At 53.1% G+C, this 57,671-nt stretch carries 49 protein-coding genes (1 of these 49 running past the window's edge); 25 read left to right on the forward strand and 24 right to left on the reverse strand.

The annotated features are described in order from the left end of the window. Nucleotides 1-334: 334 nt before the first annotated feature. The gene (locus FHS19_RS16665; protein WP_183583016.1) at nt 335-1,249 is read right to left on the reverse strand and encodes a LysR family transcriptional regulator; all 915 of its coding nucleotides are present in this window, start codon (nt 1,247-1,249) and stop codon (nt 335-337) included. A 131-nt stretch (nt 1,250-1,380) separates the two neighbouring features. Between FHS19_RS16665 and FHS19_RS16670 the strand changes: the two genes are divergently transcribed. From FHS19_RS16670 to FHS19_RS16690, 5 genes are all read left to right on the forward strand, one after another. After that, complete coding sequence (locus FHS19_RS16670) at nt 1,381-2,139, forward strand: SDR family oxidoreductase (RefSeq protein ID WP_183583017.1); 759 nt, start codon at nt 1,381-1,383, stop codon at nt 2,137-2,139. Nucleotides 2,140-2,664: 525 nt separating this feature from the next. Further along, the gene (locus FHS19_RS16675) at nt 2,665-3,666 is read left to right on the forward strand and encodes a ketoacyl-ACP synthase III (RefSeq protein ID WP_183583884.1); all 1,002 of its coding nucleotides are present in this window, start codon (nt 2,665-2,667) and stop codon (nt 3,664-3,666) included. Nucleotides 3,667-3,926: 260 nt separating this feature from the next. Then, a complete protein-coding gene (locus FHS19_RS16680; RefSeq protein WP_183583018.1) occupies nt 3,927-4,826 on the forward strand; it encodes a LysR family transcriptional regulator in 900 nt (299 codons plus the stop codon). A 159-nt stretch (nt 4,827-4,985) separates the two neighbouring features. Beyond that, the gene (locus FHS19_RS16685) at nt 4,986-5,471 is read left to right on the forward strand and encodes a DUF1572 family protein (protein WP_183583019.1); all 486 of its coding nucleotides are present in this window, start codon (nt 4,986-4,988) and stop codon (nt 5,469-5,471) included. Nucleotides 5,472-5,719: 248 nt separating this feature from the next. Next, nucleotides 5,720-6,889, forward strand: a complete 1,170-nt coding sequence (locus FHS19_RS16690) for an MFS transporter (protein WP_183583020.1) — start codon at nt 5,720-5,722, stop codon at nt 6,887-6,889. A gap of 184 nt (nt 6,890-7,073) precedes the next feature. On the opposite strand, the gene FHS19_RS16695 is transcribed toward FHS19_RS16690, so the two are convergent. Continuing rightward, nucleotides 7,074-9,797, reverse strand: a complete 2,724-nt coding sequence (locus FHS19_RS16695) for an alpha-L-rhamnosidase (RefSeq protein ID WP_183583021.1) — start codon at nt 9,795-9,797, stop codon at nt 7,074-7,076. A 325-nt stretch (nt 9,798-10,122) separates the two neighbouring features. Here FHS19_RS16695 and FHS19_RS16700 point away from each other — a divergent pair, with 325 nt between their 5' ends. Then, nucleotides 10,123-10,995 (forward strand): AraC family transcriptional regulator, encoded by an 873-nt coding sequence (locus FHS19_RS16700; protein WP_183583022.1) that lies wholly within the window; start codon nt 10,123-10,125, stop codon nt 10,993-10,995. Nucleotides 10,996-11,136: 141 nt separating this feature from the next. Here FHS19_RS16700 and FHS19_RS16705 read toward each other — a convergent pair whose 3' ends face one another. Together FHS19_RS16705 and FHS19_RS16710 are read right to left on the reverse strand one after the other, a co-directional pair. Further along, nucleotides 11,137-11,898, reverse strand: a complete 762-nt coding sequence (locus FHS19_RS16705; protein ID WP_183583023.1) for an SDR family NAD(P)-dependent oxidoreductase — start codon at nt 11,896-11,898, stop codon at nt 11,137-11,139. A gap of 225 nt (nt 11,899-12,123) precedes the next feature. Then, a complete protein-coding gene (locus FHS19_RS16710) occupies nt 12,124-12,612 on the reverse strand; it encodes a MarR family winged helix-turn-helix transcriptional regulator (protein WP_183583024.1) in 489 nt (162 codons plus the stop codon). 411 nt (nt 12,613-13,023) lie between these two features. Between FHS19_RS16710 and FHS19_RS16715 the strand changes: the two genes are divergently transcribed. From FHS19_RS16715 to sigJ, 11 genes are all read left to right on the forward strand, one after another. Further along, on the forward strand, nt 13,024-13,956 hold the full coding sequence (locus FHS19_RS16715; protein ID WP_183583025.1) for a helix-turn-helix domain-containing protein: 933 nt from the start codon (nt 13,024-13,026) through the stop codon (nt 13,954-13,956). Between the two features lie 93 nt (nt 13,957-14,049). Next, a complete protein-coding gene (locus tag FHS19_RS16720) occupies nt 14,050-15,936 on the forward strand; it encodes a class I mannose-6-phosphate isomerase (RefSeq protein WP_183583026.1) in 1,887 nt (628 codons plus the stop codon). Then, nucleotides 15,933-16,898, forward strand: coding sequence for an ROK family protein (locus FHS19_RS16725; protein WP_183583027.1), 966 nt, complete (start codon nt 15,933-15,935; stop codon nt 16,896-16,898). Before FHS19_RS16720 ends, FHS19_RS16725 begins: the two co-directional genes overlap by 4 nt. Before the next feature lie 138 nt (nt 16,899-17,036). Then, nucleotides 17,037-19,550 carry a glycoside hydrolase family 38 N-terminal domain-containing protein gene (locus FHS19_RS16730; protein ID WP_183583028.1) on the forward strand — a complete coding sequence of 838 codons (2,514 nt, stop codon included), beginning with the start codon at nt 17,037-17,039 and terminating at the stop codon, nt 19,548-19,550. A 520-nt stretch (nt 19,551-20,070) separates the two neighbouring features. Continuing rightward, a complete protein-coding gene (locus FHS19_RS16735; RefSeq protein ID WP_183583029.1) occupies nt 20,071-21,393 on the forward strand; it encodes an ABC transporter substrate-binding protein in 1,323 nt (440 codons plus the stop codon). 116 nt (nt 21,394-21,509) lie between these two features. Further along, entirely contained in the window at nt 21,510-22,403 is an 894-nt protein-coding gene (locus tag FHS19_RS16740; protein ID WP_183583030.1) for a carbohydrate ABC transporter permease, read from the forward strand. Then, entirely contained in the window at nt 22,403-23,236 is an 834-nt protein-coding gene (locus FHS19_RS16745; protein WP_183583031.1) for a carbohydrate ABC transporter permease, read from the forward strand. Before FHS19_RS16740 ends, FHS19_RS16745 begins: the two co-directional genes overlap by 1 nt. A gap of 29 nt (nt 23,237-23,265) precedes the next feature. Further along, nucleotides 23,266-25,074, forward strand: coding sequence for a cache domain-containing sensor histidine kinase (locus tag FHS19_RS16750; RefSeq protein ID WP_183583032.1), 1,809 nt, complete (start codon nt 23,266-23,268; stop codon nt 25,072-25,074). 30 nt (nt 25,075-25,104) lie between these two features. Then, nucleotides 25,105-26,598 (forward strand): response regulator, encoded by a 1,494-nt coding sequence (locus FHS19_RS16755; RefSeq protein WP_183583033.1) that lies wholly within the window; start codon nt 25,105-25,107, stop codon nt 26,596-26,598. A 181-nt stretch (nt 26,599-26,779) separates the two neighbouring features. Next, nucleotides 26,780-27,439, forward strand: coding sequence for a peroxiredoxin-like family protein (locus FHS19_RS16760; RefSeq protein WP_183583034.1), 660 nt, complete (start codon nt 26,780-26,782; stop codon nt 27,437-27,439). Nucleotides 27,440-27,652: 213 nt separating this feature from the next. Continuing rightward, complete coding sequence (gene sigJ / locus FHS19_RS16765; RefSeq protein ID WP_183583035.1) at nt 27,653-28,516, forward strand: RNA polymerase sigma factor SigJ; 864 nt, start codon at nt 27,653-27,655, stop codon at nt 28,514-28,516. A gap of 85 nt (nt 28,517-28,601) precedes the next feature. Here the strand turns inward: sigJ and FHS19_RS16770 are convergent, their stop codons facing one another. Beyond that, nucleotides 28,602-29,435 (reverse strand): SDR family oxidoreductase, encoded by an 834-nt coding sequence (locus FHS19_RS16770; protein ID WP_183583036.1) that lies wholly within the window; start codon nt 29,433-29,435, stop codon nt 28,602-28,604. Nucleotides 29,436-29,751: 316 nt separating this feature from the next. Between FHS19_RS16770 and FHS19_RS16775 the strand changes: the two genes are divergently transcribed. The 5 genes from FHS19_RS16775 to FHS19_RS16795 all read left to right on the forward strand — a co-directional run bounded on the left by FHS19_RS16775 (nt 29,752) and on the right by FHS19_RS16795 (nt 35,194). Then, nucleotides 29,752-30,918 carry a cation:proton antiporter gene (locus FHS19_RS16775; RefSeq protein ID WP_183583037.1) on the forward strand — a complete coding sequence of 389 codons (1,167 nt, stop codon included), beginning with the start codon at nt 29,752-29,754 and terminating at the stop codon, nt 30,916-30,918. A 123-nt stretch (nt 30,919-31,041) separates the two neighbouring features. Continuing rightward, complete coding sequence (locus FHS19_RS16780) at nt 31,042-31,827, forward strand: glucose-1-dehydrogenase (RefSeq protein ID WP_183583038.1); 786 nt, start codon at nt 31,042-31,044, stop codon at nt 31,825-31,827. A 46-nt stretch (nt 31,828-31,873) separates the two neighbouring features. Then, complete coding sequence (locus tag FHS19_RS16785) at nt 31,874-33,559, forward strand: glycoside hydrolase family 13 protein (protein WP_183583039.1); 1,686 nt, start codon at nt 31,874-31,876, stop codon at nt 33,557-33,559. 373 nt (nt 33,560-33,932) lie between these two features. Next, nucleotides 33,933-34,718, forward strand: coding sequence for a hypothetical protein (locus FHS19_RS16790; protein ID WP_183583040.1), 786 nt, complete (start codon nt 33,933-33,935; stop codon nt 34,716-34,718). Next, nucleotides 34,718-35,194: a YqgE/AlgH family protein gene (locus FHS19_RS16795; protein WP_221223993.1), complete on the forward strand. Its 477-nt coding sequence runs from the start codon at nt 34,718-34,720 to the stop codon at nt 35,192-35,194. Before FHS19_RS16790 ends, FHS19_RS16795 begins: the two co-directional genes overlap by 1 nt. On the opposite strand, the gene FHS19_RS16800 is transcribed toward FHS19_RS16795, so the two are convergent. After that, nucleotides 35,189-36,118: a phosphotransferase family protein gene (locus FHS19_RS16800; protein ID WP_183583041.1), complete on the reverse strand. Its 930-nt coding sequence runs from the start codon at nt 36,116-36,118 to the stop codon at nt 35,189-35,191. The two genes, FHS19_RS16795 and FHS19_RS16800, sit on opposite strands and share 6 nt — an antisense overlap. Before the next feature lie 333 nt (nt 36,119-36,451). Between FHS19_RS16800 and FHS19_RS16805 the strand changes: the two genes are divergently transcribed. After that, complete coding sequence (locus FHS19_RS16805) at nt 36,452-37,999, forward strand: MFS transporter (RefSeq protein WP_183583042.1); 1,548 nt, start codon at nt 36,452-36,454, stop codon at nt 37,997-37,999. Nucleotides 38,000-38,076: 77 nt separating this feature from the next. Here FHS19_RS16805 and FHS19_RS16810 read toward each other — a convergent pair whose 3' ends face one another. Next, the gene (locus FHS19_RS16810) at nt 38,077-38,874 is read right to left on the reverse strand and encodes a TetR/AcrR family transcriptional regulator (RefSeq protein ID WP_183583043.1); all 798 of its coding nucleotides are present in this window, start codon (nt 38,872-38,874) and stop codon (nt 38,077-38,079) included. 77 nt (nt 38,875-38,951) lie between these two features. Then, complete coding sequence (locus FHS19_RS16815; RefSeq protein WP_183583044.1) at nt 38,952-39,758, reverse strand: AraC family transcriptional regulator; 807 nt, start codon at nt 39,756-39,758, stop codon at nt 38,952-38,954. A 253-nt stretch (nt 39,759-40,011) separates the two neighbouring features. On the opposite strand from FHS19_RS16815, the gene FHS19_RS16820 reads away from it, so the two are divergent. Beyond that, nucleotides 40,012-42,588 (forward strand): Ig-like domain-containing protein, encoded by a 2,577-nt coding sequence (locus tag FHS19_RS16820; protein WP_183583045.1) that lies wholly within the window; start codon nt 40,012-40,014, stop codon nt 42,586-42,588. A 115-nt stretch (nt 42,589-42,703) separates the two neighbouring features. On the opposite strand, the gene FHS19_RS16825 is transcribed toward FHS19_RS16820, so the two are convergent. The 15 genes from FHS19_RS16825 to FHS19_RS16890 all read right to left on the reverse strand — a co-directional run bounded on the left by FHS19_RS16825 (nt 42,704) and on the right by FHS19_RS16890 (nt 55,764). Continuing rightward, the gene (locus FHS19_RS16825; protein ID WP_183583046.1) at nt 42,704-43,264 is read right to left on the reverse strand and encodes a sugar O-acetyltransferase; all 561 of its coding nucleotides are present in this window, start codon (nt 43,262-43,264) and stop codon (nt 42,704-42,706) included. Between the two features lie 173 nt (nt 43,265-43,437). Beyond that, nucleotides 43,438-43,719: a DUF2798 domain-containing protein gene (locus FHS19_RS35515; RefSeq protein ID WP_312887252.1), complete on the reverse strand. Its 282-nt coding sequence runs from the start codon at nt 43,717-43,719 to the stop codon at nt 43,438-43,440. 77 nt (nt 43,720-43,796) lie between these two features. After that, entirely contained in the window at nt 43,797-44,795 is a 999-nt protein-coding gene (locus FHS19_RS16835; protein WP_183583047.1) for a phosphotransferase enzyme family protein, read from the reverse strand. Between the two features lie 66 nt (nt 44,796-44,861). After that, nucleotides 44,862-45,488: a hypothetical protein gene (locus FHS19_RS16840; RefSeq protein WP_183583048.1), complete on the reverse strand. Its 627-nt coding sequence runs from the start codon at nt 45,486-45,488 to the stop codon at nt 44,862-44,864. 279 nt (nt 45,489-45,767) lie between these two features. Further along, nucleotides 45,768-46,763 carry an anti-sigma factor gene (locus tag FHS19_RS16845; protein ID WP_183583049.1) on the reverse strand — a complete coding sequence of 332 codons (996 nt, stop codon included), beginning with the start codon at nt 46,761-46,763 and terminating at the stop codon, nt 45,768-45,770. After that, entirely contained in the window at nt 46,753-47,250 is a 498-nt protein-coding gene (locus tag FHS19_RS16850; protein WP_183583050.1) for an RNA polymerase sigma factor, read from the reverse strand. The genes FHS19_RS16845 and FHS19_RS16850 overlap by 11 nt, the downstream gene beginning before the upstream one ends. A gap of 126 nt (nt 47,251-47,376) precedes the next feature. Then, nucleotides 47,377-47,718 carry a GNAT family N-acetyltransferase gene (locus FHS19_RS34930; RefSeq protein WP_246426666.1) on the reverse strand — a complete coding sequence of 114 codons (342 nt, stop codon included), beginning with the start codon at nt 47,716-47,718 and terminating at the stop codon, nt 47,377-47,379. Further along, nucleotides 47,715-47,930, reverse strand: a complete 216-nt coding sequence (locus FHS19_RS34935) for a hypothetical protein (protein ID WP_246426667.1) — start codon at nt 47,928-47,930, stop codon at nt 47,715-47,717. Before FHS19_RS34935 ends, FHS19_RS34930 begins: the two co-directional genes overlap by 4 nt. A 146-nt stretch (nt 47,931-48,076) precedes the next feature. Beyond that, a complete protein-coding gene (locus FHS19_RS16860) occupies nt 48,077-48,343 on the reverse strand; it encodes a CD3324 family protein (RefSeq protein WP_183583051.1) in 267 nt (88 codons plus the stop codon). A 316-nt stretch (nt 48,344-48,659) separates the two neighbouring features. Continuing rightward, nucleotides 48,660-49,373: a glycerophosphodiester phosphodiesterase gene (locus tag FHS19_RS16865; protein ID WP_183583052.1), complete on the reverse strand. Its 714-nt coding sequence runs from the start codon at nt 49,371-49,373 to the stop codon at nt 48,660-48,662. Between the two features lie 38 nt (nt 49,374-49,411). Continuing rightward, nucleotides 49,412-50,278, reverse strand: coding sequence for a carbohydrate ABC transporter permease (locus FHS19_RS16870; RefSeq protein ID WP_183583053.1), 867 nt, complete (start codon nt 50,276-50,278; stop codon nt 49,412-49,414). Next, nucleotides 50,279-51,175 (reverse strand): ABC transporter permease, encoded by an 897-nt coding sequence (locus FHS19_RS16875; RefSeq protein ID WP_183583054.1) that lies wholly within the window; start codon nt 51,173-51,175, stop codon nt 50,279-50,281. Between the two features lie 87 nt (nt 51,176-51,262). Beyond that, the gene (locus tag FHS19_RS16880) at nt 51,263-52,792 is read right to left on the reverse strand and encodes an extracellular solute-binding protein (RefSeq protein WP_246426713.1); all 1,530 of its coding nucleotides are present in this window, start codon (nt 52,790-52,792) and stop codon (nt 51,263-51,265) included. Between the two features lie 120 nt (nt 52,793-52,912). Further along, on the reverse strand, nt 52,913-54,751 hold the full coding sequence (locus FHS19_RS16885; RefSeq protein WP_183583056.1) for a cache domain-containing sensor histidine kinase: 1,839 nt from the start codon (nt 54,749-54,751) through the stop codon (nt 52,913-52,915). After that, the gene (locus FHS19_RS16890) at nt 54,748-55,764 is read right to left on the reverse strand and encodes a response regulator transcription factor (protein WP_183583057.1); all 1,017 of its coding nucleotides are present in this window, start codon (nt 55,762-55,764) and stop codon (nt 54,748-54,750) included. Before FHS19_RS16890 ends, FHS19_RS16885 begins: the two co-directional genes overlap by 4 nt. Nucleotides 55,765-55,946: 182 nt before the next feature. Here FHS19_RS16890 and FHS19_RS16895 point away from each other — a divergent pair, with 182 nt between their 5' ends. Then, nucleotides 55,947-56,951: an aminoglycoside phosphotransferase family protein gene (locus FHS19_RS16895; protein WP_183583058.1), complete on the forward strand. Its 1,005-nt coding sequence runs from the start codon at nt 55,947-55,949 to the stop codon at nt 56,949-56,951. 124 nt (nt 56,952-57,075) lie between these two features. On the opposite strand, the gene FHS19_RS16900 is transcribed toward FHS19_RS16895, so the two are convergent. Beyond that, nucleotides 57,076-57,671 carry the 3' portion of a TetR/AcrR family transcriptional regulator gene (locus FHS19_RS16900; protein ID WP_183583059.1) on the reverse strand. Its footprint extends 1 nt past the window's final position, so only the last 596 of its 597 coding nucleotides appear in the window; only part of the start codon is in view: it crosses the right edge, with 2 bases visible at nt 57,670-57,671; it ends in the stop codon at nt 57,076-57,078.

Here is a 57,671-nt window from a genome sequence, read left to right on the forward strand (position 1 = left end):
TTCCATTCCTTCAATTGAAATATTTCGATATCGCATTAAACTATCCTGACCGTTAGCTTAATAAAATGAGCAGGCTACTGTAGCCTGCTCAACATTAAGTTTTATTCAACCAAGTTCCAATTTACACGGAACTATGTTCAGATCCTTGTGGTCGGTTGTTTACCATATATTACAATCCACTTGCCCCTGGTATCAGCTACGATGCGTGAGAGGCATATATGCCGTGATGTTCGGGTTGGACACGCCCGGTCTGATTCGATCAGCACCGAGCAGCTGTCTACGCCGCCTTCGGGTTTACGTTGTCCGTCGCGATGAGGTTCAAACTAGTCACCCTTTACCGCGCTTCCTTCGTGGTTACGGAGGTACGGATAATCGAGGTTATGATTTCAATAAACTGTTGGACTTCCGCGGAAGGAGACAAGGGGTACATCAAACCATAGGGGATCGTGAAATCCAGATCACAGGGGATGGTTACCAAGGATGGATGAACATCTTCCCATGCATCCAATGTTAAGAGGACGGCTCCACTTTCCACGCACAGGTTGAATACTTCAAGATCAAAAATTCGCACAATATCTTTAATTTTTATTTCGGGATGCTTCTTTAATAAAAAATCATGAACTTCATCAATTACTGAACTTTTTCCACCGTTTACCACTGCCAACTTCTCTCCATGCAAATCTTTGACGGACAAGGTTTTTTGAGAAGCCAGCCGATGGTTTCGAGGTACAGCAAAGCAAAAGCGGTAACTTCCCAACTCAAGCACGCGGAAATAATCCTTCCAGTTTTCTGTTAAGATGGGTCCTACGATGATATCAAAATGTTTGCCTATGGTGCGATAGGTTGTCGGGAGTGTGTAAGCATCATCCTCAAAATGGATGATGTTTATTTTATATTGCGGATATTCGCCGCAGATATCATTCCACAGATTCAGCAGAACCTTGCAGGGATTAAGGATGGAAGTTCCCACGCGAATGACAAGCTGATCGGCTTTGGCGGTGTGATGAATACGCAGCAGGACTTCTTGAAAGTACTGCAGCATGAATGCCGCATCCTTGTAAAAGGATTTTCCGGCCTCGGTGAGCCCGATCCCATGGTTAGTGCGAATCAATAGAGGCACTCCCACCTGTTTCTCCAACAAATTCATCTGTTTCATTACAGCGGTTGGAGAAACAAACAGTTTTTCGGCTGCCTTGGAAAAGCTTCCGGACTCCGCCACCTGAATAAACGTGTTCAATTGTTCATTCAATCCAAGCCCTCCTTATTTTTGCATGAACGAATAGTTCATACCATGCTAACTTATTTGAACTTCCGAATCAAGCGCTTCAACCATAACATTAGAGTGGAAGAAGAAAGAGAATGAGAGGAGCGAATTTAACTATGAAAGACAAACTCGTCGCCCTGGTCACCGGGGCCAATCAAGGAATCGGTCTGCAAATCGCAAAGGATCTCGTGGCACACGGCTTCACCGTGTTGATCGGGTCACGCAATCTCGATCGCGGCGAGGCCGCGGCCAAGGAGGTTGGGCCGGAAGCGCGCGCGCTCCAACTCGACGTGACGGATCAGGCTTCGATCACCGCCGCAGCGGAGCGCATCCGCAAGGAGTTTGGACGTCTCGACGTACTCGTCAACAACGCGGCGATCTCAAATACGAGCATGCGTCCCGGTATGTCCCTCAAGGAGTTCGTCGAGTTGACCCGCCCGAGCAGAGCGTCCCTCGATGAAATGCGTGCGGTATGGGAGACCAACGTGTTCGGCCCTCTCGCCGTTTACCAGGCGATGCTGCCGCTCTTGCGAGAAGCGCCGGCAGCCCGCATCGTCAACGTGTCGAGTGGCGTCGGCTCTCTGACAATGAATGCAGACCCGTCCTTTGAATTGCGCTCGACCTTCGGCCCCATTTATCCTGCGTCCAAAGCCGCTCTCAACGCCATGACGCTGGCCATGGCAATCGAGTTGGAGTCGACCGGGATCAAGGTCAACGCCGCAGCCCCGGGCTTCACCAAGACGAATCTCAACCACTATCAGGGCATTGAGACTGTCGAGGAGGGCGCCCAAGAGGCGGTGCGCCTTGCGCTGCTCGGGCCGGACGGTCCGACAGGCACGTTCTCGCAGGCGAAACTCGGAAAGATCCCGTGGTGATGCGGTCTCGAGTGTTATCTCTAAATGAAGGATTACGCAGTTTCGCCTAAAACAAATTTAGAAAATGCGAAGGCCATCTGTAAACACATCCTTTATTCATGGGATGTGTTTTTATTATACCCTCGATTCGACTGGTGCTGGAAGGGCTCGAATCGGGCAAAAGTGCGCACTGGGGAAGGTCCGTTTTGGATACCCTATGATGAAATTGAATTTGTTGAACGCTTAATCAAGCTGAATTGATTAAGGAGGACCGTCTAATGGTGTTTTTTTGATTCACTTCTGTATGCAAATTTATGTGTATTTATTCACTTTCTCATTAATTATGGACATATTTCCCATAAATCATGAAAAAAATTATCACTAATTATGACAACACACATTATTTTATTGACCTCTCCCCTGATCAGGATTATAATTAGTACCAACTACTAATACTTGATATTAATTTGTTAGCAGAAATGTTATATAGCCCTTATTTTCTGAACATACGGAAGCTTATTCTTTTAGTAAAAGGAGCGATTGATGATGAACCTAACCGTATCAACAGCCCGCATTACAGCCATTGGCAGCTATGTTCCGGAGAAAAAATTGACGAACGCAGACCTGGAGCAGATGGTGGATACGAACGACGAGTGGATCGTCCAGCGGACCGGCATGCGGGAGCGGCGGATTGCCGGAGAGAACGAATACTCCTCCACCATGGCTTATAAAGCCGTGGAAGACTTGGTCAGCCGTTACGGTCAGGACCTGACCGACGTGGACTGCATCATTGTATCGACGACGACACCGGATTATGCGTTTCCTAGCGTGGCCTGCCAAATCCAAGGGCATTTTCACATCCCGAGCACTGCGGCATTTGACCTGAACGCCACCTGCGCGGGCTTTACCTATGCACTGCATATGGCCAACGGCCTGATTACGTCCGGTCTGCACCGGAAGGTCCTGGTGGTTGCGGCCGAAACACTTTCCCGCGTTACGGATTACACGGACCGGTCGACCTGCATCCTGTTCGGCGACGGGGCCGCGGCCGTTCTGGTCGAGAAGGACGAGCAGCGTCCGAGCTTTATCACGGCCCATTTGGGTACGAACGGCGAAGGCGGCATCCACGTTTATCGCACGAACCTGTCCACAACGATGGACGGTGAGGAGCTGCTAACGAGCGAGAAAATGGTCCAAAACGGACGGGAAGTCTACAAATGGGCGACGCGAACCGTACCTCAGGGCGTAGAGACTTTGCTGGAGCAGGCGGGAATGACGGCCGAGGACGTGAATTGGTTTGTTCCGCACAGCGCCAATTTCCGCATGGTTGAGTCCATCTGCGAAAAAGCCGGCATCCCCGTGGAGAAAACGCTGACCAGCATGGAGTATTACGGCAACACATCTTCGGTGTCGATTCCGCTGGCGCTTCAGCTCGGTCTGGACGAAGGAAAGCTGCAGAACGGAGACACGCTGCTGCTGTACGGATTCGGCGGCGGCTTGACCCATGCCGGACTGATCCTGAAATGGGATTTGGATGCCCGTGGCTGATCATGTGGCGAAGAGTGTGACGTAAATGTTTAAGGGCTTCCGACCATGTCGGAGGCCTTTTTTCATTAATTCATTAATTCACGAGCCTCTTCTCCTGCGGCCTTTACGGTCAGCATCCTACACGTTAAAATAAGAACAACTCATCGATCTGATGGATACAATATCCCGACTCATTAATGAGATGGATGATTATTTTAAAGTATATGATTACGGTATGATACAACAATTGAATACAATCCAACGTCAAAGGTGGGAGAAAAATGAATCTGCACGCATTGCGCGTCTTTGCGGAGGTGGCCAGCACGGGAAGCGTGACCCGGGCCGCCGGCAACCTGCTGCTCAGCCAGCCCGCGGCCACCGCCCAGCTGCGGAATCTGGAGCAGGAGCTCGGGATGAAGCTGGTTGCCTCCAAGGGGCGCTCGATCCAATTGACGCCAGCCGGCGAGCGGCTGGCCGCCCGGGCACGACAGCTGTTTTCGCTGGAATACGATATGGAGCGGGAAATGAACGCACTCAAAATCGGGCTCGAAGGCAGCCTCCGGATCTGCGCCACGGATCTGCCCGGCCGGACGGTGCTCCCCGGCTGGATCGTCCGCTTCAAGCAGCAGTATCCGAAGGTGCATGTCCAGTTGACCCGTGGCAGCTCCCGTACCGCAATGGAGCGGCTGCTCGACCACTCGGCGGATATCGCGCTCATCTGCGGTGAAGGCCCGAAGGATTCCGGCTTGGAGTATATCACGCTGCTGGAGGATGAGCTGATCTTCATCGTCCACCGGGACCACCCCTTGGCGGGTGCCGCCACAACGCTCCAGGAGCTGACGACAACCGCCTTTATCCTCAGGGAAGAAGGCAGCTATACCCGCAGAAAGCTCTTCTCCCTGTGCGACGCCTATGAAGTGCCGAAGCCGCGGACCGGGATTTGTATTGAAGGGATGCAGGAGACGATTGAAGCCGTCAAATCGGGATACGGCGTTTCTTTTGTGCCTTCGCTTGCGGTCTCCCGGGAACTCAAATCCGGTGAGCTTGCGGAGGTCCGCGTTCCCGGAATGCGCGTCAAGCACCCGATCCGCCTATACACTCGAATTGGTGAAGAGCCCTTGGCGCCGGCGGCCAATTTTATCGCCATGATAGCTCCGCCGCTGTCCCAAGTCGGGTCTTAAATCATCAATTTAATTGATGATACTGCTTGATATATATATTGGATTTATATTCGAAATCTCATTATGCTGAAAGCACAGCACGGTCATGAAACCGCTGTGTAGGAGACATGAATGAGATTTTTTGTTTTTCAGACCGATATCCCAAAGGAGGCACAACAGATGACATCCACATTGTTCACATCATACCAAAGCGCGGTCAAATCCCGCCTGGAAGAAATGAAACGCACCGCCGAGGCTGCCATCGGGCAGCTTGATGATGCTGCCCTTGCTTGGGCGCCGGAACCCGGTTCCAACAGCATCGCTGTGATCGTCAAGCATATGAGCGGGCATATGATTTCCCGATGGACCGATATGTTCACCACCGACGGGGAAAAGCCGGACCGGAACCGCGATGCGGAGTTTATTCCGGAAAAGCTGGACCGCGCAGCCCTGCTGAGTCGCTGGGAACACGGCTGGGGCCTGTTCCTGAAACAGATCGGTGCGATCCGGGAAGATCAGCTGCTTGCGGAAATCAGGATCAAGGGCCAGCCCATAACCGTCATTGAGGCCATTGAAAAAAGCCTGTACCATTACGCCTACCACACCGGCCAAATCGTTTATATCGCCAAGCAGTACCGCAAGGATCAATGGGTCAGCCTGTCTTGACCCACAGGCGTCTTTCAAAACAGTGGGGCATATGCCTCCCTGTTCCTTTCCATACCGCACGAAGACAAAAGCATACCATTCACTAGGTGGGCTGCCCGGGAGCACTTACAGTTACGGCGGCGCTTCTCGTGCTTTTTCGCATATTTTTGTACTCTAAAAGTTCATGACAATAATTGTCACTATTAAGCGATACAATGGCAGCAAGAACACCCTCTCCGCAACCACGGAGGAGGAAAGGAGAATAAAAAATGAAATTAACCGCCTTGTTTTTTCTGATCATGTTTATGATCGGGACAGATACCTTTCTCATCTCTCCGATGATTCCGACGCTTCAGGACCTGTACGGCGTCCCCACGGGAATGTCCGGCTGGATGATGGGCTCCTACACGCTTGGCGCTGCGGTCTTCGCCTTGATTGCCGGCCCGCTCTCGGACGGGTTGGACCGGAAGAAGGTCATGCTGCTCGGGTTGCTGGGCTTTGCAGTGTCCACTGCGCTGTGCGGATTGGCCGCAGACTTCTGGACCATGTGCCTGTTCCGGCTCCTGGCCGGAATCAGCGCGGCTTTTGCCGCCCCGCAGGTGTGGGCTTCCATTCAAACGCTGCTGCCCGCAGAGAAAAAGGGCAAAGCGATGGGGCTTGCCTATGCGGGTCTCGCCGTATCCCAGGCGTTCGGCGTTCCGATCGGCAGCTGGCTGGCGGCAGCCCGATGGTCCCTCCCCTTTTTCGCGATCGGAGTCCTGTCCCTGCTGCTTGCCGGAGCTGCCTTATTCATCCTGCCTTCCATAAAGCCTCAGCCCAATGCCATTTTATCGCGGCAGGCCTTCTGGCGCAGATACGCACCGCTTCTCGGAAGCGGCAGGGCCAGAGGCGCTTTCCTGTCTTATTTCCTGATTCATCTGGGCAGCAATGCCGCGTTCGCGTTTTTGGGCAAATGGTCGGCGGAACGCTTTCACCTTCCCGTTGACCAGATCGGCACGATTATGATTTTCCTCGGCGTGGGCAATTTGGCCGGCAGTCTCGTGAGCGGATATGTCAACAGCCTGTGGACGCCGTCCAGGATCGTAGCCGCTGCGGTGCCGCTCCTGATGATCGGCTATGCCGCGCTTCCGCACCTGCCGTCTTTCATAACCGCGTCGATGATGTATTTCGCCATCTTTTTCATCCTGGGTATTCTTTTCCCGATGATCATGGGCGTCCTGAACAGCCTGAATCCGTCGCTGCGGGGGACAATCTCAAGCACGGCTACGGCGACAATGAACGCCGCCACGACAGTCGGCGCCTCCCTTGCCGGCCTGCTGTACGCCGGATCGGGCGGGTATGCGGCCGTCGGCCTGTTCTCGGCCTGCTGCTTCGCCGCGTCCCTGCTTATCTTTGGCACGAGCCGCGTCCTGGCGAAAGAGCCGGTACCGCAGGCGTAAAAAGGCCCATCAAGACCCTTTCCAAGTAGCACTCACCCATATCAAAAAAAGCCCCGCCGACCCTGTCGGCGAGGCTTGCTTTCTTTTTATAACAAACATCATTACAACAAGAGCTTATTTTGCCAACCCCTGTCGTTCCAAGCGTGATGCCCCGGCTTCAGCAATCCTCTCTAGCTTCCTAGCTTTACGCCCCGGACAGCGCTGGACTCGGCTGCTGGACGGTCACCCGGTATACGCCGGATCCCAGCTCCAGCTTTAGTGCTCCTCCGCCGTCTTCCCTGGCGCTCAGCACACCCGATGCCTGATCCGCCGGCTGTCCGTTAACCTGCGTCGTTGCAATCGATGCACCCGGCAGTTCGGCCTCAGCCGTCGTGTTCGGCGGAATTTCGAATTCGTAGGACGCCTGCGGGATGTCCCCGTCCTCGTCCGACAAGCTCCATTCGCTCCGGATCGTGCCGTACATCGAGTCAAGTGCCGCTTTGGCATAGGACAGTGCCGAGTCGGTCCGCGGACGAAGCCGGATCCGCTTGTACCCCGGTCCTTCAGCTTCATTCAGATCCAGCCCTGCCACAGCCCGGTACAGCCAGTCGCCGATGGCGCCGAAGGCGTAGTGGTTATACGAGTTCATGTCGTCGCTCCAGAACGAGCCGTCCGGCTTGATACCGTCCCAATGCTCCCAGATCGTGGTCGCCCCCTGCTTGACCGAATACAGCCAGGACGGGTAATCCTCCTGCATCGCCAGCTTCACGGCCAGATCGTGGTAGCCGTTCTCCGTCAGCACATGGCACAGGTACGGCGTACCGACGAATCCGGTGGTCAAATGGTGGTTCTGTTCTTTGACGTACTCCGCCAGTGTAGCGGCCATTCGGCGCCGGACCTCCCCTTCCACCAGCCCGAACATCAGCGGAAGGATCATGGCGGTCTGCGTATGCGCGGCCAGCCTTCCGCCCGGCGTGACGAACTCGTTCAGGAACGCTTCGGCCACCTTTTCGTACAGCTGGCGATATACGGCGGCATCCTCGGTACGTCCGAGAACTTCGGCGGTCTTCACGAACAGTGAGGTCGAGTAAGCATAGAAGCAGGTGGCGATCAGATCCCTCGGCGTCGCCCCGACATAGCTGCCTTCCTTCGCGTCAAGCGCCAGCCAGTCGCCGAAATGGAAACCGGTATTCCACAAATATTCGTTGTCCCCTTGGGCTCGGATATGGTCCACCCACGCCTTCATGCTGTCATATTGCTCTTCCAGAATCCGCTTGTCTCCATAGCAAAGATAGATCGTCCACGGACAAATGACGGCGGCATCTCCCCAAGCCGCGGACGAGCAGGCATTATCGTCGAGAACCTGCGGTATGACATGCGGCACGCCGCCATCCTCCCGCTGGTCGGCCTTCAGGTCGTGCAGCCACTTGGAGAAAAACGGCGCCACGCCGAAATTAAACGCGGCTGTTCTGACAAACACCTGAGCGTCACCGGTCCAGCCCAGCCGCTCGTCACGCTGCGGGCAGTCGGTCGGGATGTCCAGGAAGTTGCCGCGCTGGCCCCACTCGATGTTATGCTGCAGCTGGTTCAACAGCTCATGCGAGCACTCAAACCGCCCTGTCTGCGGCATATCCGTGTGCATGACACGGCCTGTAAAACGGTCTGGATTCAGCGGCTCGGCATCCGGCCAGCCCTCGACCTTCACATAACGGAAGCCCTGGAAGGAGAAATGGGGCTCATACGTTTCCTCACCGCCGCCTTTGCAGATATACGTTACGGACTGCTTTGCCTTGCGAAGATTGCCCGTGTAAAAATTGCCGCGGCTGTCCAGCACCTCCGCGTGCTTCAGCGTAATCGCCGTGCCGGCCGGCAGATTCAGGCGCATGTGCATGCGGCCCACCATGTTCTGCCCCATGTCGAGTACGGTATCTCCTTCAGGCGTCCGTAGTACTGTAACCGGTTTCAACTCTTGAACTACCCGGACCGGCTCGTTTTCCTGCATGACGAGGATGTCCTTGGCGTGATCCAGCTTCGCCACGTCTACCCAGTTCCCATCATCAAATCCAGGCTGGCTCCAGCCGGCCGACTCCAGCCGCGCATCATACGTTTCTCCGTGGTAAATTTCCGACATACGGACCGGACCGGTTGACGCTTTCCAGGAAGGATCGCTTCCGATGACCTCCGTGCTGCCGTCCGCATATTCCAGATGCAGCTGAAGCAGCAGCGCCCGCTGGTCCCCAAACAGGTTGCGATGGTTCTCCCAAGCCAGATTGCCTTTATACCATCCGTTGGCCAGCCCCGCGCCGATGGCATTGTCAGCCCGGGAACGGACCAGGTCGGTGACGTCATAGGCCTGAACCTGCAGCCGATGCCGGTAGCTGGTCCAGCCGGGCGTGAATGCCCAGTCGCCCACCCGCTCGCCGTTCAGCTCCAGCTCATAGAAGCCGAGGCTCGTCGCATAAATTCGTGCCTTCCGGACGTCTTTGCTCACGCGGAACCCTTTCCGAAGAAGGAAGGCCTCCTCTGCCTGGGGATCGATCCGTCCCGGCTCCGGCGTGATCCAATCCGCACTCCAGTCCGCCGTCCGCAGCAGTCCCATTTCAAAATACGACGTGTCGCTCCATTCCGACTCCTGCCCCTGCTGGTCCCACACTTTGACGCGCCAGCTGCAGCGTTGGCCGGACAGAAGCGCGGCACCCGCATATTCGACAAGCACCGATTGGTCCGAGTCCACGACGCCCGTGTCCCAAATCAGATGATCCCCGTCAAAATCACCTTCCTCTCCCGCCACCTGAAGATGATATGCCGACTGCAGCACATGCATCCGGCCGGATGTGAGCTGCCAGCTGAAGCGGGGACGCTCCGTGCCGAGCCCCAGCGGCTCACTGCGGTACTCGCAGGTCAATTTCGTAATGCCAAGCGTTGACATAGACTTCCCTCCCGTTTTTGCGTTGGATGCTAGCCAGGATTTTTTTAGCCATGTTTCTTTACTACTGCTTCCATTGTAAGAAAAACGTCAATCGACGTACCTTCAAAGAAGACAGACCGCGTTTAAAGGTCATTTTTCTTGCAATATCAGGAAGCCATGGCTCTGGAGTTTATACTTTCTGATATTATAAAAAAGGCGGCTGCGCGATACAGGCGGTGATCCGGACGAAAACATAGGCTGATCTGGACATATTGCCAATGTTCGCCTAGGATAGGAGCAAAGGTATATGAATTTATAAAAATCTACCTCCGAGGAGAGAAGGCAGATGAGCATAAAACGAAGCCAGGCCCTGCTGCGGATGGACAGCTTTTTTGAGCCGGGGGTACCCTTCTACGTCAACCGCGTATCCGAATCGTTCGACATGCTGGAACACTCGCACGAATTTGTGGAGCTGACCTATGTCAGCGAAGGGTCGGGCGTCCATTATATCGGCGGAGAAACATGGCCGGCCGAGCAGGGCAGCCTCTTTCTCATCCCGATCGGACTCTCGCACGTGTTCCGGCCGAAAACCCCGCGCAAGGACCGGCAGCTGGTTGTGTACAACTGCATTTTTCCGGCCGATTATCTCCAGGAGCTTGAAGCCGCCTTCCCGCGGGAACGCGAGGTGTTCGCCGCCTTTTTGGATCCGGATATGCCCTGGCTGGAAATTAAAGACCAGAACGGCGAATACCACGCCTTATTCCGCGAGCTGTACCGGGAATATGCCGGACGAAGCCCCGGCTGGATGCTGCTGCTGACCTCGCTGCTCGTCCGGGTGCTGACCGGACTGTACCGACACCGGCTGCAGCTGGATCCGCCCGCCGCCAGGCGCCAAGGCTCGCTGACGATCGACGAATCGATCGCTTATATGGAGCGTCACTTCGCCACCGATTTGCGGCTGGGCGAGCTGGCCGCCCAGGCCAGCCTCAGCCCGAGACATTTCAGCCGGCTGTTTGCCCGCCAGACGGGAATGAGCTTCACCGCCTATTTACAGGGCATCCGCATGGATGCCGCGTGCCGCATGCTGATCGAAAGCGACAGCAGCGTCACCGAAATCGCCGCCCGCGCCGGGTACAGCGATTTAAAGTTTTTTCACCGGCTGTTTAAGCAAAAGACCGGCCTCACGCCCAGGCAGTACCGGCAGCAGCGGAAGGGCTGAGCGACAGGTGATATTTGGAAACATCGGATAGTTAGCAGAAGCCCCGCACCTCCCTTTTCGAACCGTTATTTCAGCAACACTCCAGGATACAAAAAAGCCTCCTCAAGAGAGGGGGCTGAAGTTCTTATCAACCTTTTATATTTATTTTCCTCCGGTAACCCGAATCAGTTCGCCGTTAATATTCCCGTTTGCCTCAGACCCGAGAAAGACGATCAGGTTCGCAATATCCTCAGGCACGCTATGTTTGCGCGTTGGCACGTTCTCCCGCTCCTTTTCGATCATCTCCGCCGGGAAGGTCGTCAGGGCTTTCTCCGTCATGGTCCAGCCCGGCATCACCACATTCGTCAGGATTCCATCGGGTCCCAGCTCTTTAGACAGCGTCGCCGTCAATCCGTGCAAGCCGGCCTTGGCCGCTGTATATGCCCCGCCTCCAGCCATGCCGTCCTCAGCTAGCTCCGAAGAGATGTTGATGATCCTTCCCCATCCGGATGTCCGCATCAATGGTAGTACCTTCTGAATAGTGTAGTAATATCCTTCGAGATTTGCACGAATGACTCGTCTCCAACCGCCCGCATCTGTGTTTTCAAAGGCCAAGCCCATGATGCTGCGGTCTCCCCACAGAACGGCATTGTTAACGAGTACCTGAATCCCTCCCCATGTCTCAGCAATCCGCTGTACGGCTTGATCCATGGAACGGTCGTCCGTTAAATCATAATGGACTACAATGGCCTCTGCTCCATAGCTTTTGATTTTCTCCGCCGTATGTTCCGCCGCCTCCCGCCCGCTCGCATACGTAACGGCAACCTTGGCTCCTTCCATACCGAATTTTTCAGCCGTCGCCGCTCCGATTCCGCTTGAGCTTCCAGTGATGACTACAACCTTGTCTCTAAGTCCCAGTTCCATCCCGATCTCTCCTTCATAATTAAAAATGAACAATAAATTGCGTTGCGCTTTGTTTAGGCACTTAAACATTTAGTCAACCTAAATATATATTCAAAAAAAGACGCCACGAATCACGATGCGTGCTTGCATCCCCGATTCTCCGACGCTTCCTGCCTGCTTTCCTTGATGCCAACCACCAGGATACCTCTGATGCCTTCGCTACTCTGCTACCTCTGCTACCTTCGCTTATTCCGGATCATTCTCTATAAATAACGGGTGCACATCTTTCCCTCGATCCTCTCCTCCTTCCATCACGCCGCCGTGGATCTTCCTCAGCCAAACGAGCATCAATGCGCTCTCCTCCGGGGTCAGCTGCTGTTGGATTCGCTCTTCGATGTCTTCCACGATACCGCCGCAAACCTGTTCCAACGACCGGCCGGCGTCCGTAAGAAATATACGCTTCACCCTGGCATCCTCTGCATCCTGTTTACGGATAACCCAGCCTCCCTTGACCAGCGGATCCAGCAGGTTGGTCAGCGACGCTGGCCGAATCCGAAGCCGCTCATGCAGCTCTTTCTGGGTCAGCCCATCCCCGACGTTCCACAGCTGGACAAGGACCCCAACCTGCGAAGTGGTTATGCCATATTGGGCCAACCGCTGATCGTAAAGCCTGCCGGTCTCCCGAAAAATTTGTTTGATCCAGTACCCGATGCTGTTTTGAAATGATTGCGGCATTTATTTAGTCTCCCTAAAAATATATTAAACTCATCGTCGTCTGTCAATATTTCTTAATTACACCAACAGTTTAGCACAAACAAGTGGTTTGGACACGTCCTTGCGAGCCCTATCCACGGAGAGGATCGTTCAGCTATTAAATACCTTCTCGGCAGTCCGAACCGATTGTCTTGAATTGTCTTGAAAGGATATTAACGTTCATTCGCCTCAGACTCGCAAAGACGACCCGGTTCTCATTGCCATCTCCCTTCATTTCTCCCTTAACACCCGACTGTATTTTGGAGACGGAATGGTCTAGAATGGCATTTAGACTCACATTTCCGTGACCTTTCGCTTATGGCTGTTCCAATCGCACCCTAACACAGCTACTCTTCAAAGTTCACCCATCATTCCAAAGGAGAACCGCCTGCCATGACGATCCAATCCGTTTTTCGCCGGGCCAATCAAGTCTGCAACCGCGAACTGACCCGGCTGGAGGAAGCCGGCCTGTCCATCGCCATTATGTACTGGGGGTTTATGCCCACGCACTACGACAATTCCATGCACCGTCACTCTTTTTTTGAAGCCTGTTACGTTGTGGACGGCGAAGGCGAATATATCGAACAAGGCAAAGAATACCCGTTGAAAAAAGGCACCGCTTTCCTGTCCCTACCCGGAGTCTGGCACCAGATCCAAAGCGATACCGGTCTTACGCTCGTCTATGCCGCCTTCGAGGTAGATGAAAAGCACACCAGTAACATATATATGGAGGCTTACCGGCACTTGGCGGAGCATGGGCAGCCGGTGATGGATGGCGCTGACGAGCAGCCCGCCGGGCATCTATGGGATGCGCTCATCTCACTGTTTCAAAGTTCGAAACCCGCCCCCCTGCCGGTACTCAGCCACATCTCCATGTCGCTGATGCTGTCCATCCTCTCCCTGCACGGCACACAGCGGCAGGATACGCCGGAAGCCGGCTTGGAAGTGGATACGGCCGAAGAGAACTCTCTGTTCCGGCAGGCCAAGCTGTTCATTGACGACAACCTGGGCGAAGAGCTGACACTCGCCTTGGTTGCCGGGCACCTGCATATTTCGTCCCGCCATTTAACCAGGTTGTTTCAGGCCAACCTGAGCCAATCGTTCGTCCACTATATTCAGGAACGCCGGGTGCGCCGGGCTTCCCAGCTGCTGCTTCAGAGCGACCTGCCCGTCAAAGAGATCGCATCGCAGTGCGGCTTTCAGTCGGTCCATTATTTCACACGAATATTTACCCGCCGGCTCGGCGTATCCCCCGCCAAATTCAGGCGCTCCCAGTTCAGCGAAGGACGTTCGGGCAAAGAACATTTCCCTCCGAACATGTCCTGATTGTACAAAAGCTGTTCTAGATCGTTTAAAGACGCCTCCTCTCCCTCGTCTTACAATGTTACACATAACGACAGACAAGAGGGAGGAAGCACCATGACTGCAACAGCACCCCCATCCTTTAATCCTTTACCCGTCAATTCCATTCCTGTTCACAGCCTCGGGGAACCGGCCCTTATTGTGGACGGCTTCTCCAAAGATTACGATTCCTTGATGGCCCGGCTGACCGCCATGTACAAAAATCACGGCGGCGAAGCTTTTGTCGTCGCGATCGATGCGGCGAACGGAGCCCAGTACGGCCGCTGGGTGAACCGGCTCCGCACTTACTGCGAGGAAGAGGACATTCCCTGGATCGGAATCGACACTTCCCGTTACATGAAGAAACCGGAAGAACTTCTGCAGCAGTTTCATCCCTATCTGACCGATAACCGCGCGTTTGGCAGAATCGCCGCCGACGTTTCGGAAGGCGGCTATTTTCAGGAGGGGGCTGAAAAAGCGTGGCTCCGGGACGTTCAGCAGAAGCTGAGAAACTGCAGCGAAGCGGTCAAAACCGGCGAAACTCCGATTCCGATGGTCGTCACCGCCGGTCCCGGGGCGCTCTTCCTCTGCCCCGCTCCGGATGTTTCCGTCTACTGCGACCTGTCCAGGGAGTATCAGCAAAAGCTCCACCGGATGGGCATGGGCAGTCTCGGCCTAGGCGAAAGCGCCGATCCCGTCGAGACGTACAAACAGGCCCTGTTCCTGGAATGGCCCGTGTGGGAGAACTATCGGAATCAGCATTTATATGATTACGATGTGTACATTGATATGAATCAGCCGGAATCGCCGGCCTGGGCTACTCTCCCGGCGCTCAGGGAGCTGCTGGCCGCCGCCGCCCGCCGCCCGTTTCGGGTCAAGCCTTTCTTCGCGCCCGGTATTTGGGGCGGGCAGTACTTGAAGGAGCTGTGCGGATTGCCCGAAGATTGGCGCAACTGCGCCTGGTCATTTGAGCCAATCGCCCCCGAGAATACGCTGTTGATCGAAGCAAACGGCAGCGTCATCGAAGTTCCGTTTTCGCTCCTGCTTACCTCCCACCCAGAGGAAATCATGGGAGGGCGCAATGTGGAGCTGTTCGGGGATTATTTTCCGATCCGCTTCGACTACCTGGATACGATCGACGGCGACAACCTGTCGCTGCAGGTGCATCCGCAGCAGGCATACATCGAGCGGACGTTCAACGAAACGATGACACAGCAGGAATCCTATTACATTATGGAGCAAAAGCCGGGGGCCTCCCCCATCGTTGCCTTGGGCTTCCAGAAGGGAACGGGCGGCAGCGGCTTGCTTCAGGCGGTGGATCATGCCCATGAGTCGCGGCAGCCGCTCGACATCGGGCAGTATGTCAATGTATGGGAATCCCGCAAAGGGGATCTTTTCCTGATTCCGCCGGGTGCTGTTCATTTTTCCGGCAGGGACAATCTCGTGCTCGAAATATCGTCCACGACCTGGTGGTTTACCTTTAAAATTTACGATCACCTTCGCCTCGACCAGGACGGCCGGCCCCGGCCGATCAACCGGGACCATGCGGAGCAGAACATGATCGACGCTTTCGACACCGCGTACGTTCAGGAGCATCTGATCGCGAAGCCCAAGATCAGCCGCGTGCAGGGGAACAGCACCGAGGAACTGCTCGGCGAGCGGGACGACCTGCTGTTCCAGGTCAAACGGCTGCGTCTTGACGGACCGTGGGAGGATCATACCGAGGACGGTTTTGTCATGTACAACCTGGTCGAGGGGCAGCGCGTCCGCCTGATTCCGGAGCATGACGAGGATGCCGCCGTGGAATGGGGATACGCGGAGGCTTACATTGTTCCCGCCTCGGTCGGCGGCTACCGGCTCGAGCCGATTGGCCCCGGGCCCTGCACCTTGATCCGTGCCCAGGTTTCGCCTGGCTGGAATACGCCGCTCCTTCCGCATCACTGGAAGCCCGGTGGGCGGGCATGAGCGGCCACCCCGGCAGCAAACCTGCCCGGACGGTCGTGACCGTGGCCATTGACGCCGGCGGAACCAGCATGAAAGGCGGTGTGCTGGAGAACGGGATCCTTCTGCCCGAGCCGTATCTGGAGCAGCCTTCACGCTCGGAAGCGGATGCCGAAAGCATCGTTGCCCATTTCGCCAGCCTGATCATCCGGCTTGCCGGGGCATATATGAAAGGAAGCGGCACTCCGGAGCACGATGTGACGTTTCGCATCGGGACGGCCTTCCCGGGTCCCTTCGATTATGAACGCGGCATCAGCCGCATCCGGGGACTCGGCAAATACGAGCAGCTGTATGGCCTGCCGGTGGGTGAGCTGCTCAAGAAGGAGCTTCGCCGCCGCGCCGGGCTGCCGGGCAGCGACCCATGGATGCGCATGCTCGCGGCTGCGGACATCGCCTTCGGGAACGATGCCGTCCTGTTCGGCATGGGCGCCGCCAAGCGCTTCCCCGCCGAGCGGCTGCTCTGCCTGACCTTGGGCACCGGTCTCGGCTCGGTCTTCATGGACCGGGGCCGGGCGGTCAGCGGCTTGGACGGCGTCCCCGAGAGCGGCATGCTGTATGCCGAGACGTTCGAGGGCGAGCCGGTCGACGGCCAGTTCGGCAGGCGCGGCGTGCTGGCGCTGGCGGACGCGCTCCATGCCCGGCGGCAAGGTGATGATGTCATCGACCTTGCCGCCGCGGCCGCCCGGGGCGAGTCCGCCGCCCTCCGGGTCTGGCACGACTACGGCGAGCGGCTCGGGCGGATGCTGCGCCCGTATGCCGCCGCCTTTCGGCCGGACCGCCTGATCCTGGGCGGCCAGATCGCCAAAAGCCTGCCGATCTTCGGCGCTTCCCTTACGCACGCGCTGCTGCCGGTGCGGCTGCCCGTGCTGTATGAAGACGATCTGCTGCGGCAGGTCTTTTACGGCGCCGACATGCTTTTTGATTAATACGGAATCTTTTTTTCCTAAAGCAGCTTTCTATGGAAGGCTTGTGTTGGAATTAGAGGCCCTGCTGTCTCCGCCAAGCAAACGAAGATGGGCGGCGTGCCCACCACAATAGAACTCTCTCCTTAAGGAGGATACACGATGACATTAGAACAACAGTTAAAACAGGCCGACGCGCCGCTGCCCACCCGGAAGTGGACGATTTACGCCATTCACCATTCCCACACCGATCTCGGCTATACGGATCGTCAAGAGAAGATCGAGCAGTACCATGTCGATTTCATCCGCCAGGCGCTGCGTATCGCCAATGCCGCTCATGAAGGCGCCAAACCCGAGTGGAAAGGCTTCCGCTGGACCTGTGAAACGTTCTGGGCAGTGGAACAGTTTCTGAAGGCAGCCTCGCCCGAGGAGCAAAAGTCGTTTGCCGAAGCCGTCCTCCGCGGCGATCTCGAGCTGTCCGGCACCTACCTGAACATGACGGAGCTGCCGGACGAACAGCTGCTCAGCTCCCTTCACCGTAAAGCCCAAGCCTACGCCGCCTCGATCGGCAGCCGCGTGGACAGCGCCATGACCGCAGATATCAACGGATATGGCTGGGCGTATGCCGACAGCCTGCTGAACCATGATATCGAGCATTTGTTCAGCTGTATTCACACGCATCACGGCATGTACGCCCTTGGCCGCAAGCAGGCGCCTTTCTGGTGGGAAACACGTGACGGCCGCCGCCTTCTGGTCTGGAACGGGGAGCATTACATGATCGGCAACGAGCTGGGCCTGTGCCCCGGAGCGCTCGGCAAATACATGATCCGCGACGAGTTCAGCCACCAGCTGGTGGAACCGGAAGCGATCCATGAAGGCATCGCCACCATCCGCATCCGCCGGTACTTGGCGCAGCTGGAAGCCGAGCAGTACCCGTATGGGTTCGTGCCCGTCATGCTCTCGGGACTTGGCACCGACAACGGCGCGCCGAACAGCCGGATCGTCGAATGGATCCAGGCGTGGAATGAGCAGCACGGCGACCAGATTACGATCGAAATGACCAGCCTGAGCGGCTTTTTTGCCCGCCTGAAGCAGGAGGATCTGGCTGAACTGCCTGTCCACCGGGGAGACTGGCCGGACTGGTGGACGGACGGCGTCAGCTCTACACCGATGCATACTCAGGTCTTCCGGGATGCCCAGCGGACGCTCCGCAAGGCGGTCAAGCTGGACCCTGAAGCCAGCGTGCTCCGCCAAGCCGAGATCGATGAGACAGAGGAGGCGCTGGCGCTGTATGCCGAGCATACATGGGGCTACCATTCCTCCATTTATGAACCGTGGCATAAAAACGTCCAGCTGCTGGAGGTCCGCAAGCTGGCGCATGCCGCCGAAGCAAGCCGCCTGGCCTACCGTGCCTTGGACAAGGTGCTGCTGCAGCAGGGCAGCGCCACGCTGTACCCGGATCGGCCGTACCGGTTCCGGATCACTAATCTGGCCGCGCGGGAAGTGACGGAGCTCGTCACGCTCCAACTGGACGGCTGGGAGCCCGGCGCCCTGCGCGAAGGCGTCGAGGTCGTACGGGAGGATACCGGCGAAGTGCTGCCGCAGCAGTCCGCCCATCCGCATACCATCGTCACCGAGCTCAAACTGCAGGCGCAGGAAACCTGCTTCCTGCTTCTTCGCCCGCTGGCTCAGGGACGGCAGCAGGGCACGACGACGTCCAACACCCGTCTGATCGGAGCCGACCAGGTGTACGACATGGACGACATGTTCCAGGGGCCATCCGGCTCTGCCGGCCATCCGCCGGTCCGCATCACCCGGACCGGCCTGGAATCCCCGTTCGTCCGCCTGTCCTGGTCCGACAGCGGTATCCATTCCTGGTTCAACAAGGAACTGGGCGCTGAAATGCTGCGCAGCGGCAATCCGTACGGGGCGTTCACCCCGATCTATGAAGTCACCCGGCCGGCGGATGAGACGGACGCCTCCCAGGTATGGAGCACCCGGGCCCGGATGGGCCGCAACCGCAAGGGGCTCCATGCCGAGCGCTCCGCCGGGCGCATCACTTCGGTGCGCACCCTGGAGAACGGACCGCTCTACGCCACGGTGGAAATCACGTACCGGTTGAACGGCTTGTCTTACTTCGCCTTGTTCCTGCGGGTCCATGCCAACCGGAACCGGGTCGACGTGTCGGCGCGCTTCCATAAAGACAGCGTCTGGAGCCCGGAGAACGTCTACCTTTCGCTTCCTTTTACAAGCGGTGACACCTTGCGGGATACGCTGTATGCAGATAAACCGGGCGGCCTCGTGCGGCCGTGGAAGGACCAGCTTCCGGGGACCTGCCTCGATTATGCCTGCATCCAGGAAGGTATTGCCTGGCAGGATGACCGAAGCTCACTGCTGCTGGCTTCGCCGGATACGCCGCTCATGCAGTGGGGTCCGCTGGAGTACGGCACAAGACGCCTCCACACCCAGCAAGCGGAAGGCGAGAAGCCGGAGTCGTACGCCTGGCTGATGACCAACTATTGGGAGACCAATTTCAAAGCGACGCTCGGCGGCTTCTACGAATTTCAATACCATGTCAGCTCGGAGCCGGCGCTGCCGGAGGATGAGCTTGCGGCGGCCATCCGGGCGCTGCACGAACCGTTTGTCGTATCCCGCATGCGTCCGGAAGGCGTGTAAACGTCCACTAAAAGAAAACAAACGGCATTTAGCAGATGTTTTTATTGCGATATAAGGAAGCTTAGTCTCCAAAAGCTTATACTTTCTGATATCTGAAAAAAGGAGCTGTTCCGCTTGGGGACAGCTCCTTTTCTTGTTTGTCCTTATACTCAGCGAATCAAACTCATCGATCCGGCCGTGCTGCGGCAACCAGCGCGCGAGCATTGCCCTTCCTCCTTTAGATCGACCGCGCAATGCCCCCCTTTCCTCTACGCACTTCAGGTCGCAGCGCTCCCCTTCCCCCCTTCACCCCTTAGACAGCAAAATAATGCTATTCCCCGCCATTTCTCACTAGCAACATTTACTTATTTTTCCTCCCTTCCTCATCTTGTTATTATTTTGTTATATTAATAATGCTACTTTTTATTGTGATTAGTATAATAGAAGACAATAAATAACAAATGAGTACATTTAAAAACCGCATTCAAAAGGCTATAATAGCAATGCAAACGCTAACATATTCGAAATGGGGAGAGTAGAAATGAAAAAGAAGCCTGTTACTTTGTTAGGATTTGTTATGATCCTGATGCTTTCGATGTCCCTGTCCGCCTGTGGATCAAGCGGCGGCAGCGATGATTCGGCCAGCAGCGGAGGAGGCACGGATACAACCGGCACTTCGTCCGGTGGAACTTCCGGAAGCGGGACCGAGCTGTCCGGCAAAATCACCTTTTTGACCAACCGCACCGACATGATCGGCAAAGAGTATGACGATTATGTAAAGCGCTTTAACGAGAAATACCCGAACATCAAAGTGGAATTCGAGGGCTCGCAAACCGATTATAACCAGCAGGCCAAAGTGAGAATGGCCGGCGATGAGCTTCCTGACGTCATGTTCATTCCGACGATTCCGAACTCCGACCTGCCGAAGTATTTTGCTCCGCTCGACGATCTCGGGCTGGATGACAAGATTACGTTTAAAGACTTCAGATCCTATGAAGGCAAAGTGTACGGCATCACGACTGGCAACTCCACGTCGGGGATCGTGTATAACAAAAAGGCGTTCGCCGATGCAGGCATTACGGAACTCCCGAAAACTTGGGACGAGTTCCTATCCGCTTGCGAAAAGCTGAAGCAAAAAGGCATTGTGCCGCTGGCTTCCAACTTCAAGGATAAGTGGCCGCTGAACAACTGGGTGTATGACCTGCCGCGGCTGATCGAGAACAACGCGGACTTCCCGAACGCGAAGCTGAATACGGACACGCCGTTCACGATGGACAACGGTTACGGCAAGGCGTTCAGCCTGATCCGTGAACTGAACGAAAAAGACTACCTGGAGAAAGACATCAACTCCACCAACTGGGAGCAGTCCAAGAAAGACGTCGCATCCGGCAAGTTCGCCATGTACTTCCTTGGCAACTGGGTTATCAACCAAGTTATCGGTGCCGGAACGACTTCGGACAACATCGGCTTCTTCCCGCTGCCATATGACAACTCCGGAACGGTTCGCGCCGCCCTCAGCCCGGACTTCTTCTACGCCGTTTCCAAAAACAGCAAAAACGTTGAAGCTGCCAAGGCTTTTGTCAAATGGATGCTTGAGGACTCCGGTTACGAAGATTTCGCCGGATTCATCCCGCCGCTGAAAGACAAAGAGTCCAAGCTGGCTCAGCTGAAAGACTTCCAGGCTACCGGCGTGGAGCTTCAGGAAGGCACACCGGATGATGCGACGGTTACCGACATCCTGAATAAGGCGCAAATCGATATGCCGGCCATAGTTCAGGAATTCGTCCTTGCCAAAGATCCGCAAAGCGTCCTGGATAAATGGAACAAGGCGTGGGCCAAAGCCAAGAAAGACCTCGGCAAATAACGCCTGCTTACAGGAATAGCCCGGCAAAGTGGATTATCCGATCTAGGAGGTAATCCGCTTTGCTGTCGGCTTTGCATCCCAGAAACGCCCATAAGCTTGCAGAAAGAAGGTATAGCATGTTCGGAACGCTATCGTACCGCAAACAGAAGACGATCATTATCGTCTCTTTTCTACTGATTCCTTTGATTCTATTAGCTACGTTCACCTATTATCCGGCGATCAAGCTGATCTATTACAGCTTTACGAACTGGGACGGCTACAGCCCGGAGAAGCCCTGGGTCGGCCTGGACAATTACCGGGAAGTGTTCTCCAATTCGGATATTTTCAAAGTATTCGAGCACAACTTCGCTTATTTTGCGATGGGAATCGTCCAGAATATCATCGCCATTTACTTCGCTGTCGTCCTGAACAGCCGGCTCCGCGGCCGGAACATGTTCCGGATTCTGCTGTTTCTGCCTTACATCATGAACGGCGTGGCGGTCGCTTTTATGTTCGGGTACGTGTTTGACACGACCAACGGCTCACTGAACCTGTTCCTCTCCAGCCTAGGGCTGAAGCATCTCGGCGAAACGAGCTGGCTCGGCACGGAAGGGCTCGTTAACTATGCGCTGGCCTCTACCGGACTGTGGCGCTTTATGGGCTACAACATGGTCATTTACATCGCTTCCCTGCAGGCCATTCCGAAGGATATTTACGAAGCGGCGAAAATCGACGGTGCCGGCTCCTGGCAGACTCTGTGGAAAATCACGCTGCCGAACATGAAGCCGGTCATTCAGCTGAACCTGTTCCTGACCGTGACGGGCGCGCTCGAAGTCTTCGACCTTCCGTTCGTGTTGACCAAAGGCGGACCTGCGGGAGCGAGCCAGACGTACGTACAACGCGTTGTGGAAACGGCCTTCGCTTACAACAACTATGGACTGGCCTCGGCGATGAGCGTCATCTTATTGTTCTTTGTGGTCATCGTACTGGCCGTTCAGCAGCTTGTGCTCAGCAGAGGAGGAAATAAATAATGCATTCGTCCAAATTCCGGATCCAGGACCTGTTTAAATACTTAACCCTGCTCATCGGGGTATTCGTTGTCCTGTTCCCTCCCTATGTCGTCATCATCAACGCCTTCAAATCGAGGGATGAATTTAACAGCAGCAGCTCGATGGCGCTGCCCCATAATTTTTTCAATTTCGAAAATTTCAAGGTCGTGTTCGAGCGCGGCGGCCTGCTCAGCGGATTCGGCAACATTCTGATCATTATCGTGGTCTCGCTCGCGCTGAACATTTTGTTCGGCACGATGGTCGCTTATGTTCTGGGCCGGTTCGATTTTAAACTGAAACCGATCGTGTTCGGGGCGTATCTGGTCGCTACCATCATCCCGAGCATCACGACACAGGTCGCCACATTTGGCATTATCAAAAGCCTTGGGCTGTACAACACGATGGGCGCCCCGATCGTCCTGTACATCGGAGCCGACGTCATCCAGATCATCCTGTACCTGCAGTTCATCCGCAACATCCCTTATGACCTGGACGAAAGCGCCATGGTGGAAGGCGCATCCCTGTTCAAGATTTACCGTTCGATCATTTTCCCACTGCTGACGCCCGCTACGGCAACGCTCATTATTCTGAAAACGATCAGCATTTATAACGATATGTACATTCCATATCTATACATGCCGAAGCAGAGCCTCGGCGTCGTCACCACTGTGCTGATGCGGTTCCAGGGCGTCAACACGGCCGATTGGAACCTCATCTGCGCCGCCATCCTGGTCATCCTGCTGCCTACGGTCATATTGTACTTTTTCCTGCAGCGTTATATCTTTGAAGGAGTTACCAGCGGAGCGGTTAAATAAGACAAGCATCAGGGAGTGGACTATCGCTTATGAGTACTGCAATCGGCCGCATCATACGCAGGGGATGGCTCTTTCTGGCCAATCTGTCATTGGAGAAAAAGCTGATTCTCGTATTTGTCTTTCTGTTATCGCTGCCCATCACTTATGTCAGCTACCTGTCGGCAAGGTCCACGTTCAATTCCGTGCTGCAGAACGCTACCAACAACGCCGGACAGATGGCCGACAACGCCTCCGATACGATCGACCGGTACGTGGACGACCTGAAGCGTTACACGGCGCTTCCCCTGTACAACAAGGATGTGCAGTACTATCTCGGACAAGAGCACACGGACTGGAATAAAAGCGAGAGCATGGGCATGTTTCTCAGCTATTTGAGCCACACGAAAAAGGATGTCGTCGCCGTCTATCTGGTCGATCGATACGATCATATTTTTTATGACAAAAACGGGAACATCAACGATTTGTCAGCCGAAAACCAGCTTCCCGGCTGGAAGAAGCTCCTGAGCGAGGCTGGCGGGGCCCGTCCGATCCTAGAAGGCCGTCACCCGATCACGGTCAACGGAAGCAGTACGATGGATGTCATCAGCGTGCTGCGGACCATTAACTCGGCCAGCTCGCTCCAATATCTCGGCATGATCGTCCTGGACATCGATATCCGCCTGTTTCAAGGCATTGTCGAGCCTGTCGACCGGGTGACCCAGGGCAGCTCCCTCATTATGGATGAACAGGGACAGCTCGTGTATGCCAGCGGCGCTGCGAATTCGGTTCAGGATCGGCTGATTGCCTTGATGTCGGCGGCAAAGGGTCAGAAGGAAGGCCATTTTGAATCGACTATACACGGAACCCGTTACCTGACCGTCTACTACACGTCGGATCAGACCGGATGGACGACGTCCGTCACGATTCCGCTATCCAAAATTTTGTACAAGGTCCAGCAGAACAGCCGGGCGCTGATGGTTACGACCTTAATCCTGCTGGCAATCGCCCTGTTCGTCGCAACGTTCTTCTCCCACGCTTTAACCAAACCGCTGAAATCCATGGTTCGGCTGATGCGCAAGGTTCAGCACGGTAACCTCGACGTCTGGATATCGCCCAAATACAATGATGAGATCGGCATGCTGGGCAGCCATTTCAACCGGATGATTTTGCGGGTCAAGGACCTGCTCACCGAAATCAAGCTGACCGAAAAACGCAAGCAGACCGCCGACATGAGGGCGCTGCAGAGCCAAATCAACCCTCATTTTATTTACAATACACTCGAGTCCATCCGCATGCTGGCCGAGAGCAACGACGATCCGCGCGTTGCCAAGCTGACCTACCTGCTGGGAAACCAAATGAGGTATTCCATCGTCCGCAGCGGGGAACCGGTGACCATCCGGCAGGAGCTGGAGCATGTCCGCAACTATTTCGACCTGCTGGCCATCCGCTTCCCGGCTAAATTTCGGCTCATCATGGATGTGCCTGAGCCCTACCTCGGCTTGTCGGTGCTCAAGCTGGTGTTCCAGCCGATTGTGGAAAATTCGGTCTTTCATGGGCTGGAGCGCAAGCCCGGACTCGGCACCATTACCATCACCGCTTCGCGCGAACAGGACTACGTCGTGTTCGTGATCGGCGATGACGGAGTCGGTATGGATGCGGATACCGTCCAGCAGCTGAACCGCAGCTTGAAGCACGGCGATGCGGGCGGTGCATTCGGCATCGGGCTGCATAACGTGGCCGAGCGGGTACGTCTGCATTACGGCGGCTCCTGCGGTCTTGAAGTGGAGAGTGAGCCCGGGCACGGAACTCGGGTCATTGTGCGCATTAAGGAAGAACTCCCCGACGAAGACCAAGAGTAACCATCATTACAGCAAAGGCGGGAGAGAAATATGCTTCGAATTGTTATTGTGGACGATGAAGTTCTGATTCGCGAAGGCCTGTCGCGCATGATCGAAAAGGAAAGCGGCCTCTTCCGCGTGGTCGGGCAGTTTCCGGACGGCAGGGATGTACTGGACAGCCTTCCCGGCCTGGAGGTCGACGTGGTCATTACCGATATCCGGATGCCGATTGTGGACGGTCTAGACCTGATCAAGCAGCTGAAGGCTGCCCGACCGCAAGTCCGTTCCATCCTGATGAGCGGTTTCACCGAATTTAACTATGCCAGGGAAGCGATCCGCGCTTCCGCCGTCGACTATCTGCTCAAACCGATCAACAAAGAGCAGCTGTTTGAGCTGCTGTACCAATTGGACGAGGAGCATCAGTCCTCACTCGAGAAAGAAGCCTTGAGCCGCAAACGGCTGCTTCATTCCTGCTTTATGAGCGAGTCTCCCCTTCCCTATCTATCCGAGGATACCGGGCTGCCCCTGTCCTGTTATGCCACGTTCGTTCAGAAAGGCGGATCGCTCGAAGCCGCGGCCGGGCGGATCCAGCAGCACTCGGAGCTCGTCTGTGACTGGATCTCGGTTCAGGAGCGCATGCTCGCCTGGGTGTTCTATTTTTCGGAAGCTCCGGGTCATGAAGAATTGGGCCGGATCGCCCGGCTGCTGGGCGGCGCAGAAGAACAAAGCGAAGAGGAAACGGTGGTTCATATCGGATTCAGCCGCATCCACAGCGGCGCTTCCGAACTCAAAGCCTCTTATGATGAAGCCATACAAGCCTGCGACCAGGGCCTATATTCAGATTCGGCCCCATATTATGCCGCCGGTTATGCCGGGGAAGCTTTCGGAGAGATCGTCGAAGCCGAGAATGCCGTGCGTGGCATGAATCTTGCCGAGCAGCTGCAGCTCCTCCATATTCCAGCCGTGCTGGAATGTGTCCGGCAGTGCTTTGGGCGGCTGAAAGAGCAGCGGGCAGGTACCGGGACAATCGTCCGCGTCTGCAGTCAGCTGGAGGATATGGCGTGCCGGGAAGTACAGGAATACAGGGAGATTCGGGACAAAGAAGCCCGCGCCCGGCTGGAGACGCAGCTGCGAGCCGGCATGAGCTTCTCCGACATGGAAGAATGGTTTTTGGATTCGTTCAGGTCGGCCCTTGAGAAGGTCTACGGACTGCGCAGCGAGATGGGCGGCAAAGCCGTTGAGATCGTCAAGCGCTGGATCGCCGAGCATTACAGCGAGCATGCCGAGCTCAACACGCTGGCGGCCATGGTGTATCTGACACCGAGCTATCTCAGCAAGCTGTTCAAGCAGGAAACCGGTCTGACGCTGACCGAGTATATCACCGACGTACGTCTGAAAAACGCCAAACGCCTTCTGCGGACCGAGCCAAACATGAAGGTGCACCAAATCGGAGCGGAGGTGGGATATGCGGACCCTGCTTACTTCAACAAGCTGTTTAAAAAGGTCGTCGGCGTCACGCCGAATGAATATAAAAAGTGGAAATAGCCGCCAATAGACAAGCGCCCTGAATGATCAGGACGCTTGTTTGTTTTATCCGCCATTTTTTTCGTTCCCCATGTCACAAATCAGTGCCTTACCTTGTTATATGTGCAAAGCGTCATGAAGCTGAGGAATGAATCAAATCATTGGTATGTACCCCATCACTTTTTAAAGGGAGTGTTGTTTAATGGCGGTCAAAGTATTATTGGATCAAGCAAAGGAAGGTTTTGTCGTCAAAGCGCCACAAGAGGTGCAGTCGCAAGTTTTCCGGCACATTCAGGAGCAGCAGGAGTCCGGCGGCGTTTTCGGTTTAACGGAAGAGGACAAAGCACCGGATTTTACGCTGACCGATCCGCTCGGTGAACAGGTGAACCTGTATCGCGAGCTTGTGAAAGGGCCGGTCATTCTGACATTTTACCGCGGCAGCTGGTGTCCGTTCTGCAATATCCAGCTTCGGGCTTACCACCAAATGCTGCCGGATATTGTGAAGCTTGGCGGTCAGCTGATCGCCGTTTCCCTGCAGAGCCCCGACAACTCGCTGTCTCATAAGGAGAAGGAAGCGCTAACCTTCCAGGTGCTGAGCGATCCGAACGGACATGTCGCTGAAAGCTACCGGATCCTGTATGAGCTGCCGGATTATCTGCAGGATGCCTACACTAATTTCGGTTTGGACCTTACCAAGTTCAACCAAACCGATCGTTGGATTTTGCCGCTTACGGCCACGTTTATTATAGATCAAGAAGGGAATATCCGCCGCGCTTATGTCAATCCGGACTTCATGAAACGCATGGAGCCTCGGGGAATCATCGATCAATTGAAAACAATCCATGCTGCTCACGAAAGATAGGCAGCATCGTGCAGCTGCGAATCTCAAGACAAGGCTGCCCCAAATGTCATCATGACAAATGGGGCGGCTTCTTCATATTAACCAGGACTTGAATTTCGGCGGAAGGCAAAGTCACCGCCCCTTCTTTTCTTGACGCAAATGTGGCTTTTTATGGAAAATGAAAGAACGGGTATGGAATTACGTATGTAAGCCCCGGAAAAGGAGAGACCGCGAATGGAGGAACTGTACGGGCAATATCGAGCACTGCTGTTCACACTGGCTTATCAGCTGACAGGGTCTGCGGCTGACGCGGAAGATGCGGTGCAGGATGTGTTTTTCAAGGCGTACGGCTTGCACCCTGAACGTTTGGAGGAGCCGAAGGCGTATTTATGCAAAATGGTTACCAATCACTGCCTCAATCTGCAAAAGTCGGCGAGGAAAAAGCGGGAAATGTACGTCGGTCCGTGGCTCCCCGAGCCGATACGGACACCGGAAGCGGATACGCTCGAGACGGCGGTCGTTCGCCGCGATCTGCTGTCTTACGCCATGCTCGTCATGCTTGAGCGGCTGACGCCGACTGAGCGGGTCGTTTTTGTACTGCGTGAGGCGCTGGGCTTCGATTATCCCGAAATCGCCGAAATGATTGGCAAACAGGAGGCGAATTGCCGCAAGCTGATGAGCCGGGCAAAAAGCAAGATGGGCATATCCGAGGAGGAGACGATCACAGCCGAAGCGGCCGATATGGAATGGATCGGCCGGTTCCTCACCTCGCTGGCGCAAGGTAACGTCAATCATGTGCTTTCTCTGCTGACTGAAGACGTCATGCTCGTCTCCGATGGAGGCGGAAAAGTAACTGCGGCCACGCGTCCGATACAAACACGCGATCAAGTGGCCCGATTCCTTGCCGCCGTATTCGAGGGCATACAGCCTTACGATCAGGGGAAGCTTCGCTCGGAGGTTGCTCCTCTGAACGGCGAGTCCGGCATCGTCATCCGTTCGGGGGACGATACCGTGAAAGCTGTCTTTATGCAGCTCCGAGGCGGCAAGCTGTCCAGAGTCTATATCGTACGAAACCCGGATAAGCTCACCAGAGTTTAGCCGTCGCTTTTGCATGACCAGATCATGAAAACAGCGGCTAACGAAGACTTTATCGCCTACACTAGCCGCTCTCTTCATATGGAAATCAGTCAAAATCGGTTGAAAAAGCGAGATCCATTTGCTGTTCCAATTCCGCCAGCCGCTCGGTAAGAGCTTTGTGAATCGTCGAATAAGCGTCGCTGCCCAGCACGATTCTTTTAGGCGCCGGATTCTGGTCTACACTGCGGATCATCGCAGCAGTCATTTTGGCAGGATCACCCAGTGAGGGGGCCTTGGCTTCTTCGAGAATCCGACGCGCATAGATCGCCGGGGAGACTTCATAGGCGTCCATCTTTGGAGCCAGCCTGGAGCTTTGATACCGGAAGTTCGTACTTGCACTGCCCGGCTCCACAATAGTGACGCCTATATGAAAAGGGGCAACTTCAGCCATGACGGATTCGGCAAACCCCTCAATTCCCCATTTGCTCGCATGATACAAAGAACTTCCGGGGAAAGCGGCCTGGCCGCCTACGGTCGACAGCTGCAGGATTCGCCCATAGCCTTGTTTTCGCAAATGAGGAAGGGCTGCGCGCACCACCTGGATGGATCCGATCAGGTTCGTTTCAAGCTGATGGCGTATCTGCTCATCCGTCAATTCCTCTGCCGCTCCGAAAAGGCCGTAGCCTGCGTTGTTGACCACGACGTCAATGCTGCCGAGATCACGAAAAGCGTTGTCCACGACCCGGTATATCGCCGGCGTATCGGTGACGTCAAGCTTGGAAACCCATAATAAGCCGCCGTATTTTGCCTGCAAATCATTCACAGCTTCCATATTGCGGACCGTTCCCGCTACCCTTTCCCCGCGTTCCAGAAGCTGCTCCGTCATTTGACGGCCAAAACCGCTGCTAATGCCGGTGATCAGCCAAGTCCGATAAGTCATTGTAGAATCCTCTCCCACTCTCTTCGTATACACCAGTTTATAACTAACTGGTTAGTTATAAACTACACCTTTGGAACGGTATTGTCAAATGGGAATTTCACATTCATTCGGCAGATCAGATACCTACGCGCTTCTCCCCTTCTATTTTTCGATTTAAGGATTCTTTGTGTCATGTGAATATCTAGGGATTAAAATAGCGAGTATAGAGTGGTATATAGGCATTCTAGACCGTTTAAACACCATATTGATTTATAGTTTTTTGTCCATTATATTAAGGACTACGATCGATCGATGATAGTAAAATTGGGGGTATTAGATGCAGTTTGTTTTGTATATCGCTCTGATTTTGCTCTTCACCAAAATTACGGGAGACCTGTCCGTTCGAATCGGTCAACCGGCGGTACTTGGAAAATTGATTGCAGGGATTGTTCTTGGGCCTGCGGTTTTGGGTTGGATTCATACCGACGAGTTTATCCATTTCTTCTCGGAAATCGGGGTTTTGCTATTAATGTTTATTGCCGGTTTGGAAACAGACCTGGACCAGTTGAGGAAAAATTGGAGATCGGCAATCGCAGTAGCTGTTGGAGGAATCATACTACCGTTTTTCGGTGGATATGCCGTTGCAGAGGCATTTGGTTTTGCTCAAAATTATGCATTGTTTATGGGGGTTGTTTTTAGCGCGACATCCGTTAGCATATCGGTGCAAGTCCTTAAGGAAATGGATCGGTTAAGTTCTCGTGAAGGTACTACGATTCTTGGAGCAGCCGTCGTTGATGATGTTCTCGTCGTCATCTTATTAGCTGTAATGATGAGCTTTTTGGGTACAGGTACAGACGTATCACTCGGTGTCTTGATTGGGAAGAAATTCATATTCTTTGCCGGGGTTATATTCATCGGTTGGCTTGTGATTCCGCGCATCCTTAAACCGTTGTCTAAATTGCAAGTGACCGAGCCGGTCGTATCCATGGCGCTGGTTGTCTGCTTTGCCTTTTCTTATTTCGCCGAACTTATGGGCATAGCTGGAATCATCGGTGCTTTTGCAGCGGGGATCGCATTATCCCAAACCGAATTTAAACATACGGTAGAAACAAAAATTGAACCCATAGCTTATTCCATTTTTGTGCCGGTGTTTTTTGTCAGTATCGGGTTAAATGTCACCTTCAAGGGTGTTGGAACACAAATGGGATTCTTGGCGGCTCTTACCATTGCTGCAATACTCACTAAGTTCATTGGTGCTGGACTCGGGGCAAGACTCACAGGATTCAACACTTCGTCTTCATTGGCCATTGGATCCGGAATGATCTCCAGAGGAGAGGTTGCTTTAATCATGGCATCTACTGGACTTCAAGCTGGGTTATTGCTGCCGGAGTACTTCACGTCTGTAGTGATCATGGTGATTATAACTACATTAGTTGCCCCACCCCTGCTAAAGATTTTCTTTAGTAAAAACACAAACGGAATGTTGGAGACCAAAAAAGGTTGAGCGGACGCTCTGCCTTTTTTTCTTCGGTCCCGCCGCTGTATTCATCCCTTCTCTGTTGAACCATGCCCGATCCGGTTAAATACTATTGTAATCATTTTGATGGGACGACAGGAGGGAATGATTGTGTACAAGGATCTTGAAGGCAGCACGGCCATGATTACCGGAGCTTCTTCCGGCATCGGACGGGCCATGGCGCTGAGGTTCGGGCGCGAAAAGATGAATGTGGTCATTAATTACCGCAGCGGCGGGCAGGAAGTGGATTCGATCATCCAGGAGATTGAACAAAGCGGCGGTCATGCGATAGGCGTGTACGGCGATGTAACCCGCGAAGAGGATGTCAAAAATCTGGTAGCAGCCGCCCACGAGCATTTCGGCTCGCTGGACGTCATGGTCAACAACGCCGGCATCGAAAACGAAGTCCCTTCGGAAGACCTGACGCTGGAGGATTGGCGAAAGGTGCTTGACGTGAATCTGACCGGGGCTTTTCTCGGATGCCGCGAGGCGATTGATTACATGCTCGAACACCGGATCAAGGGACGGATCATCAACGTTTCGAGCGTTCACGAGATGATTCCGTGGCCCCATTTCGTGCATTACGCCGCGAGCAAGGGCGGGATCAAGATGATGACGGAGACGCTGGCGCTGGAGTTCGCGCCGAAGGGAATTCGTGTCAACAGTCTCGGGCCCGGTGCGATCGATACGCCGATCAACGCCGCCAAGTTTTCCGATCCTGCCGCTAAAGCAAGCGTTGAAGCGCTGATCCCGCTAGGGTATATCGGCAAGCCGGAGGAAATCGCCGCTGCGGCCGCATGGCTGGCCTCCTCCGAATCCAGTTATGTCACGGGCATTACCCTGTTTGCGGACGGCGGGATGACCAAATACCCCGCTTTTCAAGGGGGGCACGGTTAATTCCCTATAGAACCCAATTCATGCAACAGACCGGAGGAATGCGCACATGAACGAAACCTGGTGGAAAGAAGCCGCCGTGTACGAGATTTATCCCGTCAGCTTCATGGATACCAATGGAGACGGCAAAGGCGATCTTCGCGGAATCATTTCCAAGCTGGATTATTTAAAGGATCTCGGGATCGGCGTCATTTGGATCTGTCCGATTTATGAGTCTCCCGGCAAAGACAACGGATATGACATCAGCGACTATTACGCGATCAATCCGGAATTCGGCACGATGGAGGATTTCGATGAGCTGCTGCAAGAAGCCCATGCCCGAGGGATGAAAATCATGATGGACCTGGTGCTGAACCATACCTCAGACCAGCATCCCTGGTTTAAAGAATCGAGATCGTCTACCGACAACCCCAAGCGAAGCTTTTATATTTGGCGCAAAGGGGTCAACGGCCTGTACCCAAACAACTGGGAGTCCTATTTCAGCGGCTCGGTTTGGGAAATGGATCCGGAGACGGACGAGTACTATATGCATCTGTATTCCAAGCATCAGCCGGATTTGAACTGGAGAAACGAAGACATGGTTCATGAATTATACAACATGATCCGGTGGTGGCTGCAAAAAGGCGTAGACGGCTTCCGCTTCGATGCCATCGCCCATATCGTTAAGGCGAAAGGTCTGCCGAATGCCGACAATCCGCAGCATCTTCCTGTCGTGAGGGCTTATCAGCTGTTCTCCAACCTGGAAAAAGTCCACTTTATGCTCAAAAAGCTGAACGAGGAAGTACTGATGGACTACGACATCATGACTGTCGGCGAAACCTCGGGACTCGGTCCGGAGCAGGCTTTGGAATATGTGGGAGACCGGCGCCATGAGCTCAACATGGTGTTTCAGTTCGAGCATATGACGCTGGACTCCGCCTCGAACGGCACCGGCAAGTGGGAATCCCGGGCATGGACACTGCTGGAGCTCAAAAAAATAATGAGCCGGTGGCAGACCACGCTGCATAACCAGGGATGGAATGCGAACTACCTCGGCAATCATGACCAGCCCAGATCCGTCTCCCGTTTTGGCAATGACAAGGCCTACCGCATCCAATCGGCCAAAATGTTGGCCACCTTCATGCTCACCCTTGAGGGGACGCCGTACATTTACCAAGGCGAAGAAATTGGGATGACCAATGCGGCTTTTGACCATATCGGCGATTACCGGGACGTCGAGACGCTGAATTACTTCGAGCAATCCCATCTTCAAGGCAAGCCGATCGACCAGACGATGCAGGCCATTCAGGCGAAAAGCCGGGATAACGCCCGGACCCCGATGCAGTGGGACGACGGACCCCAGGCCGGATTTACGACCGGCGAACCTTGGATGAAGGTAAACTCCAATTTTACGGAAGTGAACGTGGCTTCAGCGATGAAGGACCCGGATTCCATCTTTCATTACTACAAGCGGATGCTCTCCCTGCGTAAGACCCATAAAACGTTGATTTACGGAGAGTATAAGCTGCTGCTTCCATTGGATCCGGATCTCTATGTGTACACCCGTACGCTGGATCAAGACATCATCCTGGTCATCCTTAACTTTTTCGATGACACGCCGGTAATGGAATGGCCGAAACCGCTGCGGGACATGTCGCGAGACCTGCTGATTAGCAATTACGATCTCCCGTCTGACGCGGAAGGAGACCGGATTCAGCTGCGCCCCTTTGAAGCCAGAGTATACCGGTTGTCCTGACCGGTGGTTGGCAAAGAAAAGGCACCCGCTGCAAGCCTTACGGCTGCATACGGTGCCTTTTCTTTGGAAGCGATCAAGCGGACCCGCAAGAGGCACCATTCATGAGCACAGGCTGTGCGCCTTGGGCACGGCCGTGATATTTTTCACTCCGGTTTAACCTATCCGGTCACGTTTTCCTGCCGGCTAACGACATAGGTAGTGAAAGGGAAACCCGCTTCCAAGTATAAAAGCTTGTCGGTATCCCGGTAAAAACATGGATAGGAGATGATTGTTGTGATGATTGTTTAAATCACATTTATATCCAAAGGAAGAATAATCTTTCGTCAATTGACAAAAAATTCGATTACACTGTATTCCATTGGAGAGTTGAAAAGTGGATAACTTTAGAGCCAAATATAGAAATCGTTATTATCATGCCTTTGTCACGACGTTCGGCACCATCCAGCTTCACCAGCGTAATCCCCTGGTCGTAGCGTTATGGTCTGTAGCTTTCCCTGGATTCGGCCACATCTTATTACACAAATTCATTTCCGGCTTTGCGTTGTTTTTTTGGGAATTTTATATCAACCAAAAGACTCAGCTGAATACTGCCATTATGTATTCTTTTAACGGAGATATCGCTCAGGCAAAGGCCGTATTAAATGAAAAGTACATATACCTCTATATCCCCGTTTATTTATTTGCCATATGGGACAGCTACCGGACTGCCATCGATCTAAATAAGATTCATCTGTTGGCGAAAAGGGAAAATGCCCCATACCCCAATTTTTCGGTGAGTCCCTTCGAGGTCAACTATCTGGACAAGAAAAAGCCATGGGTTGCGCTGGTCTGGGCAATGACAATCCCAAGTCTTGGACAACTGTATATTCATCGGATCTTAGCTGCTGTTTTAACACTTGCCATGACCGTGATGATTGTCATTCATTCCAACATGATTGAAGGCATGCACTACTTTTTGCTGGGGAACTTCCCTAAATCAAGAGAAGTGATGGGAGCTCAGTGGTTCCTTTACTTCCCCTCGATCTACTTCTTCACGATGTATGATTCTTACACCAATGCCGTAGAGCTGACAAAACTGTTTGATTGGGAACAAGCCGATTATTTGAAAAAAAACCACCAGCCTCAAAACTTTGTTTTACACAAAGGAGAAAAAATCTGATGGGAATACAATTTTTCTCTACATTTCAGCATTCACACTATGTGGAGCTTGCCATAAGCAAGCTCAAAGAAAACGAGGTCGTCCATATTTACGCCGTACCCCTGGACAATCGTCCAATGGATATGAAGCTGGTTGATACGATGCATGGTACTGACGGAACCTCGTTAGTCGATATCGGGCTTATACTAGCCATGATGGGCGGGACCGTCGGGGTATCCAGAGGGTTTGTTCTCCACTGGGGTCCTGTCTATTGGGGGCTAATTGGAGCGGCTACAGGATTTGCCGTTGGCTTTGTTTACGATTTGTTAAAAAATCGGATGAAACGAAAAAAGATCAGAACGGCCAAGACTACAGCTGGTGAGGTGATATTAATTGTCCAATGCACAACGGAGCAAGCCCCGTTTGTTGAGCAGACGCTGTGGGGGAACCTGGCATTGGGAGTTGCCAAAACACAAATGCAAACAACTCCATTATGATTTTTCCAGGCCCAGAAGGAAGTTGCGGGTATATGCGTAAGCGTCGGTCCATCCCATTTTGGCATAGAAGCGCAGTCCGTCCAGTCCTTTGAAGTAATAAGCGCCCCTTAATCTCTCATTGAAGTCGGGGATGACGATTCCGGCTTGCTGTTGATGGTCCTGATAAGCTTGTACGACGTTGTGCCCGTCCATGTGCCGGTCCAGAATGGCCAGATCCACAAGAAAGTCGCCGTAAACGCAGTTGCAATCCAGAATTCCCGTAATCCGGCTGCCGTCAGACAAGATGTTCCACTGGTGAAAATCCCCATGAACAAAATAACGATGCGGCTCGTTATAGTGCGAATAAGCATTTAATCGGCTGTAAATCTCATCGAACACCTCTTTCTCCAAACAGGAGTTATGGAATAAGGCGTACCAATTCTCCCAGAAGCTGCCCGTTTGGTCTTCCGCATAGACGGATTCCCAATAATCCCTCCAGGTTGGGAACGCACCGTCACCGCTGGGCCCGATCCAGCCGTATCCGTGGGCTCCCCTCAGGTCAATATGATTCAGGCGCGTCAAAATTTGAATAAGTTCCGGAAGCCGGCGTCGCTGCTCCTCATTCGAAAAATCCGCCAGATTACGGCCTTCTATCTTTTCCAAAATGGAATATTCGAGATTCCCTGTTTTCCCATGTCCGATACACCGGGGAAAAGGTATGCCCTGGCTGGACAGCAGATCCGATACGAAGATTTCCGACAGGTACGCCCCCTCCAGGTCACTGAATTTGATCACGTACCCTTGGCCTTCATGGTTAAAGGAAAAAACGCGGCTTAAATTTCCGCCTTGCATGGGTGTGATTTCCGCCGCTCCATCACCCAGATGCTTGCCGATCATCTCCTCGACCAAAGTAATGTTCACGATTGGTTTTTCATATGCGGTCATGCCTTCCGCCATCCTTTCGTACCTAAGCAATTGGTACCGGGTTATGCCGCCTCACTTGCCATCCTCAAGCCCTTCAAGCTCCGGCATTCCTTCCGCCGCTGCTCGATGATGTACGTAATCACTAATCATTGAACACAGCTTTCCAGACGGCCATATACGAATTCGTGCTCGGCGTTCTCGGTTTCATCCATTATATACCGAACGCTGCCCACGATAAATGAAGACTGCGATGCTAAAATAAAGTCTGTTTTTTGTGTTGACCATATACTGTTTATATAATATACTGTTTTCACAAGTTACTGTTTATATCATAAACAATAAGGAGGATTTTAAATGAACACATCAACCCCAGCAGCGGCCAAACCGGCCGGCCGTAAAGAATGGATCGCGCTTTGCATCCTGTGTCTGCCGCTGATGGTCGTATCGATGGACGTCTCCGTCCTGTTCTTCGCAGCACCGGCCATTGCCGCGGATTTACTGCCGACAGCCACCGAGCAGTTATGGATTTTCGACGTTTACGGTTTTATCCTCGCCGGTCTGCTGCTGACGATGGGCGCCGTCGGTGACCGGATCGGACGGCGGCGCCTGCTGATGATCGGCTCCGTCGGATTCGCCCTTAGCTCTTTGTTCGCGGCGTACGCCCAGTCAGCCGAAACGCTGATCCTGGCCCGCGGTATTCTGGGGATCGCCGGTTCGACCCTCATGCCATCGACGCTGGCGCTCGTCCGCACGATGTTCCAGGACCCGGCGCAGCGGACGAAGGCGATGGCCATTTGGAGCGCCGTCATGGCGGGCGGCGTCACCGTCGGGCCGATTATCGGGGGCCTGCTTCTCGACTCTTTCTCCTGGGGATCCGTGTTCCTCATCAACATCCCCGCAATGGCCCTGCTGCTCATCATAGCGCCGTTTTTGCTGCCGGAGTCCCGCAGCACGGCAAAAGTCAAGATCGATGTATTCAGCTCCACTCTCGCTCTAGCCGCGATCCTTCCCGTGACTTACGGCGTGAAGACGCTTGCGGAAGACGGCTGGGCGGTCCTTCCTGCCGCACTGCTTGCAGCAGGCTTGCTCATCGGCGTCCTGTTCGTACGGCGCCAGTTGACCATCCCTAATCCGCTGCTCGATATCCGTGCGCTGCTGGAGCGGCGGACCGGCGGTTCCATCCTCGTGAACTTTATCGCTACGTTTACGCTCATGGCTAGCTCACTCATCAATACCCAGTTCCTTCAGTCGGTTCTTGGATATTCCCCGTTCGTCGCTTCCCTCTGGAGCGTGGCGCCTTCCGTTGTGGTCGGAGCGGCGGCACCGATCGCCGGTAAACTGTCGCAAATCTACGGAAGACCGCGGGTCATGGCCGGAGGCTTCCTCCTGTCGGCAGCCGGATTCGGCGTACTGACCCAGGTCCGGCTGGAAGGCTTCTCGCCGCTGACCGTGCTGCTCGTCGGCGCCGGCTTGGTCGCGGCGGGCATCGTATCCGTCATGACCCTCGTCACCGATTATGTCGTGGGCGTCGCACCGGCGGACCGCGCGGGAGCCGTCGGCGGCCTCATCGAAACGTCCAACGAGCTCGGCGGCGCATTCGGCATTGCCCTCCTCGGCTGTGTCCTTGCGGCCATCTACCGCCATGCGGTCACTCCTTTCCTGCCCTCGGGGCTCACGCCGGATGCAGCCCAGGCAGCCGGGCAGACCATTGCCGGAGCATCGGCCGCCGCCCTGCATTTGCCGGCGGGTGCTGCGGCGCAGGTCATGAACGCTTCCCGTGAGGCGTTTATCACCGCCATGCATGCCACCTGCCTTATTTCCGGCGTCATTCTGCTCCTGGCCACCGCAGTCACGCTCGTACTGCTTCGTGACCCGAAGAAGGCCGTTCATACCGCTGCATAAGATCGGCGGCATCCACATCAAAAAGGCTGCTTCCAGGAATTTCCCTGGAAAGCAGCCTTTTGTATCCGTCGGCAGCATCATCGGTTGGCGCCGCCGCTGATTTTCCGATTCAGAAATTGTTCGATCCCGTCCAGCATCCGCTCTAACCCGAACTCCAAATCATCGCCTACGGTGTTTTCAGCCTCATTCTCGCCCGAATAAACTCCGGACATGACGATCGGGTACAGGTTCGGATATGGTTCAGGCTTCACCAGCGTCCGAAGCGCCGCCGAATAATTGATCCCGCTGAACTCCTCCTCGCTCGAACCGGCCTGAACGGCCCGATCGATGTCCCGCTGAAGCATCCCGTAATTCCGGGCATAGCCGCTCAGCAGAAGAACGATCGACATTTTCTCAAAATCATCCAGGGGCATGTCCCGCAGCGGTTGAAGCCCCCATTCGACCATCCGCAAATGGTTAGGTGTGATCGGAATGCCGAGAATCGGCATATCTCCATACCAAGGGTGTCTGCGAAAAATAGCGACCGATCCCAGCACATACTCGCGCATACTCTCCCGCCATTCATGCCGTGGGCGCTCCGGAGGCAGCGGAATATCGCATACCGCATCCTGCATGAGGATGAGCAGATCGTCTTTGCTTGGGATATAGCGGTAGAGGGACATCGCGGTAAAGCCGAGTGCCGACGCAATCCGGTTCATCGAGACGGCGGCGAGGCCATCCTGGTCCGCGATCTCAATCGCCTTAGCCACGATCTGGTCGATGCTCATCTCCCGCTTGGGCCCCCGCTGCGGCGGCTTCACCAGTCCCCAGCCCAGCGCAGCGCCGGCAGGAAGCATCTTTGCCGCTTCTTCCGGTGTCATTTCTTCACTACTCATCAGATCTACCCCCTAGTCGTCCAAAAACCGTCATACTTAAAAGTGTTTATCATATAAACAGTATATCACAATTTCTCTTATTGAGCCGATTCGTTCTTCGGCATCCCCTCCAGCAGGCTTCGGCGAAATTCGTTCGGGGTCATGCCGTATTCCTTCTTGAAGACGCGGTAAAATGAACGCAAGCTGTTGAATCCGGAGTCAAACGCGATCTCGGTGACCGGATCGGCGGTGGACAGCAGCAGCATATGGGCATAGGCCACCCGCTGTCCGTTGATATAGTCGCGGAATGAGACATGAATCTGCTCGGAGAAAATCCGCGAAATGAGAAACTTGCTGATCCCGAGGTCTCTGGAAAGTGTGTCCAGGTTGATGGCCTCCAGAAAATGATGGTCGATATAAGCGAGGATTTTTTGAAACAGATCCATATCTTTCGTATAATCCACCCTTTTCAGGGACAACAGCGGCAGCACATGTCCTAATAATACCGAAATATACGCCTTGAGCAATCGGCTGTCGCCAGGTTCGCGGTACAGTTTGTACAAGCTGGTCAGGGTGCCGGAGACGACCGGATGCTTGGGGACGACCGGATCATTCGGAACATAATGAAGCAAATCCCCCGTATAATCCCCCGGAAATGAAGCGTCAAAGAAGATCAGCAGGATCCGGCTGTGGTCTATTGTTTGATAGCCGTGCGGCTGATTAGGAAAAATGATCGCCATGTCCCCTTCAGAGAGGACGTACTCTTGTTGATCGATGTGGACACGGATGTTTCCGGACAGGACCATGGCGATTTCGACGTTTTTATGCAGATGCAGAGGATAAGTATTATTGGTGGAAATGAATAAATGAAACTGCGGGTCCCTGTGCTGGTATTTGATTTTCATTGCGATCCCCCGTTTCGGTCTGATGTGAACCCTGGCAGCCAAGCTTGGTTGGTTATGAAAAAGATAATATGGATGTCCGTGTCTGCACAAGCACCAGGCGCAACTTCTGGCACAAAAAAATTGGTTTTTGGCAGGTAAAAACAGCCTAAAAGATTTAAAGTAATAGCAGTAAGCGGCCCAGGTGGAGCGGAGGACACAGCATTCCGCCGGGCTTCCTGCTCCATATTCCGTTGAAGGGAGGAAGTGTGATCGAATGACAAATCGAACGTTAAGGGGTGCATTGATGTTACACGGCAAACGGATGAAGCAGAAGAACAAAGGATTCAAAAGCATGGCTGTTGTGTTGAGTATTATGGTAGCGTTTCCATTTGTGGGGATGCCTCATTCCGGCTCGGTTTTGGCCCAATCGGCGGATGAGCAAAAGTTTGCGGGCGCATCGATTCCCGCTTTTCCAGGCGCAGAAGGCGGCGGAGCTTATACGAGCGGTGGCCGCGGGGGCGACGTCTATATCGTTACCAACCTGGAGGATTACGGAACTAACGAAGAACCGGTCCAGGGATCGCTTCGATATGGGATTATGTCTACCCCGAAAGAAGGCCGCACGATTGTTTTTAACGTATCCGGAACAATCGAGCTGGAAAGCTCCCTGCTGTTCAAAAACATTAAGAACCTGACCATCGCCGGGCAAACCGCACCGGGCAACGGCATTACCCTCGCAGGTTGGGATACCAACATCAGCAATTCGGAGAACATCATTCTCCGGTATCTCTCCTTCAGGCCGGGGGCGACCAACGTGTACAACGGCAGCGACTCGATGGATGCGCTCTGGGGCAGGGACAACAACTATTTTATCATTGACCACTGCTCTTTCAGCTGGAATACCGATGAAACGCTGTCGCTGTACAGGGGCGAAAACGGTACGGTCCAATGGTCCCTCATTTCGGAGAGCCTCACTTTGTCCGGGCATTCCAAAGGCAGACACGGCTACGGCGGCATCGCCGGCGGGGACAAAACCACGTTCCATCATAATCTGTATGCCAGCCATACTTCCCGGAACCCGAGGCTCGGCGGCGGATATGCCGGCGCAGCGGACGCCGATCATGTGGCGGTCGTGCAGCTCTCCAATAACGTGATCTATAACTGGGGCTTTAACGGCACCTACGGTGGAGGGTTCACCTTCACGAATTATATGAACAATATCGAAATCGCCGGTCCAGGCACACGGGATAATGTGATCGATCGGGTCATCGATGCGGGCGAATCCAAAAAGCTTGGCGGCTTCTACATCGCCGGAAACCGGATCAACGGCAAGCTTACGGGATGGCTGGACGGATCGTCCCCATTGGTGAAAAGCTCGGGTGACGCCAGCGGAGACCAGATCACAACCTTTGCGTCTAAACCGTATCTCTCTGCGGACAGCACGGGAGCCAATCACGGGGTAACCAATCCAGCGTTTGATGAATACGTGCAGCATGGCGTGGAAAAAGCGAACGAACCGCTGCTGAAGGCTATTTTGCAAAAGGCTGGAGCTACCTACCCGCGCCGCGACGCCATCGACGCAAGAATCGTCGCAGAAGTGGAGCAGGGCCTCGGCAGATATATCAACACCGAAAATGAGGTTGGCGGGTATGTCTCCCCATTCGGTGTCATTGAGGAGCAGCGTGGCGCCGATTTTGATACGAATTTGAACGGGATCGACGACCAGTGGGAAAAGAAAAACAGCATCTGGGGCATTCAGGATGCATATAAGACGGTAACCGACACGGGCTACACCTGGCTTGAGCTGTACCTGAACAGCCTGGCCGACATGGACCATGCAGCCGAAAATCCGGATGCCACGCTTGCAGCGCCGGCGAACAATGCGCAGTTTGCTCTGGGAGAGGACATGGAGGTCAACGTCAAAGCCTCCTCCAAATTCGGAAACAAAATCAAGAATGTGGCCGTATACAACGGATCTCAGTACCTTGGTGACGCGGTGAAAAAAGGCGGCGCCTATGTATACACCATCAAGGACCTTCAGGATGCTTCCTACAATATTTCCGCCAAAGTGACGGACACGGACGGAAGTGCGACCCAAACGACCGCAGCCACCGTCCATGTTAATACGGCCCCACGTACGCTGGCTGATGCAGGCTGGACATCGGCGGATATCGGCCGTCCGGACATAAAAGGAACAGGAAGTCTGACGGACGGCGTAATCACCGTTAAAGGCAACGGCAAGCTGGGAACAAGCGAAGGGAGCACCGAGCAATCGCCTGAATCCGATGCTGCGAAAGACGATTTCCATTTTGTATATCAGGAAATGACCGGAGATATGGAGTTCACCGCAAAGCTGGAGGCCATCGGAGCCGTTGACAATCATGCCTTTGCCGGACTGATGATCCGCGATGGTTTGAAGGATAACAGTGCCGCTGCAGCCCTAGGATTATCCTGGGTGAAGCTGTCCAAAGACACGAGCTGGTCGGCTTATCTGACGGGAAGAGATCAGCAGGGCGCAGGCTTTGATCCGTTGACCGAAACATTGGACAGCGCATCCAGCGCACAAGAAGCCGGTATTCAGCTGGTTCCCGACATTCCGTTCAAAATCGGCGGCATCGAGCAGGGCTACTGGCTCAAACTCGGCCGGAACGGCGACACCTTCTACGCTTACGGATCGACGGACGGCAAAGAATGGACGCCAATCGGTGAGAGAACGATCGCGATGCAGGATTCGGTCTATGTCGGTTTTGCCGTGGACAGCAACGATGTGGCCAATGCGATCGAGCAATTAAACTTTGCCAAATTCTCCAACGTCAAGCTCGAGGATCACTTTTCTCCGATAAGCAAGTAGAGTTAAATAGACGGGATATGCACGTGGACGTCCCTCTGAGATGACCCTTTTTCCGGATGTAAAAATCGCCCGGCGGCTGATTCCGCTCGGGCGATTTTCTTTTCTTTACCGCAAATTAGGCTTCTATCGATTTAATAACTCTCGCCGGATTGCCTCCGACGATCATGTTGTCCGGAACATCCCTGGTCACGACCGCTCCGGAAGCGATGACGACGTTATTGCCGATCGTTACGCCCGGGTTGATGACCGCCCTCCCGCCAACCCACACATTATCGCCAATCGTTACGGGTTTGCCGTATTCCGGCCCCTTGATCCTTTCGTACGGATCCACCGGGTGAGTCGCGGTATAGATGTGAACCCCGGGTCCCAACAAGCAGTTGTCCCCGATTCTCACTTCGCACACGTCCAGAATGGTGCAGTCAAAGTTGGCGTAGAAATGTTCACCGACGTGAATATTGTAGCCATAGTCAAAGCGGATGTTGGGCTCCATCGCCAGGAAGTTCCCTGTTGAACCCAACAGTTCCTTCAGGATTTTCAGCCGCAATGCTTCATCCGTTTCGGCCGTCTGGTTGTACATACGGGTCATTTGCCGGGCATATGCCCGCTCCCGCGTCAATTCAGGGTCAGCAGCGGCGTACAATTCGCCGTCCAGCATCTTTTGTTTTTCTGTTTTCATGTGTCTATAGGCTGCGCAATCAGCAGTTCAATCCAAAAGGCTAGGCCAAAGTTCCTTGGCCAAATATGAAGAAAATTGTAAAATGGCTCGAGGCTGATATGTTTTGTACCCACCCAGGTTCCGATGATGGACAGCCAGATCGAGAGTACGGTGACGTTTAACATCGTATTGAATCAAATTCGCGCATTGAATCCGTCCGCCATCCCTACGAATTTGGGCAGGAGCCTGCCGACAATCGGTCCCGCAATCAGCCTTACCGACAGCATCACGATGATCCACATGAACGGAATAACCTTTAAGGTGTCGAGATACACCTCTTTGCTGAAGCCGCGTTCCAATCCGGTAATGATCGGAGCGATCGTGTTTACGGATATGATGGAAACGATGAGTAAAAACAGGATGCCTTCTTTTGCATTTCTGGGCAGTCTGTTTTCTGCGTGGATATGTTGTGCCATTTACTAATCCCCCTTTGTATCCTCATCGTATAGCAGCGATAGGGGGCTTACTTCATAAGTGAACTTTTTATGAAAGTTTAAAGCTTAAATTCGTCGATCAACGACATTCCTTTTGTTATTCGCATCCGACTATCCCTCAAAAAGTCGCGGGTCCAAACGTCCGGTTCACTTAAATCCCAGCTTCGGTGCATACCGACGAATACAATCACTTCACGCAGTCTAAGGAAGAGCGGCAGATGGTCTTTCCAGCCATCAGGCATTTTACGGCCATCCTCGGTATAACCTTGCACGAAATGTTTAATGAAAAGTTCAAACTGTGACTTCCGTTCGGATTTTGAATCTTCACCAAAAACATACAGCAAGTAATACAGCTGTACGGCAATGTCTTCGACATACCAGCTGTACTGGCATTCGTCGAAGTCGAAAAGCGTGATTTCTCCTGCTTCATCCACCATAAAATTCCCGACATTGATATCCCCGTGAATCAAACCGAAATGATCTTCAGCTACAGGCAAGACAGCCAGCTGTGCTTTAAGCTCATCCAGGGCCAGAAGAACCGGTTGATGCTCTGAGGGTAGAACATTTCTGGCCTGCAAGAGGTATTCATTAGACTTCCAAGTATGTCTTTTGAGCGTTGGCTTATAACGCTTTGACAGTTCGTGAAGACGGCCGGTGATGCGTCCGCATTGTTCATAAAGCATGGCATTTCCTAAGCACTCCGGGTACCCGATTTTACGACCAACCGCGTGTCTGAATGACGTTACGTAGAAATCCATCGTATTTCCATGCACCCGTTCGATGTCTTTGCTGGCCACTGAAGATACCGGTTCTGAAACAGAAAGTCCATTTGCCGAAAGATAACGTATCCATTCGATCTCAGCTGCAAGTCTTTTATATGTACGAAGCGTGCTCGGTGTGAACCGGAGAATATATTTCGATTTACCCTTCGTGTAGGAATAAATAAAGTTCTGAAAGCCTCCGATGAAAGTCAGTTCCTTAGGGTTGACACCGAACCAGGCGGCGCCTTCTGCGGCATGCCCATCTAGGAACATTAATTTTATTTTGGGGTCCATCATTTCTCCTCGGTAATCCACATTTTTATAAAAATTAAGAACCACACTGGAACCTTGCCTTAAAGATTTTTATTCTTCAAGCCGTAAGGTGAATACGAGTGCCCACTCCGTTTGGCTTAACGATTCCGTTGAAAGATCCGATGTACGGATGGTATTGGAACTTGTGGCTTGCATGCCAAATACATGCACGGCCTGATCCGCTGTAAACGTACGCGTTTCTGCATCCTGGATCAATCCTCGGGCCGTCAGCTTTTTATCCCAGGGGATCTGAAATGTGACTAGGCCTGATCCCGAGCGATCAACATTGGCTACCTTAATGATGCAGGTTTCGTCCTTCTCTTCATTGGATACCGTGTCAATGGATACGATTACTTCTACCTCGTTATTCTTCTGCTCATCCGGACTGTAAAACAGATCTCCGATCGAGCCTACTGAATCTACTCTCCGCCCGTCCTTCCAGATGTCTATATCCAGTTTGGCGTTTGGCTTGCTCCCCTCATATTTCAGTTTAAATGCACCGGACATTTGACCTAGGAACGGCTTGAACTTGGCTGCTTCCCCCTTGAACAAATCAACGGGCACCAGCTTTATTTGGGTAGGGATAGATTCCCTCTCAGGTGACGTCGTCTCCTTGCTCTCTGCAATACATCCCGTTAAGACGAAAAAGATGATCAATATGCATGCTTTTAAGCGCATGGTACCTCCCCAAGGTGTTCTCCTGCCTAGAAAAACAGGTTATACATGATTTAAATGTCACCTTAATCCCAGATTATACCATATTGTGCGTTAGAGTGGTTCAACATAGTTTATAAAAAAGCAGCCGATCGCTGGGATCAGCTGCTCTGGTCTGCTTTCTTTTGGCAAAGAAAGGGTCGGTCGATTTGTGCAGCAGCTCCGCTTCATCCAAAGCATTCATGAAGTCTTTTATCGGCAAAGACACCGCGATGCATGACTTCCGACACGGGCTTATTTCATTCATCTGTCGACGGTTGCACCCATCACGGCTGCTTTAACATACTTCTGGCCCTGCAGTTGCTTTAGGCTCTCAGCCTTTCCCGTCACGACAACGCCAAAGAGATGCACGTCACTTATTTCCGGTTGTTCCTTATCCTTGCGCAAATAATCGTAAATCCGCTTGAATTCCTGCTTATATTTTCGATTGTGATGCACTCCGTATTCCAGCGATTCAAGAAAGTTCTTTTCTGAAATATCATCACTATCCGGTTGAACTCCAAAACCGTATACGCTGCTCGTCCAGTCGGGAAACGGATCAACAACGGATCCATCAGGCATTTTAGCGGCCGTATATGGCTTCATATCCGAATAAGTGTCTACCCAATACCACACGGGATGGACGCCCGGCGGAAGCATCGACTTGATCTGCTCCACCGTATAATTTTTATCAAAAGAAATGCCCATTTCAACCCGCTTCCGTCCATCCATGTCCTTCAGCTGCGGAAGTTCATTAAGGTAGTTCGCGTATTCTACGCTCGGAAGATAGAACAGCATCTCTCTCTCACCATTATAGGGGTTATAGGGGCGTGAATATTGAAATCCTTTAGCCTCCATATCTGGGTCCAGAAGCGAGATGTCAGAATAGTTACCGGGTGGCCGGGAAAAACTTCCCCAGGAACTAAATCCGTAAGTTTCCTCACCCCAGATGACCGGCATACCCTCAACAAGCTTATATGTTCGGTATTCGAGTGTACCGTGAAGAAAGCCGTAGTTAATTTGGGAACTAATGATATACTGATTGGGACCACTGATCGCTTTAAGCATCTCAATGTCACGCATTGCATGTACTGAGCTCCTGTACTGCAGCTGTAAATTCGCAAACCACCCTCCCGCAAGGATAAATAGCGTAATTCCCAACGATATGATTGCGTTTCTTAGGATCGTTCTGCGCCGGGCTTTCCTGACTAAAGCCGCCAGCTTCGCCCCATCTTCAAAGCTAGATTCGTTATCGTCCATCGTATAGTCCTCCATATTTTTTCTGAAATAGCTTGCGTGCCCGATATAAGTAGGTCTTCACCTTCTCCTCACGAATGGCTACGAGTTCAGAGATTTCTTTATAGCTAAAACCTAGTTCGTATTTTACAATAAGCAGCTGTTTATAGATCGGAGCCAGTTCTTCCATCACCTTTTCGATCTCTTCTCTCCGCTCCTTTCGCAGCAGGATTTCCTCTAGAATTTCACTACCTTCCACAGTCGTTTCTTCAATCGAAATCTCAATTCGTTTGCGTTTTCGCAGCATATCGTAATATCGATTGAGGGCGACCCGATAAAGCCACGCCGAAAACTTGTCAGGCCCGATGGAATCCATATACAGGAGACCTTTATATACGGCGTCCTGGACGATATCCTCGGCGTCAGCTCTGCTTGCCCCCAGGCGAATCAGGTACCGTTGAATCTGTTTCATTTTATCCTGCATCAGCCGCAGCATCTGCTCGTTATCCACTTTCAACCTCCCTCCAAGCAGTACGACGTTTGGGCAGGTGCATATGTATACAGGCGCTGCAAAAAAGATCTTTCCTCTGGGTCGCAATTGCTTTTGATTGAACAAAAAAACAGCCGATCTTGTCGATCAGCTGCCGGACCACTTATTTGTAAAATTGAACACCTTCGCCGCCCCGATTTCAGCCCGCAATTCCTTGTCCTCTTCCGTGAACCTGTTGTTCGTATAATGCGCGAGGGTTTTCCGCCAAAAATGAATGGTCCTTGCATTCCTCTCGGTCGGGGTCGTGTAGATCAGCCATTCTCCTTGAAACCGGTTGAATATTTGGGTAATAGCCTGCTCGGCAACACCCTGACCCCGAAAAGGCTGTAATATAAAGTATTCATTCACCAAAAAGTCGCTGTCATCCTCCACATAAGGCGGCGTGGCAATCAATGCGAAACCTGCGGGCACTTCGTTGACCCGAATCAAAAAAGGAAAGAGACACTCCTTTTTTCCCACCAAATATCAAACTCGGGCATTTGCTGCTGAAGCGTTTGAATAGCATCGCTGTCTTCAAAGACGCCATATCGATTGGGAAGCACGTTACGGATCCCCGCTAAATCGTGAAGATACAGAGGGTAAAGATTATAGATGATCAATTGCGTATCACGCCTGCTTAATTCAACCGTTATTTCCGCCATGTTGGACCCTCCTCATAAAGCCTTCTCTCTTTTACCGTAAAGTATATCGGCCGGCGGTTTGAAAGAATATGCAGAGAATACATATAACCATTTTAGGATACAAAAAGGGCTCGCGTTGGTTGTTGATGACACGCAAGCCCTTGGCATTAATTTTTCTGGTATACGATCTTTCGGATCGTCTCTTCAGCTAGGCAGTAAGATTGGGAGAGCTGCTCCACATCGAGTCCTTTACGGAACGATTGTCTGATCTCTAAATTGCGTTTCCGCAAATAGTCCCGCTGTCCTGAAAGCTGGCCCCACTTTTTGCGGCCATCCTCCGAAGAAGGAATATAGATCGTCCTGCCTTGGACGTATTTTTGAATTTCCTGAAGCAGCTGTTCCGGTAAAATGTCGCTTGCAGATCTATATTTCATTGGCTTCGCCCTTTCATCTAAGTGAATTTAAGATGGTAAGGTAGCAAAGCCTGCATGACAAACATCCTGCTAATGATCTGAACATGATGCGGTTAATAGATACGGCTCCATGCAAAACAACCGCCGCTGTTTGTCATATAGACTCTGCATGGAGCAACGTTGTAAACTTTGCATCGGGTAAGCTTTTGGATTCAGTAGGTCCTGAACCACCATCATCGCGATATTCCTCTCTTTCGGTTATTCATCCTGCTGTTATTCTAGTTTCCACATGATGTCTGTGGATTCCTTTTTATAATTAGAAGTCTAGAATCCTACTTCAATCCCACAAAATCGTATCCGTCGTAATATATGCCGCACCCGCCTCCTCAAACGGCCGTGAAATCGCCCGCTCGTTTACGGTCCAGATCGACACGTCAACGCCGGCCTTGCTGCAGTTTCGCACGTCATCCGGCGTTGTCGAACGGTAATCGTAATCCAGAAAAGCAGGCTGCAGCCGGCCGATGAACTCAAGGTCCGCTTCGCTCGGCGGCTTCGCCGATAAAAAGCCGAGCGGCACCGCCGGATCGATGGCACGCACCTTCAGCAAATCGTTGGCATTGAAACAAATAAAGCTCATATGTCCCATCATGCCGGAGCCGCGAACCAGCTCAACAAGCCTTTCCAGATCGCGATCCTGGTGATATTCCTCGATCTCGACGAATGCGTTCATGCCGTATTTGACGCATACGGACAGCACTTCCTCCAGCGTCGGAATTTGCAGGCCGGAATAATCGCCGATCCCGTTTCCCGCGGTGATGCTCAGCTCGCGGATCTCGGCATATGAGAAATCCTTCGTCCTCCCCGTTCCGTTCGTCATCCGGTCGACGGTTCGGTCATGATGGACAATCCAGCGGCCGTCCGTTGTGCAATAGGTATCGCATTCAATGCCCCAAAACCCCGATCGGCCCGCCAGCTCAAAAGCCGCGACGGTATTCTCAGGCGCTTGCATACTGAGCCCCCGATGGGCGACGTACTTTGGTTGATGATTCACCTGTCTTCACCTCATGATCCGAATTTTTGTTGCTGCCCTCATCCTTTGATCGAACCGAGCATAACCCCTTTGTTAAAGTATTTTTGCAAAAAGGGGAAAATGACCAGCAGCGGCAGCGCCGTTAACATGATCGCCGCCATTTTGGCTGCAGGCGTATATTTATACAATACATTGGACGCGTTGGAGATGGTAGGGTCATCCTCAACGAGCATTTGCCGTAAAAATACCTGCAGCGGCATGAGTTTTGCATCGTTTAAATATATAATAGCGGAAAAATACGTATTCCAGTTGCTCACCAGATAAAATAACGTAAAGGTCGCAATGACCGGCATGGACAGCGGCACGATGATCGATAGAAACAGGCGCCACTCGCCGCTCCCGTCGATTCGGGCCGATTCTTCCAGTTCCAGCGGCATGGACTGAAAAAAGCTCCTCATCACAATAACGTTGAACGCGGCAATCGCCGAGCTCAGCCAAATCGCCCAGAAGCTGTCCAATAGATGGAGCGATCGGACGACCAAATAGGTCGGAATCATGCCCCCTGAGAACAGCATCGTGAAAAACACCATAAAATTCATGGAATTCCGGAATTTGAGCCACCGCTTGGACAACCCGTAGGCCATCAGGGAGGTCAGCACGATATTCAGCGCCGTCCCTCCCAAGCTGATGATCACCGCATTGCGGAATGCAAGCGTAAAGCCCGGATGGGCCAGTAAATACAAATAACCGTCCAGGGTAAACTGCTTCGGAATAACGAAGAATCCCCGCGTTAAATACTCGTACTCCGTCGAGAACGAAACCGCGAGCACATAGAACAATGGGAAAATCGCGACCGCGGCCGCCAGGATAAGGATGAAATATACGAGACACGTGAAGAACAGATCGTTGCCTTTTGCCTGCCGCATTTAAAACACCCCTTCCTGGCCGAATCTCTTGGCGAGCCGGTTCACACCCCATACCAGCACCAAACCGACCACGGATTTAAATAAACCGACGGCCGTCGAGTAGCTGTAATCGCCTTCGATCAGACCCTTTTTATATATAAAAGTCTCAAACACCTCAGACACTTCTTGGTTCATCGGGTTCTGCAGCAGGAAAATATGCTCGAAACCGAGGTCCATCATATGCCCGAACCGCAAAATAAACATGACGACGATGACGCCCCGCAAGCCGGGAAGCGTAATATGCCATACCTGGCGCCAGCGGTTCGCGCCGTCCATCATAGCCGCTTCGTACAGCGTCGGGTCGATGCCCGATAAAGCTGCCAGAAATATAATCGCTCCCCAGCCGGCCCCCTGCCAAATGTTCTGAAATAGCCACACCCACCGGAAGTAGCGCGGATCCGTCATCAGTTCAATCGGGCCCAACCCCCAGTCCCCCAATAGTTGATTGATGCCTCCGGAGCCGGTGGCGAAGAGCACGATCGTAATCCCGACGATCACGACCCAGGAAATAAAATTAGGCGCATACAGAATGGTTTGGATCGCCGTCTTGATCCGTCTCGCTCTCACTTCATTCAGCAGCAGGGCGACCAGGATCGGGGCCGGGAAAAAGAGCAGTACATCCAGTAAATTGAGCAGCAGCGTGTTTTTGAGCAGCAGCAGGAAATCGCCTTCGGCAAACAGTCTGCGAAAATAGTGAAGACCTACCCATTCGCTCCCCGTTATTCCCTTGAAGGGACTATACTTCATAAAGGCGATCGAGATCCCGAACATCGGGATATATTTAAAAATGATAAAATAGAGCAGACCCGGCAGGATCATGAGATAGATGGGAAATGCCCTCTTCCAGTACGCTTTCATGTCTTCAACCCTCCAACTCGCTGTAAAGCCCGCCTGGAAATAAACAGCCCCAGGCGGCCGCAGCCGCCCGGGACCTTCAGGCGAACGTTATGGATTCGCCGTGTATGCGGCATTCACTTCCTCGATAATCTGGTCTCCGCCGTTACTCTTCCATTCCTTAATCGCTTCATCGATGCTCTCCACCGGCTTTTTGCCTGCGATGATTTCAATGACGGTTTTGTGGAAGCTGTCGTCCAGCGCCGTCCCTTTCTCCAAGTACGTATTGGACGAGAACAGATAGGCATCGGATGCGTTCTTATACGGATACTTTCCAGCGTTATTAATGGATTGCTCCATTTCTTTGGCCCATGTGGGATCGCTCCACTTGTACGTGTTGAACGTATTGGAATTGTTCCGCAGTACCCAGTTCCACAAGAGGCTTTGCCGCCCCTCGCCTTCGGCCTTCAACTCATCGGTCATTTCATAGGCTCCGCTGCTGTTTTTCTTGTAATGGATATTTTCAATCCCATTCTTCAGGATGTCTTCTCCCTCCGGAGATACCCACCAATCAAACAACTGCAGAATGCGGTCCCGCTTCTCGGCATCCACGTCCTTGCTCAGGACGACTTTGATCGTTCCGCTCGTCGGCGTGGACGTTCCCCGCATCCCGTCCTTGCCCATCGGCGGCGCCAGCTCCACAAATTTAGCTCCAGGAGAAATCGTCTGCAGCTGCTGATTGGTTTGTTGGCTGAACTGGTAATGCATGTCGGCAAAGCCCACTTTGCCTTGCGCGTATTTTTCGTTGAAGTTCGTATTCGTAACAAAATCTTTGTCGAGCACGCCCTCTTTATATGCACGGCTCATAAAGGTCAGGAACGCCTTCCATTCGTCCGATTGGACCTGCATCGGAACCAGTTTGCCGTTCTCCTCCTTCCAGCCATTCGCGAGCCCAAATGGTGCAAACAGCTCCGGCATGCCCAGCAGGCTTGCGTTGCCAAGCGCCGAGAATCCGAAGGTATCGTTCTTCCCGTTGCCGTCCGGATCCTGGGTCGTGAAAGCTTTGGCGATATCATAAAATTGATCGATGGTGAATGTATCAGGGGACGGTACGGGAATGCCCAGCTTATCCAGCCAGTCCTTGCGGACATAAATGGTATTTTGGGCCGTGGCATAGATCGGAATGCCGAAGATTTGGTCCTTCGGGTTCAGCAGCGCCCATTCTTCCGGTTTTGCGATGCTTTGCAAATGAGAATATTGGGCTAGCTGGGGTTTCAAGTCCTGAAATACGCCCTCCTCCACCCATTTCAGATACTGGCTTGGACTATCGATCCGCATGACGTCGGGCAGTTTGCCGGATGCTGCGATCACGTTCAGCTTTTCGTAAAAATTAGCATTCGGCACCCACTGAATTTGCAGGTCTACATTGAATTTGTCATCGATGTACTTGATGATCGGATGGTTGTTGTCCGGCCAGCCCCCGCCTTTCCATGACGCAATCATCATGTCGATTTTGATCTTCTTCGGCTTGTCCTTGTCTCCGTTCGTTCCAGACGCCGTCCCCGTATCCTCGGTTCCAGCGGATGTACAGCCAACGACCGCTAAAAATACGAGACTCATAACCAGGATGATTGAGAGCATTCGTTTCACTTCAGGTGACCTCCATTACCCATTGGATTTTGTCCTCTTCCCTTTCAAATATATCTTGCCGACAGGGGCCACTTTTTCACAAAATGATGATCTTTTTATCCGAATTTCCGATCATGGATTTATCCTTTTCGGGAATTTCAGCGTGACGACGCTTCCTTTCCCCGGTAATGACTGTACGCGGACGCCGTAGGATGGACCGTATTTCAGCACCATTCGGGCATGTACGTTGATGATGCCAACCGATTCCTCTTGGGCGAACGGCTCTGCTTGCTGCTCCACCAGCTCCATTCGATGCATAATCCGCTCCAGGTCTTCCTCGGGGAATCCATTCCCATTATCGGTAACGTCAATGACGAGGTCGCCCTCTCGCTCATAAGCTTCCACCGTAATTTGGGCATGGCCGTTTTTGGGTTCGACCGCGTACTTCACGCTGTTCTCCACGATCGGCTGCAGCGACAGCTTGATCATGCGGCAGTCCATGCAGGACTCAGGCACCGAGATGCTGCTGTGAAAATGATCAAAGCGGATATGAATGATATCCAGATAATTGTTCAGATTCCGCAGTTCATCCCGCAGCATCACTTCCGATCCGGGCATTTTCGAGGTATACCGGTAGACGCCCGCCAGGCGGGTCGCCATTGTCTCAATGGTCGGCACCTTCTCGATAAAAGCGATACTCTTGATAATTTCCAGCGTATTGTACAGCAGATGCGGATTGATTTGGTTCTGAAGCGCCTGAATATGCGCATCCCTTTGCCGCAGCTGCAGCTTCATTTCATTGATCTCCAGACGATGGACGGTGTGAATAAGCTCATTCAGCCTGGACGTCATCTGATTAAAGCTCCCGTTCAGCTGCTGAATCTCGTCTCTGCCGGGAATCACGATCGCACTGACCTTGGTATCGCCTGTTTCCACGCGCTTCATCAGATTCCGCAGATGAAGAATGGGCTGGACCACTTGGCCGACCATCTTGGGAATAAAGAGCAGCGATAACGCAATAATGCCCGTCATCACCCACAGCGTAGCTTTGCGGGCGAAGTCCAGGCCGCTGGCCATCTCGTGCATAGGAACGGAGGCCACCATATTCCAGCCGGTCACTTCCGAGCGGTTGCCGGACATCAGAATTTTCTCACCGTGTCGCTCAATGACGGCATCCTGCTTACCAAGAGGAAGGGCGCCCAGAGCCGTGTCCTCCACGTGCCGGCCTGCCAAACTTACGTCCGGGTGATACACAATTTCGCCGCTCGAATCGACGATAAAAAAATATCCTGTTTTCCCGAGTCTCGTCTGTCCAAGAATATCCTGGATTTCCGTAATCGATAAAGCGATATTCAGATTGCCGATGAGCTTAAGCGAATTCGGATCAAATACAGGGACGATGAGCGTAATATAAGGGTATGCGGGCACAGCCGCATCTTCATGGCGGTAATAGGAGGGAACGATTTTTAGTTGATCGGATAAGGGGCCCACCATCCAAGGCGAGGATTCAATCATCGGATGGCTCAGGGAATGATCTTTCGAATAAATCAGCCGGCCGTCCAGCGAACGGAGAACGATGCCCAGGACGTTGGAGTAGTTGATCGCGATATATTTGGACATGATGCCCTCGACAAGCGCTTCCTGTTCCCGGTTGAAGTTCTCTCCGCTGATGAGCCATTTCTGAAGAAGCCCGCTTTCCGGATTGTCGCCCAGCAGCGAATTCGAGGGCAATGGACCGGCAATCGAAGCGTAGGTCGATTGGGCCATCTGCGTAAAATACCGGTCAAGCTGATGATTGATTCGCGCGGTCGAGTCCTGAGCGATCGTGTAGAAATCATCTTTGGCCGATTCCGTGTAGTAGTAAGATGTAAAAACTGCCATCAGAGCAATGGACACAAAGCTCACCGACAGCACCAGACCGAGGATCTTCGTCTTGAACGAGAAGCGGTAATGCCAATGGCTCCATTTCATGATCCCATCCTCTTTCTGTATTCGAGGGGCGCCACTCCGGAAAGTGCCTTGAATACCCGCGTAAAATAGGGCGTCGACGAGTAGCCGACGATTTCCGCAATTTCGGATACGGCGTATGAGGTCGTTCGCAGCAGCTTTTTGGCCTCGTCAACGCGCAGACGGTTGACGTAGCTGACGAGCGAGCTGCCGGTATGCTTTTTGAACAGCGCGCTGAAATGGGAGACGCTGAAATTCGTCCGGTTCGCCATGTCCGTGAGCGACAGGCTCGTTTTATAATTGGCGTCGATATACCGGCACGACTCGGCAATGGCCGTGGGCATGCTCGTTTTCGGCGTTCCCGGATATCCGAGGTACCACGTTTCCAGCAGCGTCATGTAATATTTCAGGATGGACGGATCGTCGCCTGATTGATATTTCGGAACGTCTGTGAAATCCAAGCCGAATTCATTCATCAGGTTCTTCAGCTTGTGCTCCATCATGTTCAGCAGCCCGACCCGGGCATTTTTGTTCAGGACATGCAGCCTTAAAATGGACTCGATGAATTGGCGCTGCTTGTGCATCACGGCATCGACCGCCAAGCCCTGGCTGTTATCCAGTAAAGATTGAAACTTGACCATGTAATCGTTCAGGTCCTTCAGCGATTCCAGCTTCTCCTTCGATCGGTTTAATGCTTCGGTCAGCGTTTCAAATTCTACCGGCTTCAGCAAATAGTCCGACACGCCATACGACATCGCCTTCTGGGCATATTGAAAATTGTCGTATCCGCTAATAATGACTGATACGAGCGGAACGCGATGCTCAGCTATTCTTTTGATCAGAGATAACCCGTCAAGTTCGGGCATCATGATATCGGTGATAACGAGCATGGGCCATACTTCTTGGATCATGCTCCACGCTTCTTCCCCGTTGCTGCATTCTCCGACGACCTCGAATTCCTCCCCGGCCGTCTTCACCATCTGGACGATTCCTTTTAATACCCACGGTTCATTTTCGGCGATCAGAACGGTGTACATTTTGCGCTAAACCTCCATTGTTGGCAATTATCCAAGATGCTTGGGATATCCTTTCTGATATCTAAAAAAACCATTCGTGAATGAATGGTTTTTTCCTGCTTCTTGACGGCCGGGTCATCGCAGCCAATCCATGCTACAATGTCCGGTATATACCAAAAAAAGCGAGGAGGCAGGAAGCTGTTATGAATGTACGACTGGCAGAACGAATCATCGAAAAATGGGCCTCGGCGAACGCCGGTGCGATCGGCCTAGACCCCAATCATATTCAGGCTTCATATATCTATAATCCCGGAGGCTTCGGCAATTTGTCACTTCGCTTGTCGGACGGCTGCACGGGGCTTCACGTTAAACTGGCTTCGCCCGACCGAAGCGAGCGGCTGCAGCAGTGGGCGGGCGTCAGCGGTTATCTTGCCGAACATTACGCCGCACCCAAACTGGTCCATAGGATTGACCGCGAGATCGTAGAAGGGTATCCGTACGGCCTGGTGTTCGAATATATCGAGGATGCGGTCCCGCTCGCGAAAGCGCCAAATCCTGAGGCTATTCTGAAGGGCGTCATCGAGACCGCCTCCAAGCTGCATCGCGACGGCATTCTCCGCGGAATGCTGCCTGAAGCGGAAGCCCGCACTTATGCGGATGCATTTGAAGACGAGTACATATCCAGGTTGACGGAAGACTTGGAGGGAATCCGCGCATCCCGTGAGCTGCTGCGGGATTTTGTGTCGGATGAGACCATTTCGTGGTTCGGAGAGGAGATCGGCAGGCTGAGGGAAACCGTCCGGCAGACCCCGGCATTTGGGCTCCCTGCGCGTGATGTGGTTCATAACGATCTGAACGGAAACAACGTGCTGACTTGCGGCAAGGATGGCTTTCGGATCATCGACTGGGACGATCTTTCCGGCCAGGGAGATGCGGCGATGGACTACTCGGTTATGTTATGGCCGGTAAAGCATGATCCATCATGGCCGATTTGGAGGGAAAAGGTGCTGGCGGCCGCAGGAGTTGCGGTTACCGAGCGGCTTGAGCTTTATTTTCGGGCAAAACTGCTGGACGACGTCATTGACGTGCTGGCCGATTACGTCGAGTCGGAGGGGGTCCCGGAACATCGGGAAGAGGCACAGCGCAGGGCCAAAGCAGTCCATCTCCGCTCGTATCCGCAGTATCTCGCCCAGTATGGAGCCGGGTAAGCATAAGCGCTAGAGGCTGGAAACGAATTGCTGTTTCTGAATAAGGAAAACACATCATAAAACTCTTTCCAGCCGCCTTGATAGGCAGGTAGGAAAGAGTTTTTTTCCGATATACAGACTGGATTTATTTCCGGGCAACGAGCCGCATCAGCATGTCGGCCTTCGGAATTTGATACACTTTACTTCCATTCGAATTGATAACCATCACACCGGAGAGGACGGATAAATAACTAGCGATGAGCTCACGCGGATCCCCTTCCGCCAATTCCCCTGCCTGCTGGCCCTCTTCGAATAACGGCAGCAGCATATCCACATACGTATCCATAGAATATTTCTGCTGAAGCTGCTTCACTTGTTCGGGCACCCCGTCGGATGTGGCTGCCTGGTGGATCAGCATGAAGTATGGAGTGCCGTCTTCATTGAGGATTTCCGCCGTTAACGCCTTGATTTTCTCGAGCGGCGTTCCCGGCATGTCATAAACACTGCGCAGCGCCGCTTCCGATTCGGCCATCGCCTCTTGAACGAGCGACGTGAACAATTCGTCCTTCGATTTAAAATAATGGTACAGCAGCCCGTTGCTGATGCCTGCCGTCTCTGCGATCATACTCATCTTTGCGCTGAGGATGCCTTTGCGGGCAAACACCTGAAGCGCTGCCGCCTTGATTTGCTCTTTTCGTTCATCGCGAATTTGGTGCAATTGCTCTTCGTTTAATGGTGCCA

Origin of the sequence: Paenibacillus rhizosphaerae (genome assembly GCF_014192015.1) — a bacterium.
GTDB lineage: Bacteria > Bacillota > Bacilli > Paenibacillales > Paenibacillaceae > Paenibacillus_AQ > Paenibacillus_AQ rhizosphaerae.

Bases quoted from the DNA above. Each gene is read 5' to 3' on its own strand.
- sigJ (WP_183583035.1), top strand. From the start codon at position 27,653: ATGGAGGAACTGTACGGGCAATATCGAGCACTGCTGTTCACACTGGCT.
- FHS19_RS16800 (WP_183583041.1), bottom strand. From the start codon at position 36,118: ATGACCGCATATGAAAAACCAATCGTGAACATTACTTTGGTCGAGGAG.
- FHS19_RS16795 (WP_221223993.1), top strand. From the start codon at position 34,718: ATGGGAATACAATTTTTCTCTACATTTCAGCATTCACACTATGTGGAG.
- FHS19_RS16680 (WP_183583018.1), top strand. From the start codon at position 3,927: ATGAATCTGCACGCATTGCGCGTCTTTGCGGAGGTGGCCAGCACGGGA.
- FHS19_RS16705 (WP_183583023.1), bottom strand. From the start codon at position 11,898: ATGGAACTGGGACTTAGAGACAAGGTTGTAGTCATCACTGGAAGCTCA.
- FHS19_RS16755 (WP_183583033.1), top strand. From the start codon at position 25,105: ATGCTTCGAATTGTTATTGTGGACGATGAAGTTCTGATTCGCGAAGGC.
- FHS19_RS16730 (WP_183583028.1), top strand. From the start codon at position 17,037: ATGACATTAGAACAACAGTTAAAACAGGCCGACGCGCCGCTGCCCACC.
- FHS19_RS16895 (WP_183583058.1), top strand. From the start codon at position 55,947: ATGAATGTACGACTGGCAGAACGAATCATCGAAAAATGGGCCTCGGCG.
- FHS19_RS16720 (WP_183583026.1), top strand. From the start codon at position 14,050: ATGACTGCAACAGCACCCCCATCCTTTAATCCTTTACCCGTCAATTCC.
- FHS19_RS35515 (WP_312887252.1), bottom strand. From the start codon at position 43,719: ATGGCACAACATATCCACGCAGAAAACAGACTGCCCAGAAATGCAAAA.
- FHS19_RS16775 (WP_183583037.1), top strand. From the start codon at position 29,752: ATGCAGTTTGTTTTGTATATCGCTCTGATTTTGCTCTTCACCAAAATT.
- FHS19_RS16700 (WP_183583022.1), top strand. From the start codon at position 10,123: ATGAGCATAAAACGAAGCCAGGCCCTGCTGCGGATGGACAGCTTTTTT.
- FHS19_RS16750 (WP_183583032.1), top strand. From the start codon at position 23,266: ATGAGTACTGCAATCGGCCGCATCATACGCAGGGGATGGCTCTTTCTG.
- FHS19_RS16885 (WP_183583056.1), bottom strand. From the start codon at position 54,751: ATGAAATGGAGCCATTGGCATTACCGCTTCTCGTTCAAGACGAAGATC.
- FHS19_RS16835 (WP_183583047.1), bottom strand. From the start codon at position 44,795: ATGATGGACCCCAAAATAAAATTAATGTTCCTAGATGGGCATGCCGCA.
- FHS19_RS16745 (WP_183583031.1), top strand. From the start codon at position 22,403: ATGCATTCGTCCAAATTCCGGATCCAGGACCTGTTTAAATACTTAACC.
- FHS19_RS16805 (WP_183583042.1), top strand. From the start codon at position 36,452: ATGAACACATCAACCCCAGCAGCGGCCAAACCGGCCGGCCGTAAAGAA.
- FHS19_RS16880 (WP_246426713.1), bottom strand. From the start codon at position 52,792: ATGCTCTCAATCATCCTGGTTATGAGTCTCGTATTTTTAGCGGTCGTT.
- FHS19_RS16695 (WP_183583021.1), bottom strand. From the start codon at position 9,797: ATGTCAACGCTTGGCATTACGAAATTGACCTGCGAGTACCGCAGTGAG.
- FHS19_RS16860 (WP_183583051.1), bottom strand. From the start codon at position 48,343: ATGAAATATAGATCTGCAAGCGACATTTTACCGGAACAGCTGCTTCAG.
- FHS19_RS16845 (WP_183583049.1), bottom strand. From the start codon at position 46,763: ATGGACGATAACGAATCTAGCTTTGAAGATGGGGCGAAGCTGGCGGCT.
- FHS19_RS16740 (WP_183583030.1), top strand. From the start codon at position 21,510: ATGTTCGGAACGCTATCGTACCGCAAACAGAAGACGATCATTATCGTC.
- FHS19_RS16670 (WP_183583017.1), top strand. From the start codon at position 1,381: ATGAAAGACAAACTCGTCGCCCTGGTCACCGGGGCCAATCAAGGAATC.
- FHS19_RS16840 (WP_183583048.1), bottom strand. From the start codon at position 45,488: ATGCGCTTAAAAGCATGCATATTGATCATCTTTTTCGTCTTAACGGGA.
- FHS19_RS16735 (WP_183583029.1), top strand. From the start codon at position 20,071: ATGAAAAAGAAGCCTGTTACTTTGTTAGGATTTGTTATGATCCTGATG.
- FHS19_RS34935 (WP_246426667.1), bottom strand. From the start codon at position 47,930: ATGGCGGAAATAACGGTTGAATTAAGCAGGCGTGATACGCAATTGATC.
- FHS19_RS16725 (WP_183583027.1), top strand. From the start codon at position 15,933: ATGAGCGGCCACCCCGGCAGCAAACCTGCCCGGACGGTCGTGACCGTG.
- FHS19_RS16785 (WP_183583039.1), top strand. From the start codon at position 31,874: ATGAACGAAACCTGGTGGAAAGAAGCCGCCGTGTACGAGATTTATCCC.
- FHS19_RS16685 (WP_183583019.1), top strand. From the start codon at position 4,986: ATGACATCCACATTGTTCACATCATACCAAAGCGCGGTCAAATCCCGC.
- FHS19_RS16760 (WP_183583034.1), top strand. From the start codon at position 26,780: ATGGCGGTCAAAGTATTATTGGATCAAGCAAAGGAAGGTTTTGTCGTC.
- FHS19_RS16820 (WP_183583045.1), top strand. From the start codon at position 40,012: ATGACAAATCGAACGTTAAGGGGTGCATTGATGTTACACGGCAAACGG.
- FHS19_RS16815 (WP_183583044.1), bottom strand. From the start codon at position 39,758: ATGAAAATCAAATACCAGCACAGGGACCCGCAGTTTCATTTATTCATT.
- FHS19_RS16710 (WP_183583024.1), bottom strand. From the start codon at position 12,612: ATGCCGCAATCATTTCAAAACAGCATCGGGTACTGGATCAAACAAATT.
- FHS19_RS16875 (WP_183583054.1), bottom strand. From the start codon at position 51,175: ATGAAAGCGTACTGGAAGAGGGCATTTCCCATCTATCTCATGATCCTG.
- FHS19_RS16770 (WP_183583036.1), bottom strand. From the start codon at position 29,435: ATGACTTATCGGACTTGGCTGATCACCGGCATTAGCAGCGGTTTTGGC.
- FHS19_RS16715 (WP_183583025.1), top strand. From the start codon at position 13,024: ATGACGATCCAATCCGTTTTTCGCCGGGCCAATCAAGTCTGCAACCGC.
- FHS19_RS16890 (WP_183583057.1), bottom strand. From the start codon at position 55,764: ATGTACACCGTTCTGATCGCCGAAAATGAACCGTGGGTATTAAAAGGA.
- FHS19_RS16675 (WP_183583884.1), top strand. From the start codon at position 2,665: ATGAACCTAACCGTATCAACAGCCCGCATTACAGCCATTGGCAGCTAT.
- FHS19_RS16870 (WP_183583053.1), bottom strand. From the start codon at position 50,278: ATGCGGCAGGCAAAAGGCAACGATCTGTTCTTCACGTGTCTCGTATAT.
- FHS19_RS16825 (WP_183583046.1), bottom strand. From the start codon at position 43,264: ATGAAAACAGAAAAACAAAAGATGCTGGACGGCGAATTGTACGCCGCT.
- FHS19_RS16810 (WP_183583043.1), bottom strand. From the start codon at position 38,874: ATGAGTAGTGAAGAAATGACACCGGAAGAAGCGGCAAAGATGCTTCCT.
- FHS19_RS16690 (WP_183583020.1), top strand. From the start codon at position 5,720: ATGAAATTAACCGCCTTGTTTTTTCTGATCATGTTTATGATCGGGACA.